The organism is Paenalkalicoccus suaedae, from assembly GCF_006965545.2.
Classification (GTDB): domain Bacteria; phylum Bacillota; class Bacilli; order Bacillales; family Salisediminibacteriaceae; genus Paenalkalicoccus; species Paenalkalicoccus suaedae.
The window spans coordinates 2,299,001-2,353,726 of the sequence record NZ_CP041372.2 but is presented as its reverse complement, the minus strand read 5'-3'; the positions used below and the strand labels follow the sequence as shown (position 1 = coordinate 2,353,726).

Sequence of the window (54,726 nt, the reverse complement as noted above, 5' to 3'; positions counted from 1 at the left end):
ACGTTTTGTTGCTTCGTTATTGATACCCGTTTCAAGTTCAATGCCTTTAAATTGCTCTTGTTCAGCCCAATAAAGGACCTTTAAGAGGATCTTCTTCGCGATTCCTTGTTGCCGATAATCGAGCTTTACATAAAGATCATTTAGCCATATGTATGAGCCGCCTTTATCAAGACTAATACCTTTGTTTAGAAACGCGCAGCCAACTATTTCTTCACCTTCTTGCGCAATAAAAAACTCTGCCTGTGAATAATCGTTGCATGCTTCTGTTATTGTTTGTTTAAGAGAGTCAAAAGAGATAGGGTGACTGAGCTGGCTCATTTGCTCCATCATTAAATCGGTCATTTTGTGAATGGTCTCATCCGTTACTGGTTTTGTAATACGTCTAACTTCCATGTGATTATACCTCCGTATCGTTCATGAAATGATCAAGATTACTCTGTTTAAAACGGTATTAATTGACCGATAATCGTGATATAACTATAGTTAGGCACACGAATACACATGTCAAGATAGGGGATAGAGCAATGGAACAATTCTTTCAAACTTTTTCTGCTCGAACAATCTGGACTCCCGAACTTCTTGTAGTTTTAGGACTAATAAGTGGTATATACTTTCTTATCATAACAAAGTTTCGTCATAAGTTCCCAGATTCTAAGCCGGTATCAACTCGGCGTCGAGTACTTTTTCATTTAGGTTTAGTTGCTGTTTATTTTGGTTTTGGTGGACCTTTGTACGTATTAGGTCATTTAATGCTTAGTATGCATATGATTTCAATGGCAATCGTATACTTAGTTGCACCACCTTTATTACTTCTAGGGATCCCTTCGTGGTTCTTTAAATATTTTACCAGATTTAAAGTGATTAGAGGCTTTTTCTTAGTGGCAGGTTTCCCATTGTTAGGTCTTATTTTGTTTAATGGGGTATTTTCGATCTATCATATTCCAACAACGTTTGATTACTTAATGACAAATGAAACCATGCATAACCTGTATCAAATTGTGATGCTACTTCTTGCGATGCTTATGTGGTGGCATATTATTCCTAGATTTGAAGCGAGATATAATATGTCGGAACTTAAACGCATTGGCTATATGTTTGTAAGTGGGGTTTTGTTTACACCAGCTTGTGCACTTATCATATTTGCGGGACAACCTTTGTACGAAGTGTATACAGACGCTGCTACGTGGGCGGTTGCTATCTCTTATTGCCTGCCGCCTGGAGCAGACATTCCATTTGAAATTTTTAGTGGCCAACAATCCATTGCTTTTCTGTCACCGGTTAATGACCAACAGTTTGGCGGTGCCATGATGAAAGTAACGCAGGAGCTTGTTTATGGTGTTGCGATTGGCTATAGTTTCCGTACATGGCAAAAAAGAGATAAGTCTGATAACGCAAAAACAGAGTATCAGGTTTATGAAATGTACGAAGCGAAATCATAAAGAGATCGGTAAAGAGGGGTATACATGAAAAAACTAGGTAGTATGTTTGCATTTATGATGACTGGAATCATGGTTGCTGGATGTAGCTTTTTATATGAGGATGCGTCTGAATCTGCTGGCTCTCCTGTAATTGATGTGACACAGGCAGACGACCCCTGGCAAGTGGTGGACTTTGAAGGAGTAAACCAGTTTGGTGAAACCATTACAAACGAGACGTATGAGGGAGAATGGTGGTTAGCTAAGACTATTTTCACGAGATGTCCAGGGGTTTGTAACGTCATGACTCCTAATATGAAGGAACTTCAAGATGGGATTATCGAAGAGGACTTGGATGTTCACATAGTAGGGTTTACTGTTGATCCAGACTTTGATACTCCTGAGCGACTAGAAGACTACGGGGAAGCATATGGAGTAGACTTTGAGTCTTGGGATTTTATTACGGGCTATAGCTACTCAGAAATGCAGCGCGTTATTTTAGAATCATTTAATGCGCCCATTCAAGAATTACCTGAGCAAGAAGACATTATGCATCCGGTTCGTTTTTATTTAATGAGTCCTGACGGTCAGGTATATCGTATGTACAGTGGGGAAAGTGGATTTGATTATGATATTATTATGGAGGACATTCGTTCTTTAGTTAGCGCGTAAATGGAGGGGGGTGCCAAGAGGATGAGGCGCTCCTTTTTCTTTTTACATACATGTTTTAAATAGGTCAAAAGGTGAAATAGCAGAAAGAGAAGCCGAAAGGGGAAATGATGATGCAATTAACAGTAAAAGAAGAAGCTTATAAATGGTTTAAAGACGAACTTGCTGTGTCTGAAGGAGACCACGTACAATTTTACGTAAGATACGGTGGCGATAGTGATTTTCAGGCAGGCTTCTCCTTAGCGGTAACGGTAAAAGAAGCAGATCAAATTGCGGCTGAGACAGAAGTCAACGGAGTGAAATTTTATATCGAACAAAAAGATGAATGGTTCTTTGATGGCAAGGACTTAACTGTATTGTATAAAGAAGACATTAATGAAATTGCTTTCGAGCATAGAGAATAAGGCATACTTATGAAGCTGGCTATCGGTGTCGCAATCTTTTCGTTCGTAACAATTGTTAGCTATTTTGTCATTCATGGATTATTCTCTCCAGCACCTTCTGTTAGCGTGACGTTTGCGATTGCGCTAGGATTTATTGCAGAGTTTGCATATTTTGCTTTACGTAGAAAGGCAGAATCTGTTGCGAAGTAAATGATATTAGTAGGTAGAATAGACGATTTATAAAAGGGGTGACCAATGTGTATCATGTTGGTCCCTCTTTTTTGTGGTTATTTATTAGCGAGCTCGTTTAAAGTGAATCGCGCAAGTTGGAGGGTGAACCGCGCGAGTTAGAGAAGGAACTGCGTAAGTTGAGCGGTGAACCGCGCGAAAAACGGGGCGTACTGCGCAGGCTGGGAAAAATTGCGTATTTTGAAGGACGAATCGCGCGAGTTGGAGAGGGAACTGCGTAAGTTGAGCGGTAAATCGCGCGAAAAACGGGGCGCACTGCGCAGGCTGGGAAAAATTGCGTATATTGAAGGGCGAACCGCGCGAGTTGGAGAGGGAACTGCGTAAGTTGAGCGGTAAACCGCGCGAAAAACGGGTGGTACTGCGCAAGCTGGGAAAAATTGCGTATATTGAAGGGCGAACCGCGCGAGTTGGAGAGGGAACTGCGTAAGTTGAGCGGTAAATCGCGCGAAAATAAGGGTGGACTGCGCAAGCTGGGAAAAATTGCGTATATTGAAGGGCGAACCGCGCGAGTTGGAGAGGGAACTGCGTAAGTTGAGCGGTAAACCGCGCGAAAAACGGGGCGTACTGCGCAAGCTGGGAAAAATTGCGTATATTGAAGGGTGAACCGCACGAGTTGGAGAGGGAACTGCGTAAGTTGAGCGGTGAACCGCGCGAAAAACGGGGCGTACTGCGCAAGCTCGAAAAAATCGCGCAAGAGGTTGAACCGTCAACAGCACAGTTATGAAGAACGATTGCGAGAAAGTCAATGACGACCGCGTGAAACGTTTACCAAATTCCACATAACCTTCTCACTGACTCACCTCTAAGCTTACCTTCTCTCATAAACGAGATTCTCCAAAAGTACTTTTTGTCTATTAAACGTCAAAAAAAGAATGAAATATGATAAGGTATTCCTTAAGACCTAACAATTCAGACAATTGTTATCTGATTGTAACAGGAATGTAACAGGTTTTTTAACATAAACATCGAAAATAATAGAGTCACTATCATATCAATGTAGTAAGTTTTGAGATTGAAGGAGTGGAAAGATGACGCGTATTGTACTTATTTTTATTTTATTATTACCTATACTCGTGTCGTGCGCATCTGCTCAAGAGAGAGTACAAGCAGTAGGTCTTCTTTTATCACACCCCATTGATGATCAAGAATGGAATGGGAAAGGATATCAAGGAATGCTTAAAGTGCAGTCCGCTTTAGGCGTTGATATCATTGTAAAAGAGGATATACGTACGAATGAGCAGGTCGAGCAAGCGATTTCAAGCTTTGATGATGCAGACGTCAATTTAGTTTTTGGTCATGGCGCAATTTATGCCGATTTTTTTATGAACATTAAGGACACGTATCCGGATATTCATTTTGTAAGTTTCAATGGAGAAGTAGAAGGTGACAATATTACAAGCCTTCACTTCGAAGGCTATCCAATGGGATACTTCGCAGGGATGCTAGCTGCTAAAAAATCACAAACTGGAGAAGTTGGAGTAATTGGCGCTTTTCCCTATCAGCCTGAGGTAGCTGGATTTGCAGATGGAGCGAAAGCTGTTGATCCATCCACAAATGTCTCCGTTGAGTTTGTAAATAGCTGGGTGGATGATGATCGTGCACTGGCTCTTTTAGCTGAAATGAAAGCAAATGAAGTAGACGTGTTTTATCCAGCTGGCGACGGGTATCATCAACAAGTAATTGAAGAAGTGAAACGGAGCGGTCTTTTTGCAATTGGATATTTAGGTGATCAGTTAGACTTAGGAGGTTCAACGGTTCTAACTAGTACAATTCAAAATGTTGAAGGACTTTATGAATACGTTGCCGAGACGTTTCAATCTGGTGCGTTACAGTCTGGAAATATGTATTTCGATTTTGAAGATGGGCTTATTTCACTTGGGGAATACAGCCAAGAAGTGCCAGAGGACGTACAGATATGGTTAGATGAGCATATTACGGCTTATAAAGAAACGGGCAAACTACCTTACCAATAGGAGTGATTGTAATGGGAGACATGTACACGTTAGCACCTGTTTCATCTAGAGAAAGTTTGCATATGCTTGGTGGGCTCATTCAGACTAGAGAGCGATTAATTGAGTTATTAACATCCGTATCCGATGAAGATTTAAATCATCAAGTACAAGATTTTCCTACTATTGGAGGCTATGGCCTTCACCTTGCTCAAATTGAGTGGTGGTGGAATAAGATGGTCTTAAGCGGTGAAGGGATAACAGAGGACGAACGTGCACATTTTCATTTTACAGGTAAGCAAGAGATCCCATCTATGAAGCTTGATAAAAGCTTAATCCTGTCACGGTTAGGCGAAGCTCGAATGCTAACTCGTGAGTATTTTCATTCTTTATCTGACGTTGAATTTAGACGTTCCTCATTACCAATCCACGGTGACGATAGCGGAGACTTGTATTCTCCTAGCTGGGTGATATATCATTTAAGCTATCATGAGAGCTATCACTTAGGACAAATGCTTCTTTTGAGAAAATGGATAACGGGTCAAAGGGAGAAGTGGGATCACTTTAAATCACCACATTTGTCAACGTAGAGAGGACGTGCACAATGAAGGAAGAGCAAGTGCAAGCTATGCAACAGCTTGCGAAGCGAGTCGTCAAAGGCTACAAGGAAGTTCATAATAAAAATTATTCAGAGGCTAGAAAGTACCTAGAGCCACTCGTATCGATGTTACACAGTGAGACAAAGCCAAATGTAAAACTTTTAAGCTACACAGCTATAGCTCAAATTGGCGATCGAGATATCGAAGGTTTTTTAGCAACTTACGAAGAACTAAAGCGTTTTGATGCCGAAACAGAAGAACAAGTTAAATTGAAAGAGCGAGTCGATGAGATGTTTACGGAGCTTATGACCGTTCTTCAAGATCAAGAGCCAAACCAATAGGTTTGGCTTTTTGCTTTAAGAGTAGTTTGATTTAAGCTTACAAGAATGACTAAAGTTAAACTAGCAAAGCTACTCATAAAAATGTTAAAGCAGTAATCAGACTCTATTTTCTGTGTGAAAGGAAATTAGCAAATCAGAGTAGTTACTACATCTTGCATTTTTTTTAGTACTAGGTCATAATAATTGATATAAAGGGCTTTAAGAGGAGGAAGATGCATGCAGGTAGGAATATGGGGCATGGGGACATATGTTCCGGAGAATGTAGTAACCAATCACGATCTTGAAAAGCGAATTGACACGTCTGATGAATGGATTCGTACTCGGACAGGTATAGAGGAAAGAAGAATTGCACCAGACGATATTGATACATCACATATGAGCTATTACGCATCAAAGAAAGCACTGGAGAATGCGGGAGTCAAAGCAGAAGACTTAGATATGATCATCGTTGCAACTGTAACGCCTGATCATAGCTTTCCATCTGTATCATCTATGCTACAAAAGCAGTTAGGAGCAACAAAAGCATCTGCGATGGATGTTAGTGCTGCGTGTGCAGGGTACATTTACGGCTTAGTTACTGCTAAACAATTTATCCAAACTGGGGACTTTAAGCATGTACTTGTCGTAGGTACAGAAAAGCTTTCTAAAGTAGTAGACTGGGAGGATCGTAACACCGCAGTACTCTTTGGAGATGGCTCAGGAGCTACTGTTTTAGGTCCTGTTCAAGACGGGAGAGGCTTCTTATCTTTTGAGCTTGGATCTGACGGTAGCGGTGGCGCTCATATTCGTATGGATGAATTTCTTCATATGAACGGAAGAGAAGTATTTAAATTTGCAGTAAGGCAAATGGGAGAGTCCTCTATGAATGTGGTGAGGAAAGCAGGTCTTGATAAAGAAGACGTAGATTTCCTGATTCCACACCAAGCGAATATTCGTATCATGGAATCGGCTAGACAGCGTTTAGAATTGCCTGAACATAAAATGTCAAAAACAGTTAATAAATTTGGAAATACGTCATCAGCATCAATCCCGCTCTCTTTAATGTATGAGCTAGAGCAAGGTAAAATTAAGGATGATGATGTTTTAGTTTTAGTCGGATTTGGAGCTGGCCTAGTATGGGGCGCAGTTGCATTACGATGGGGTAAATAAAATAGGTAGTACACGAATTTTTACGAGGAGGAAATCAAATGACGAAACGTAGAGTAGTCGTAACAGGAATGGGAGCAGTTACTCCTTTAGCAAATGATGCGAAAGCAAGCTGGGAAAAAGCAATCGCTGGTGAATCAGGAATCGAGGCTTTTTCTAAATTTGGGGAAGATACATTTCCAGCAAAAGTTGCAGGGGAAGTAAAGGAGTTTGATCCAGGAGAGTATATGGATCCTAAAGAAGCACGTAAAATGGACCGCTTCACGCAGTTCGCTGTAGCCGCTTCGGTTATGGCGGTGAAGGATGCTAACTTAACGATCGATGATTCTAACGCAGAGCGTACTGGCGTGTGGATTGGTTCAGGTATTGGTGGTATGGAAACGTATGAGAAACAGTTCCGTCTATATGAAAGTCGCGGAGCGAGAAGAGTATCACCATTCTTTGTACCGATGCTTATTCCGGATATGGCATCCGGACAAGTGTCCATCACATTAGGGGCAAAGGGAATCAACTCATGCTCGGTTACAGCATGTGCGTCTGGAGCTAACTCCATTGGAGATGCATTTAAAGTAATTGAGCGAGGTGATGCAGATGTGATGATTACTGGTGGAGCGGAGGCGCCTCTTACTGAGATGGCGTTCGCTGGATTTTCGTCCGCTAGAGCGGTCTCAACGAATGCAGATCCGAAAAAGGCGAGTCGTCCATTTGATCAAGAAAGAGATGGGTTTGTTATGGCGGAGGGAGCAGGTATTCTAATTCTAGAATCGTTAGAATCTGCTCAAGCTCGAGGGGCGCACATCTACGCAGAAATCGTTGGTTACGGCTCTACTGGAGATGCGTATCACGTGACAGCGCCAGCTCCAGGTGGAGAAGGTGCAGCTCGCGCGATGAGACAAGCGTTGACGCAGTCTGGTCTTAAGGATACAGATATTGCGTATATTAACGCTCACGGCACTAGCACGGAGTACAATGATAAGTTTGAAACTGCTGCTGTTAAATCAACATTCGGCGATCATGCGTATAACCTAGCAATGAGCTCCACAAAGTCGATGACTGGTCACCTACTAGGTGCAGCAGGAGCAATTGAGGCAATCTTTGCAGTAAAGGCGATCGAGGATGGGGTTATTCCTCCAACGATCAACTATGAAACACCAGATCCTGAATGCGATTTAGATTATGTACCAAATGAAGCACGTCATCAGGACGTTTACAGCGTTATGAGTAATTCGCTTGGCTTCGGTGGTCATAACGTGTCGCTAATCTTTAAGAAGTACGAGTAAATAGTTTGCATTGACGCCACCTCGATTTTCGAGGTGGCTTTTTTGGATTATGAAGGGACATAACCGGATAATCAAAGCATAAAACCGATTAACCTAAGCAAATTCCCGGTTAATCATACAACAATCACCACAAAAGGCTGGGACAGCGTCATCGCTTTGTCCCAGCCTCTTCATGTTTTCATGTGAAGATTTACTCAAGTCGAGCTAAATCATCTTCATATTCACTGTCGAACTCAAATTCTAACTCATCTTCTGGAATTTCATCCTCTTCAAACGGCTCATCCATATCGAAGAATCGCTCTAAAAGCTCTTTATTACCTTCTAGGTCTGGCTCTAAAACAGCACCAGCATGGGAATAAGAAGCTTCTGTAAAACCACCTGCGACAGGAATCGTAATCGTTGAAAGCTCTTGTTCAGAGCTTGTTAAAAAGCTTCTCGTGTAGTTGATCATATCAGATGTATCTAAGTTTGTTTGAATGTAAGGCACAATCGATCCGAGTAACTGAGGAATTCTAGTAATACCACTTAGTGACAATAGTTCGCCAGATAGAGCGTCAATCATTTGTTGTTGGCGACCTACACGACCAAAGTCATTTTGTGAATCACTTCTAAAGCGAACGAAGTTAAGAGCTTCTTCGCCATCCATGATGTTCTCACCTTCGTCAAAATCGATTAATAGCCCACCTGCTGTGTCTTCGTAGTACATACGATCGTCAACGTCAATGGCAACTCCATCAGGAGCTAAAACATCTACCACTCGTTCAAAACCCCGGAAGTTAACACGTGCATAATATTCAATAGGAAAATCAAAGTTCTCTTCAATTGTCTCACGTAGTAAATCCATTCCTCCAAACGCATAAGCGGCATTAATTTTGTTTTTACCTCGTCCAGGAATGTCTACATACGTGTCACGCATGATAGATGCTAGCCTTGCAGTACCATTATCAGGATCGTATCGTCCTATCATAATCGTATCTGTTCGTGATCCGCCATCTTCTGAGTCAACGCCTACAAACAAAATATTTATATGCTCTAAAGGCTCACTATCCTCGGGTTCGGAAGGTTCAAATTCAATCTCTTCCTCTTCCTCGTATAAACCGCCTTCTTCTTCAATTTGCTGTAATGACTCCTCGCGGGCTGCATCAAAATTATTTTTAGCCCATGCTGCGATTACTACTCCGCCTAAAAAGACAAGTAGAAAGGTTAATAAAAATACTTTAAGCCATGTTTTTTTTCTACGGGATTTTCGCGTCATCCAATTCACCTCAACATAAGTGATTATAACAGATAATGAATCGAATGGAGAGCACTTACAAAAACTTTCTGACAAATTCCTTCGAAAAATGAAAAAGATAGACTTTTTCCTTCCCCCATTCATTTGTTTTTCGTTTTTTAAGGACTCGATTTTTCTTAAAAAAAAAGCTCATCTCAAGCGATGTTTTTTTAAAATTCAAAGGTAACCTTACATAATTTTGCACATAAGATAGCTGTAAGAAGGTTCCATTACACGATGTTGATTAAGGGCATTTTATGATAAAAATCTTCATATTAGTGGCATAAAATTCCTGTAGGTCGTGAATAATGATGCTAGTGAAGGAGGGTGACCGATGCAGCATATGCGAGATGTCTGGGTTAATTGGTGTGAGGGTGAAGAGAAAAGCTACAATATTTGTGAATTCTTTGAGTGGAAAAAAAGTGATCGGATGGAAATGATTGATCAGCTAGCAGTTGTTAAAGTGTCAGAGCCACTACTGGTTGCCATAGAATGCTCACTTATAGAGTTACCTCAGCAACTGCTCCAAACCGTTTATCGACAAAGCTATAATCGAGTTAGGCAAGAGAGGCACGTCATGGATTATGGCTTTATTGCTACAAATGGGGAAAGAGGTATAGCGGTCGATACGATTGGCTATGAGACACCAATTCGTAAAAGCCGTTTAATACCGAGGCAGGAGGAACAAGTGTGTGCTTTAGTGAAGCATAAAGCACAAGAGAGCTTCGGGTTTAAAGGAGAACTTGAGGATGTTAATAGTACAGTCATGGATAAAATGATTGGACTAACGAGGCGAGAAAAACAGCGGAAGCAGTTAGCCATGATGGTCTTAGATCAATTATTTGAAGAAGCAGAGCTTTGGGAAATGCGGTACTGGTACACAGAGTTTTGTCCATCTAAATATGACGCTATCCAGCTAATGTCGCACGACCAAGCTTGGACAGGCTTGTATAATGAAATGAAAGCTGGTTGGTCAAAGCAACATGAAGAGTGGACGGCATCTATCATTAAAGGGCAACCATTTTTTGAGAAGCTCTGGACTTCATATGAAGATGAGGAACGTAAAAAGATGAGTAAATAGAAGAGCCCTCGCCTAAAAGGACGTACCTTTTAGCGAGGGTTCTATACGTGTTAGCGTCTTTTACGACCAAGACCCATCGCATTCTCTGCTTTTTTAAGCATCTTAGAAGCTCTGGCTTGCGCTTTTTCAGCACCCGTATCTAAAATGTTATCGAGTTCTTCTGAATTCAAAAGCTCATAATATCGTTCTTGAAGTGGCGTTAATACGGAAGATACGGCCTTTGCCACGTCCTCTTTAAATGGTCCGTAGCCAACACCTTCATATTTAGCAACCAGTTGATCAATAGGCTCATCTGTAAAGAGAGAATAGATAGTCAATAGATTTGATACGCCAGGCTTGTTCTCGCGGTCGAAACGAATCTCACCATCAGAATCTGTCACAGCACTTTTCATTTTTTTAAGCACTGTCTTTTCATCATCTAATAACGAAATATAACTCTTCGCATTAGGGCTTGATTTACTCATTTTTTTAGTTGGTTCAGCGAGAGACATAATACGTGCGCCCACCTTAGGGATTTCTGGAGTTGGGATAGTAAAGATGTCATTATATTTTGTGTTGAACCTTTGAGCTAGATCTCGAGTAAGCTCAATATGCTGCTTTTGATCCTCTCCAACAGGTACAACATCCGTTCCGTAAAGAAGGATATCTGCGGCCATTAAAGGTGGATACGTTAGAAGGGAAGCGGAAACACCTTCTTTACCTTCAGATTTATCCTTAAATTGGGTCATACGCTCTAATTCACCAATATAGCTCACACACTGCATCATCCATCCTAGCTGCGCGTGCGCTGGAACTTCAGATTGAATAAAGAGAGTTGCCTTAGAAGGATCGATTCCTGCTGCGAGATAAATGGCTGCTAAACTTTTGATGTTCTTCCGAAGTTCTAGACGATCTTGTGGGACCGTGATCGCATGCTGGTCTACGATACAAAAAAAGCTATCGTACTCATCTTGCATTGGGACGAAATGCTTAAGAGCTCCTAAATAATTTCCAATAGTGAGTGTGCCACTTGGCTGAATTCCTGAGAAGATTGTTTTCATAATCGAACTCCTTTATAAAAGTAGTTGTGAATAAAGCGTGATAAGACAAAAAGGCCCACCCGTCCCTAATAAAGGGACGAATGGACCGCGGTACCACCCTAATTAAATTGGACAACTATTTATCCAAATCACTCTAACCCTCGCCAACGTATTAGTAAGGGGCCTCTTGATAACGGAAGAGGGCAAACGGAACTGCTTACTTCATTGTTCAGCAATTCAGCTCAAAAGTCCATTCCTAATCACATCATGATCTGCTCGCACCAACCGCAGACTCTCTATACATGACAGGTGAATAGTACTACTCTTTCTCATCGCTTTTCACTCCTTTATTATAGGAGGTTTTATTTTGTAAAGCAAGCCTATGGTAACGTGCTTTGCAAGCGCCTTATAAACTAATAATTTCGACTATTTCTAATTCCCTTGCTTTCTTTGCAGAATCTTGACAAGATAGTTTTTATTGAAGAGACGAATGTGTTTTCTAGAGAGACAATGCTAAGGGGGAAAAGTCAGTGAAGCTTATTTTGTTTTTGCTTTTAGGAATTGCAGTAGGTATTGTAGCGGGGTTACTACCGTTTGATTTTATTGCGCAATTATTAATTACGTTTAGTGATGTGTTTGGTCAGTGGATTTCTTTCCTCATACCATTTATTATTCTTTTCTTTATTGCTTCAGGAATTGCTAATATTGGGCAAGGTTCAGGACGACTTGTAGGATCTACTGTTGGACTAGCCTACGCGTCGACAGTGATAGCTGGACTTTTAGCTTTTTTCATCGCATCATTTCTTATGCCATATATCGCTGAAAATCGAACGCTACCTGCTGAATCAGCAGCGCCAGAGAGCTTCTTTACGTTTGAGATTGCACCATTAATGGGTGTGATGACAGCTTTAGTTATTGCGTTTGCATTTGGTATTTCAATGGCTGCCCTACAAACTAAAACGCTAATTACGGTTTTTGATGAGGGTAAGAAGGTAGTAGAAGCACTTATTTCAAAAGCACTTATTCCGTTTTTACCAATTTATATTGCTGGTATTTTTGCCGGACTTTCTGCTGAGGGTACTGCATTTACGATGGTGCAAATCTTTGGTCTCGTACTTTTAGTAGCGATTACGACACACTGGCTCTGGCTTAGTGTCCAATATTTAGTTGCTGGTCTTGCTTCAGGAGAGAATATGTTTAAACTTATCAAAACGATGCTCCCAGCTTATGTGACGGCATTAGGAACAATGAGCTCCGCTGCTACTATTCCTGTGACTCTCCGTCAGGCTCGTAAGAACGGAGTATCAGAGAATATAACAAACTTTGTCATTCCTTTAGGTGCAACCATTCACCTTTCAGGAAGTATTATTACGATTGTAAGCTGTTCCGTAGCTGTCATGACAGTGATGGGCGATCTGGCTACGCCAAGCTTTACTGCATTCTTCCCAGCAATTTTAATGCTAGGGGTTGTTATGGTGGCTGCTCCGGGAGTTCCTGGAGGGGCAATAGTTGCAGCCGCAGGAGTGCTAACATCTATACTTGGTTTTACTGAAGCTGCTGTCGGACTTATGATTGCTCTTTATTTAACTCAAGATAGCTTTGGTACAGCTGCAAACGTGACTGGAGACGGGGCTATTGCAAAAGTGATTGATCGATTCTACAAACAGGCATCTTAGGAAGAAACTCTTCGAGCTGTCAGACCATTGGATCTTATATGTTACGTTATGACGTACTCCTTAAGAGTTGTTTACAATGAACAACGACAAAGCCGCAGTGGATTATAATTTTAATCCGCTGCGGCTTTTAAATCTTCGTAACAATATGTGGCTTTCTACTCGCGTAATCCCATCGAGTGAATAGAGTTCTTCGTTAATAAAGCGCTCTAGCTCAATAAAGTCTTCTACTAAAACATGCATGTGTAAAGTGCTTGGTCCTGTCATCTGATAGCAACTAGCTACTTTTTCATTTTCGACTAATGTCTCAGCCACATGGACAAGGGAAGTGGGCTCGCAGTCTACCTCAAAAAAAGCAGAGACGGACTTTCCGACTTTATCAGAGTTTATAATCACGCTAAATTTTTCTATTACGCCAGCTTCTGTAAGTTGGTTAATCCTTGTGCGAATAGCTACGCGGGATAGCTCAAGCTTTTTCGCAATATCAACATAAGACATTCTTCCGTTTTCTGTTAATAGGGTTAAAATGGCTCGGTCAGTTGCATCTAATTTCATATAATATGTGACGGCTGTATAGCTGTGCTATATGTACCGTGCTACCCCCTCTCTATGCTTAATTCTCTCATGATTGTACCATACGAATCCTTGGAAGTTCGAGCGATGAATTAGGTATACAAGGCGCTTTCTTCACATAAGTTTAAGGGAATGAATGTTGAGGGGAGAGTTACGATGAAGAAACGGGTATTTGTAATTGCTTTACTACTGACAATTGCTTTTGTTCTGCATACATATACATGGCAGGAGCCATTGGTTCCAGTATCGACAGGGAGCGGTAATAGTTTACCTGATACAACTCTTATGACAGTAAACGGAGAAGCTATACATATTCATGAAGAATCATTTGTTTTTTTCTTCACAACTTGGTGCGAGTATTGTCATGAACAGTGGCAAGAGGTATTAAAGGCTGAAGAGGAGTTGGAGGATTTTCGATTTACTGCTATCAATGTATCGAGTGCAGAGTATAGCAAAGAGGATATAGGGGTCTTTATAGACTCCCTTCAAGATACGAATGGTCATATAGTAATCGATTCAAACCAGGAGGCGGAACAGTTATTTGCTGTAAAAGGGGTGCCCACCTCGTTCTTGATTAATGACCAAACGGTTATTCGAAGAGATGGGCTTGTGACAGCAGAAGAGTTACGCTCCTTTTTAAGGCAGTAATATTAGCTAAAGGCGAAAATGACGTAGCTTGCAATGAAATACGTGATGATAACAATAATAGATGGTAGAACATATAATGGTGAGGTGCGCATCTGTTTCGCTCTAATCATGGATACAATCATAAGTATGTTTAATACAATAACCGCGCTTATGGACACCAGGGTAACTGGATGAACAGAGGCTAGTACAGCATCTGCTCGGAATGTACCATCGATTAAAAGTAAAATGAGTAGGTTAAATAAGTTAGATCCAAGAATATTACCGATTGCCAAGTTGTAACTTGCAAGTCTTACGGCAACAAAAACCGTCACAAGCTCTGGCAAAGATGTAGCTCCAGCGATTAAAAATGTCCCCACAAAACTGGAGCTTATTCCGGATGAAGCTGCAATTTGATCACCCGCAATGGATAAGAATGATCCTGCGAAAAAAATGACTGCTGCTGCAATAGCAAAACCAATCTTCGCCTCTTTAAGTGAGATAGAAGTTAAATGAGTTCTTTCCTCAGTTGCTACTGCTTCTAATACAGGTTGCGTGGATTTTTTTGATAAATAATACAAGCCGCCACTATAAAAAATAACAAGTAGATACATTTCGATCCCAATTGCAAAAAGAGTGAGTCCTGAAGGAAACAGAACAGCAATAAGCATCAACGCTGTTAGGAGTAAACTTAAATAACCTGTAAAAATATTACTAGAATCAGCATCTTTAAGCATCATTTTTTTACGGAAAATGGTATCGACTAAAGCTAATATGAGAATGTTAAATAAGTTTGAACCAAAAACATTACTGACAGCTATATCTGGGTTGCCTACCAAGACAGCTGTAATACTTGTTGTTACTTCAGGTAGAGAGGTTGCTCCGGCTAACAGAAGTGTACCAACGAGCATACCACCTAGTGACGTTTTTTCGCTCAATACATCTGCATAAGTGGATAATTTGATGGCTGTAATGACAGTAATAATAGCTGCTAATATAAACAAAATATAGTACATAATTGTCTCCTTAACATGTGCATTTGAACACAAAAAAGACCTTTTTATGCAGACCACGCTAAAAGCGCGAATATCTGCATAAAAAGGTCTTGCGTACTTTGGAATCCAAAGCTCTATGAACCGAGCGCAGTGCGCTGTCATGACGATTCAAAGACCGTTTAACCGGTCGCTACTCCCCTTTTTATGGGTGTGTTCAAGAAATAAGATACCACTTTCACCTATCTAAAGCAAGCTAGCTCAGCTGTTTTTCGCTTTTTTTATGAAATAAGAGAATTCTCTCATCAAGCTTCGCCAGCATTTTATGTGCACGCTCATCTGAAATCATTCGATAGTGATGATTTCCGCCTGGCTCTTCGTCTACTTCATCAGCACGTGCCACGACGTCTTGAAGTGGCGTTCGAGTAATTAGTTGTCCTGGTATATAAGAATCTGTATGAAGTAATACTGCTAACGCAATTTCCTTAGCTATTACAGGGTCTTCACCTAATCGAATTAATAACTTATGAGCTCGCTCCGCTCCTTTAATCGCATGAATATCGTTTTCTTTATAAAGAGAGTAGTCCCATTTACCGTTTTTATACCAAGTGTAATGGCCGATATCATGTAAAAAGGCTGCTTTACAAGCAAGTTCTGGGTCAACATTGCGCTCAAGAGCGATCTCAAAAGCATGATACGCACATGCTACAGCGTGAGCTAGCCCAGCACGTTTGACGTATTTTTGTGCAATTGGATGACTTAAAATAGATGTTAACGTCACGTTCATACGAATCGCCTCCTAATAAAGTAAATTTTTTTAATTATACAGATAAAGATGGTAAAAGTCAATGACAATAGAAGATTAAGCTCTTTCCAAAATTAAGTAGCAGGAATAAACGGTTATCCATTGGTTATTAAGCTAAATCATAGTATAATTTACCATGAACTTAAATCGTAAAACTGTCAGAAGGTAGGTTTTAACATGTACAAGTATTTAGCGGGAGCAAGCGTAGCTGCATTGCTTGCTTTTGCACAACCAGTAGCGGCGGACGAAACGAACAACGGTGAGGTAAGGGAAGCAGGACTACATACGCATAAAGAAGTGTCGCTCGGAGAGAGAGCTTGGCCTGATTCAATCGCTCGGTACACATTTGATTCAGGATTTACATTTGAATATCCAGATGCGGTAAGAGGCATTTTTGTTACTGGACACTCTGCTGGAGGAGCGAGATTTGAGCGATTATTAGAGCTTACAGATAATACTGCTTTAAATGCCATGGTTATCGATGTGAAGGATGACTTTGGCTACTTAACATTTCACCCTGAAGAGGGATCGCGTTTTGCTGACATTTCTCATAATATGATAAGTGATCCAGAAGAAATGATGCGTACACTTGAAGAGCACGAAGTGTACCCCATTGCTCGTGTTGTTGTATTTAAAGATTCTGTACTAGCGGAAGCTAGACCAGACCTATCCTTTACTGAAAATGGAGAGGTATGGAAGAATCGTCGTGGAGAAGCGTTTGTGAATCCCTTCCTAGAAGAAGTATGGGAATATAACGTAGAAATTGCTAAAATGGCTGCGGAAATGGGCTTTGAAGAAATACAGTTCGACTACGTGCGTTTTCCAGAAGGGTTTGAACGACGCGACGAAGATTTAGGATACGATAGTGGTAACTATACTGATCGTCCGGGAGATAATGTGTCTCGTCGTGTAGATGCAGTTACAGAGTTTGTAGCATACGCGAGAGAAGAGCTTGCACCTTATGATGTAGATGTGTCCGTTGATATCTTCGGGTACGCAGCGACGATTTCAGAAGCGCCAGGAATTGGACAAAACTTCTCAATGATCTCTGAGAATGTAGATGTAATCTCATCCATGATTTATCCAAGTCACTGGACTCCTTATTTCGGTCTAGACAAGCCTGACTTATACCCATATGAACTTGTTGATGAGTATTCGAAGGTAGAAAACGAGGTATTAGGTGCGCTAGATGAATCTCCTACATCAAGACCGTGGCTACAGGACTTTACAGCATCATACCTTGGGTCAGGTAACTACTTGAACTACGGAAAAGCGGAAGTAGAGGCGCAAATTCAAGCGTTATATGATAATGGTATCTATGAGTTTCTGCTTTGGAATGCTGGTAATACTTACACAGAGAACGTGGACTATATGTTAGATCTCGATCCGTCCGTGCTTGAATCAAACGACTAATAAGCTCGTATAATTCCGTTTTAATTTGATCAAAATAGGGTACTTATAAATGATTTAAACTACGGTTACGGGGGTCGTACGATGAATTGGTATGAAAAACTGAATCAGTATTTTCCTATAGAAGAAATGAAATCTCAAGAGCACATGGAATTGCTGTTACAAGAGAAAAAATCTGTTTATAAAAAAGATGAGAGTGACGAGCATGTTATGATGTATGTAGAGATGGAAGATTTTACATTCATTGATTATTTGTTTGTTGCGAAGTCTGCTCGAGGGAAAGGTCTAGGAAAAAAACTCCTTGAGCAATTGAAAAATAAGCAAAAACCGATTATATTAGAAGTAGAGCCAATTGATTATGAGGACACTGATACGGAAAAGCGTCAAAAGTTTTATAAACGTGAAGGATTTACTCATGCGAAGTCAATTGGATATAGAAGGAGATCGCTCGCAACCGGTGAAGTAAATGAGATGGAGATTTTGTATTGGTCTCCGTCACATGAGTCTGAAGAGAGCATCTACGAAAAAATGTGTCACACGTATGAAGTGATTCATACGTATAAAGATAAAATGCTTTATGGGGAATCCTATGAAGATGTGAATGAAGCAATTATATTCACAAAGGAAGACAAAAAAGAGCCGACTCCTTGATTAGTTCCTTGAAGGGAAGGAGTGTCGCAAAATGAAGCGAGCAAAACAGGTTAAACGCGGAAAGAAAAAGTTGTTATGGCGAGATATGCTAAAACGCAAATGGGACGAAGTAAATCGTCTGCCTGACAAACAATCTTTACCGCAAACAAAATCAATTGCATAACGAGTCTTGCCCCTCTATTTTACTTGTGAGGGGCTTATTTTTTGATATTTCTTCACACTTTTTCTAAATGATAATTCTTTGTATAATTGAAAATATGCTATACTATTTACTATAGTTTGTGAAATGGATAACAAACAAACGGTAGTTCTAACTGCTTTTTTAAAAAAACTTCAGAATTTATGTTTATAATTAATAGGCAAGGGAATAAGTAACCGTGCAGGGACTTAAACATATAACCTTTGTACAACGGATGTTTAAGTTTTGCGAAATTAACTAGCCAGATTATAGTCATTATAGTATAATAAGAATTATCAACTACTAATGACTCCTAAACATAAATATTTTGAATGCTTACTAAGGGAAGGGAGAATCAGCCTTATGGTCACGTTATTTACATCACCTAGCTGCACATCTTGTCGGAAAGCTAAAGCATGGTTAGAGGAGCATGAAATTCCATTTAAAGAAAGAAATATTTTCTCGGAGCCACTATCTGTAGAAGAAGTAAAGCAGGTTATTCGTATGACAGAAGACGGTACTGATGAAATCATCTCTACTAGATCCAAAGTATTCCAAGAATTGGATGTTGAAGTCGATTCTATGCCACTTCAGCAACTATTCCAGTTAATTAGTGATCATCCTGGATTGCTTAGAAGACCAATTATTCTCGACGAAAAGCGAATTCAAGTAGGCTATAACGAAGCGGAAATCCGCCGTTTCTTACCGCGTAAGGTACGTACATTCCAGCTTCAAGAAGCTACAAAAAAACTTGTTAATGAATAAGTAGAGATATTCTCTTAACGCCTAATATGGACTCAGATCCTATTAGGCTTTTTTATATGTGTAGTTACTTTTTAAAAATGTAACGAGCAATGCAACCGCAACTAGGAGTGGCTGAAAGTAAAAAAGAGGAAGACCTGTCGATAGTAAGGCTTCATAAATGAGTTGTTCCTGCAATAGCATCCCAGCTCCTGTATAATATAAAAGTGCAGCACCTAAATAGATGATAATTGGGTATTTGTTGATGACGAGAAGTATGATTCGGCTTCCCCATATAATAATGGGTACAGAGACGATTAAACCGATAAAAACGAGGTAAGATTCCCCTTTTGCAGCTCCCGCAATTGCAAGGACGTTATCAAATCCCATTACAATGTCTGCAAGTAAAATGGTTTGAATTGCTCCTGTTAGGGTTGGCGCGCTTTTTATATCCAGATTATCCGATTCACTCGCAGTAAGCTTCCATGCGATAATGAGTAATAACAAGCCTCCAATCCCCATCACAAACGGAAGGCTTAGGATATGCATAGCGGTAATGGTCATAATAATTCTAACAGCTACAGCGAGCATAACTCCAAATACCATTGCTTTATAACGTAAATGTTGGGGCAAATTTCGACAAGCTAAAGCAACAACAATCGCATTGTCCCCACCTAAAATAATATCTATACTGATGATTTGTATAATATCGAACCACGATTCTATATCCAATGACTTAGCCTCCTCATCGCTTGGCTAGTCCATTTATATAGAGAAAATAGAAAGGAAAGAACAGAATTACGAAACTTTTCTTTTAAAATTCAAGCAAATATATTTCAATTCGCATCATAATGAATTAGAATAAGGGATAAGTTTAAGATGATTGAAGGAGACTTGTTTCGGGAATACATTTTATATACAGATAAATCCCGTGCATCTGAGAGTCTATCACGCGAAAGGGTGAGAGCACATGGAAATTGAACGCATTAACGACACAACCATTAAACTATATATTACGTATCATGATATTGAGCGTCGCGGATTTAATAAAGAAGAGATCTGGTTTAATCGGGAAAGAGGAGAAGAACTTTTCTTCGAAATGATGAACGAAGTTTCAGATGACGAAAAATTTGAAATGAATGGTCCATTATGGGTGCAAGTTCATGCACTTGAAAAAGGGCTTGAGATTATCGTAACGAGAGGTCAAATGAACGACGGTAGTGTGAAATTAGAAATTCCTCTTGGGAACGATCAAGATGATAACGTAGACAGCAACATTGTAGATATGCTTGATCAGCAATTTGTGGAGGATGATGACAGCGATCTTCTTAAAGATCATTCACTAAGTGTTGTGATCGGATTCCGCGATTTTGAAGACGTTATTGAATTAAGTAAAAGCTTTAATGTAGATGTTGATACAAGTTTCCACCATTTTGAGAACACGTACTTTATTTATGTTACTCTTGATGACTCCTATTCTGACGATGAGCAGGATAACCTGCTTAGTCGTATGCTTGAGTTTGGATTCGAGTCAGATATGACAATTCACCGAATCGAAGAGTATGGAAATACAATTATTAAAGAGCGTGCTCTTGAAACGATTAAAAAACAATTTGCTTAAACTGTATGAAAAAGGCCATCGCTATTAGCGGTGGTCTTTTATCTTGTCAATGATAAGTATTACGTGTAAATAAATGAACGCAACTTGAATTATTTGCAGGGATTTCGCCATACTCACCGAATTACTAACAAAACGAATGTTTGTATAAAACATTTAGCCGGTACGAATAACAGATTGCGTATGACCCCTTTATATGGACGTTGAGCCGGTAACGACTGATAGAGGGGGAGTATGAGTGTTTATAGCGTATGATTCAGACCGAAAGCTACATTCTATTTGGAGGCAGAGTCTAGTCGATGTAGGTCACCTTAAAGCAAAGCGGTTTACCTGTATTTATTGTGGGAAAGATATGCAGTTAAGAACTGGAGAAAAACGTGCTCCTCATTTTGCCCATATTACGACTTGTGTTAGGCGTCCTTACAGTGAGTCGTATGAGCATATAACTGCTAAAGAACTCTTGTCCTATTGGTTAGTCTTACATGGCTTTAAACCGGAGTTAGAAAAGCGTATAGGAGAGCATCGAGCTGATGTATTTGTAGAGATTGACAATATCCCATATGTGTTAGAAATACAAAAGTCACACATTACGGAAAAAGAGTTTTTAGAAAGACACCTTTTTTATGAGCAGTATGGCTATAAAGTAAAGTGGTTTGGTATTCGTATAAAAGGAACTTCTAAGACATCCATTCGCTCGTTAACTATAAGAGAAGCGCTAATGATAGATCCATTAGCGGGTTTTACCTCTCTTGCAATAGATGTAACTAATCAAGAGCTACTTATAGATCACCATTTCACTTCTATGCAGCCTCAAAAAATGATCCATCTTTCAACAGCCTTTTCTTTAGATTCCTCACCTCGCCAATTCTTCGATAAAGCCGTTTTAGAAAAGCCTGATGCTTTATACTTTTTAGTAATTAAAAAGGAGTGGTTACGACTAGTAAGGTCTAAACGTAAATTGATTCATACTCGGTTAAATAAGCTAGAAAAAATATTGCTTCGAACGTATCAGTCTCTCCATAAAAACTTAAACTTTTTCCCGGCAATTTGTCATTTGCCAATTCTTCATCAAGCTGACCTTTTAATCCGTCCAGAACTTTGGCAGTCCTTTATCGTCATACATGTAATAAATAAAAAACCTATCGGAGCACATGTGAACGTATCTCAAGTTTCTCTGGCACTTGAATCAGTCATAAGCGCTGACTGTGTGTTACCTATCAGTGTCAGTTGGCATGACAGGCTTTTCTACTTAATAAATGAATATTTACAGGCGATTTCCTATTTTGGAGTAGTAAAAAAAGTGAACGCAAATACGTATAAAATAACCTGTCATGTGACAGTAAATAAGCCTATAGATACCCTTATTAATGATGATGATTATGTGATGTCAGCTTATCAAAAGTATTTCGAGACTAAAAATAATTGATTAATGCACCAAAAACATTTACCATTTAAGTTGAGCGACTTTTTAGATAATATATCATTTGGAGGTGCCACATGGCGGCAACGAAAACATTACCAAAACGTAACGAGGTTTCAATAGAAGATAAGTGGGACTTAGAAGACATTTTTAAGACAGATGAAGACTGGGAGAAGCTTTTTGAAGAAGTAAAGGCTCAGCTTCCGGAATTAAAACAGGTAGAAGGAACATTAGGTAACTCAGGTAAAGCACTATATAAGGCGCTGACGCTAGAGGATGAAATTTCTCAAAAGCTTGGGAAGCTCTATGCGTATGCTCACATGAGATATGATGAGGATACAACAAATTCGTTTTATCAAGGATTGAATGACCGTGCAAGACAGTTAATCTCACAGGTGAGTCAAGCAGGATCGTTCCTCACGCCAGAGTTACTATCTATACCAGAAGAAACAGTCCAGAGCTTTATAAATGAGACGAGCGAACTACAGGTCTATTCGCACATGTTAGAGCGTCTTAATAAGAAGAGACCACACGTGCTCTCACTTGAAGAAGAAGCGCTAATGGCAAAAGTGAGCGAAGTGACGGATGCATCTGGGAATACATTTAGCATGTTAAACAACGCCGATATGAAATTCCCAACGATCAAGGATGAAAATGGGGAAGACGTAGAGGTCACTCACGGTCGCTATAGTGTGTTTTTACATAGTGATGATAGACGAGTTAGACGTGAAGCGTTTGAGGCGGTTTATAATACGTACGGCTCGTTTAAAAACACACTAGCAAGCACGTTATCAGGCAATGTGAAGAAAAATATCTTTAACTCTAAAGCTCGTAATTATGAGTCTGCCAGAAGTGCTGCATTAAGCAACAACCATATTCCAGAGGTTGTATACGATCAGCTTGTAGACACGATTAACGAGCACCTTCCTCTACTACATCGCTATGTAGAGCTTCGTAAAAAAGCACTAGGGGTAGATGAGCTTCATATGTATGATTTATATACTCCTATGATTAAGGATGTTAAATACGAAGTGTCTTACGCGGAAGCGAAAGAAAAGATGATTAGTGGCCTAGGAGCACTAGGAGAAGAATATCAGTCTATTGTTAAAGAAGGGCTTGATAATCGTTGGGTAGACGTACATGAGAATGTTGGAAAGCGCAGTGGTGCTTTTTCTTCTGGTACGTATGATACAAAGCCATATATCTTGATGAACTGGCAGGATGATATTAATAATTTATTTACTCTTGCGCATGAATTTGGACATTCGGTCCACAGCTATTATACGCGTGAGACACAACCCTACCCTTATGCAAATTATTCGATTTTTGTGGCTGAGGTAGCATCTACAACGAACGAAGCATTATTAAACAATTATCTTCAAGAAAAAGAGACAGACAAAGAGAAAAAATTATATTTATTAAATAATTTCTTAGAAGGCTTCCGCGCAACTGTGTTTAGACAAACGATGTTTGCAGAATTTGAGCATAAGATTCATGTGCTTGCTGAAGAGGGTAAACCACTTACTGCTGAAACATTAAGTGATACGTATTATGACTTAAATAAGAAATACTTTGGAGACGGGCTAGTCATTGATAAAGCGATCGCGTTAGAGTGGGCGAGAATTCCTCATTTCTATATGAATTTCTATGTATACCAGTATGCAACAGGATACAGTGCAGCAACTACGCTTGCTAAGCAAATTCTTGAAGAAGGGGACGAAGCTATTGATCGATATGTTTCTTTCCTTAAAGCTGGTAACTCTGAATATCCGATTGATGTTCTGAAAAAAGCTGGTGTTGATATGACATCAAAAGAACCAATTGAACAAGCGATGAAAGTATTTGAAGAAGCACTAGACGAAATGGAAGCTCTTTTGTTTCCAAAATAAGTAATCGAAAAGTGTTACTGGGACAAAAGAATGGTATAAAAAGGAGAAACCAATTGTTGTGCTATTGGTTTCTCCTTTTTTTAGTGAATGATGGGAGAGGATCTGTACCAGTTCAGAGGGGAAGTCGTATAGTCTTGGAAGAAGGGTAAGTGCGGTGCTCGAATTTGCGCAGTTCTAGTCGTGAAACTAGGCGATTCTCAAGCTTGCTTCCTCTTCTATTCATAAAATTCGTTTTGCAAGCGGTGACCTTCTAAATCTTTTATAAGAGGGAGTGGCTAACATCCACCACAAGCTAATAAAAATGGTTAGAAACAAAACGATTAGGGAAAATAATAAAGGGATTATCTGTAATAAACTAAGTATAAATAAATAGAAGCTAGAGGCAATGGAGATAATAGTGAAAACGAGCTTCAATTTGCATCACTCCTTAAAAAAACACCTTAGAGCAATGTATGCTCTAAGGTGTCCCAATAGACGTTATCTAACCTATTGCTCTCCAAATGGATCCGTGCTTTGTTTGGATTTCTTCCACTTTTTGTTGGAGCTTTAGTTTTCTCATTTCTTTATTCGCTTCTTCTATAGAAAGATCATAGACAACAGAAATTTCTTTAGTTGCTACAACGGAATAAAAAGCTACGAATTGAGGTAAAGGCAAGGGTGGACACTTATCAAGCTTTCTCCCAGCCATTTCTTCTATTACTTTTACATACACGTCATAATCATACCTGCCCTGAACTTTAAGTCCTGGTTCATCAACGTCTTCGCTAAAGAAGACCATTGTCGGTAAAGAATCAACATCCATTTCTTTCGCGGTTTGGATATCTGATTTTAACGCTGTGCAAGCAGTTTCAGACTGTAGATCTTTCGTAAATTCTTCTACGTCCATGCCATTTACTCTTGACGCACATCGGATAAGAACGTCTTCACTGGCAATATTTTCTTTGTGGACAAATAAGGCCTCTCGAACACGCCTTAAATACTTGGACCCAATTGCTTTACCTTGAAGCTCAGCAGCCTTGATAGCCATAATAGCGGTGTAAGGCGTAGTTAAGGCATTTTCATGCCAAACATCACCGTCGCAGGGCATACCAGTGCGACAAGCTGTTTCATTAAATGATTTAGCCATTTCTTTTACGATAGATTCGTATTGACTACCACAAGGTGTGTTTAACGCGCGCATTTCATTTCCTAAAAACGTCTTTATTGAAATAAAATTAGCATATTCAATCTGAAGTTTTTTTAGAGTTGGCTCAAGTGCCCAGCATTCAGGACAAAGTGGATCGATAAATACATACACTTCGACCAATGCTTTCTTTTTATTGTCTTCATATAGAGATGCTGGTTCTGTTGGGCAGCAAACTCCCTCGTCCTCGCAAATAAATGTCCCTTGCTGTTTTTCCTTAGTTGTCATGATCGATCCCCCCTGATGCCGATGAATCACTTGAATTAATCATGTGCTTAGCTGTTAATGTGAATCGTTCAAACATATAGGCTCGAAGAGGCTCTTCTATATCGACCTCTACAAGTGCTTGTGCCATGCAAGATAGCCATGCATCTGCTCGTTTTTTATTAATTTTAAAAGGCATGTGCCTTGCACGGAGCATTGGATGACCGTGCTCTTCTGTGTAAAGTGATGGGCCGCCAAAAAACTGAGTTAAAAACTGCCGTTGCTTTCTCTTCGTCTCTGTAAAATCAGACGGAAAAATGGGTGCTAATTCAGAGTGACTGGATACGTGATCATAAAACCGATTAACCAGTTCATCAAGCTTCTTATCGCCAATTAACTCGTAGGCGGATTGTTGCATAATAAAATCGTACTCCTTTAATATCTGTATCGTTATTGTAGCAAGGCTTTCTCTCAGTCGCAACAAATGTGAACTATTTGTGACAATGCACTTGCTGTGCCAAAATGTAATACTACGCTTCTTTTGCTTATGTATCAAGTAAGATGCTTAAAAGACTTTAAAGGCTACCCAATCTACAAAATGAGTACCTTTCATATCCAAAGTAAATCCGGAAAAGACAGTGTCTCTTCCGGATAGATAGTTACACATATTGAGTTTGATTTAAACTATTGAATGTACCCATCACTTTAGGAACGTAATTCCTTGTTTCTTTAAATGGAGGGATACCATTGTACTTATCTACGTTACCAGGTCCTGCGTTATAGGCGGCTAAAGCTAGCTCAACATTCCCGTTATATTTCGTAAGCATAGCCTTAATATATTTAACTCCACCTTCAATATTTTGAGCAGGGTCTAAAGAGTTTTTAACGCCTAATCCTCTTGCTGTACCTGGCATAAGTTGCATAAGGCCCTGTGCACCTGCATGACTGACAGCAGAAGCATTAAAGTTAGATTCCTGCTTAATAATTGCGTAAATTAAATTTTTGTCGACTCCATGCTTCGCAGCAGCTTGCTCTATGAGCGGCAGATATTCCTGTGCTCTAGAGTTGCTACTTGTTAGTGGCGCGCTTGATGTTTGTGCGGTTACTTGTTGGAACGATGGTGTTGATGCAACAGTTGATGATGGAAGCGATGCTAATTGTTGTTTAATGATGCGCTGTGCCATCTCTTCAAATGTTGTGGCGAGATTAGCGGAAGCCGTAGACTGTGCTGCCTGCATATTAGTCGATAATAGCTGTTGAAAAGGGGACTCTGATAAACTGTCAGTATGCCTATTGCTCCAAGACTGTAAAAACTGCCACTGATAATTACCTGTTTGTACAGGCAAATTTGAATCAAAGATATTCACCATTGTTTTCCGCCTTTCTTATAAGTAGCTTCGTAAAAACGTTGAATTTTATTTAATGGTTCTTGATGGGTGATGTCAAACTCTTTAAGAAGAGATTCAAAAAACAAGCGACCTTCTTCTTTAGATGTACATTCAAATTCTAGCTCGTAATCTTCCGTATTTGCATATGTCGAATGATCAAGAACGAAGATTCCTTCTGGTAATTCAACTTCTATTCGGTCTGTTTTTAACGAACCTAAATAGTTAACAGATGGCTCCGAACCTAAAAGCACGGTTACTTGATCTAAGACCTCTCCAGTAGGGAGTTCACTAGTTGTAATAATTTGATCAAATTGCCCTTTAGAGATCGTTTGATGTGTCTCGAGTAAACCATCTTTATGAGGTTCTTTTAGCGTTAAAGTAAAACGGTCCTTTTTGGCACGGACACGAAGTGCTGCCTTTTTTGTTGCGAAAGAAAGCTCTTCCGTTTCAAAATAGTGATTTTCTTGAGGGAATGATGGAGCCCCTTTAGCATATCGAGCTTTGAGTGCTTCAAACTGACTATATGTAAGCAATTGTTTAAATTCAATTTCTATTTCTTGACTCATTTTCGATCACCTAATTTACACGTTTCCTCTATTATTTCACAGTGCCTTCAAATTAACAATGTGACTTTTTAAGTATAATTGCGCGGCAAATGTCAAACAGCTTTTCAGGTTCTATGATAAAATGTGAATAGAGTAATAATTCGATTCTTTCCCTTACATAGGTTTGAAAATGAACGATAAAAGGAAAAATAGGAGAGGATCATTTTTGGTAGAGTTATCTGCCACCCACGCAGTACATACTACACAATGAAGCAAAGGGGGGAGCCTCCATGAAGGATTGGGATGTTATGCTAACTCCTTACAAGCAAGCGGTGGAGGAGCTTAAGATTAAATTTAAAGGGGTCAGGGATCAATATCAGATGTCCTCTAAGCAAACTCCAATTGAGTTTGTTACAGGAAGAGTAAAGCCTGTATCAAGTATTTTAGAAAAAGCGAAACGCAAAAATATCCCGTTAAACCGTTTGGAAGAGGATATGCAGGATTTGGGCGGAGTTCGGATTATGTGCCAATTCGTTGAGGATATCGATACGATTGTTAAAATCATTCAAAAGCGATCTGACTTTGAAATTGAAACAGAACGTGACTATATAAAGCATAAAAAGCGAAGTGGCTATAGATCGTATCATATGATTTTACGTTACCCTGTTCACACAATTAACGGTGAAAAGAAGATTCTTATTGAGCTTCAAATTCGTACGCTCGCAATGAATTTCTGGGCAACGATTGAGCATTCTCTTCAATATAAGTATTCTGGAATGATTCCAGAGGAGATTGAAGAACGTTTAGCAAGTGCAGCAGAAGCTGCCTATCAGCTAGATGAAGAAATGTCTAAAATACGTGGAGAGGTTCAAGAAGCGCAGCAAATCCTTTCTAAAAAACACGGTGATAATAGCAGAAAGTAGGGGAGGCATGTATGAAGTTTAATGTACGTTCAAGAGGCGATCATACATCGAATGTGTTGACTCAGCGAATTAAGACATATCTTGAGGAGTTTGATCTAATTTACGATGAGCAAGAGCCTGATATCGTTATTTCAATAGGGGGAGATGGAACGCTCCTTGAGGCATTTCATCAATATAAGCATCGCTTAGCATTAACAAGCTTTGTCGGTATACATACAGGGCACTTAGGGTTTTATGCAGACTGGCAGCCAGATGAAGTGGAGAAGCTTGTTATCCATATTGCAAAAACGCCATTTAAAATTGTCGAGTATCCTCTCTTAGAGGTTGTGATTAGACATACAAACGATCAAGAGACAGAGCGCTATCTAGCGCTTAATGAGTGTACAGTTAAAAGTATGGAAGGTTCTCTCGTTATGGACGTTGAAATCAAAGGTGAATCCTTTGAAACCTTTAGAGGAGACGGACTATGTATGTCAACGCCTTCAGGCTCTACAGCTTATAATAAGGCGCTTGGAGGAGCCATTCTTCACCCATCTCTTGCATCTATTCAACTATCTGAAATGGCATCCATTAACAATAGAGTGTACCGTACAATTGGATCACCAATCGTTTTGCCAGAACACCATACATGTCTCTTAAAGCCTAAAAGTGAAGGAGATTTTCAGGTGACAATCGATCATCTGACCCTCGTTCAAAAGAAGGTCCAATCTATTCAATGCCGTGTAGCAGAAGAAAAAGTACGTTTTGCTAGATTCCGCTCTTTCCCGTTTTGGAAAAGAGTTCGAGAGTCCTTTATTACAGAATGAAAAGACCACTAGCAACGTTTTACGCCACAGCGGAGCACAACGAAATGTTGCTCCGCGATTTTTTGCGTCAACATGTAGGTATCTCGAGGAAGCGTCTGGCAGAGATAAAATTTGGTGATGGGGAGCTACTCATTAATCATAAGCAGGGAAGCGTTCGAGACAAGGTGTATGATGGAGATGTCATTACTATTGTTTTTTCTACAGAAAAGCCGAGTACTAATATTGAACCAACATATTTAGAGCTTTCTATTGTTTACGAGGATGATCATCTCCTTGTCATAAACAAGCCGTCCGGCATCACAACAATTCCAACTGACGATCCGTCTGTTCCTTCGATCGCAGCCGCAGTGCTGTTTTATTATCAAGAAATTGGCCATCAGGCGACGTTTCACCCAGTTAGTCGTTTAGATAAACATACGTCTGGCTTGCTCGTTATCGCAAAGCACAGTTTTATTCATGATCAGCTTCAAATAAGCACGATCAATAAAACATATTATGCGGTATGCGAGGGAATTTTACCGTTTATGTTTACTTCTATTCACGCACCAATTGGCAGAAAAACCACAAGTATTATAGAACGAGAAGTAAGAGCGGATGGAAAGGTTGCGACAACGCATCTTAAAAAGGTAGGGCAGAATAATGAATACACACGTCTTCGTTTATCACTAGAGACTGGAAGAACGCATCAAATACGTGTTCATCTAGCTTGGCTAGGTCATCCACTAGCTGGTGATACACTTTACGGAGCTTTAAGACATACAAGTGATCGGTATTTTTTACATGTAGAGGAGCTTCTTTTTAGCCATCCGATAACAAATGAATGCTTATGCGTAAGAGAACAACCTCCTGAGACATTCAGGGATCTGTGATGCAATAAAAGACGATCCAGTGAGGATCGTCTTTTATGTGTGTGCTAAAAATCAAATGGGAACTTCTCTTTGTAGCTTTCGTGAAAAGGTTGCTTGGATGGAACGCTTACGAAGGTAGCTTCAGGATATTGATAAGCAGTTAATTTATTACCAAATACACACCCCGTATCTATATTGACCGTGTTGCCGATAACTCTAGGCTCCATGACCGGTGTATGACCATACACGACCGTCTCCTCACCTTGAGGATAAAGAGATGGCCAATCTCGTCTTATTGGTCGTCCTTTTTCATCAAACTCTCCCGTAATATCTCCATAGAGGGCAAAGCGTTTAACCCGACCAGAGTTGCTGCCAATAAAATCGTAACGAATTCCGGCATGAGCTATGACGAGCTGGTTAAGCTTAAGGTAAAGAGGTGCAGATTCATAAAGCTCTTTAAACATCGTGGCAATGTTTTCGCGCTCTTTAGAAGGAATTGCGTGAAGCTCTTCAACGGTTGTTTCTAACCCATGAGTGATTTGGACTTTATTGCCTAAAAAATAGCGGTAGAGCTTATTACAATGGTTACCCGGGCAATATAGAGCAAGCCCATTTTTAACCCAAGTAGATACGAGTTTGATCGTCTCAATAGATTCAGGTCCACGGTCTGTAAGATCACCTAAAAAAATTGGTGTGCGACTTGAATTGTGTTGCAAAGAAGGCGTATCGTAGCCTAGCTTATGTAAAAGCTCAAGCAACTCTTCCTTACATCCGTGAATATCGCCTATAATATCGTACATGATGACTCCTTTCCATTGACGAAACACAGGGCATACGGTAATATTATGACCAGATACTAATACAACGTATACAGGAGGCGTTTCGCTTGCAAATAGATTTATCGAATAAAACGTTTGTTATTATGGGTGTTGCCAATAAGCGTAGTATAGCATGGGGAATTGCGCAAGCTTTGGATAAAGCAAAAGCTAATTTGATTTTTACATATGTGGGAGAGCGCTTCGAAAAGCCAGTTGGAGATTTAGTAGCAACTTTAGAAGGCGAGCATTCTATTTTACCGTGTGATGTTACAGACGACGCAGAGGTTGAAAAGGCATTTAATGAGATTAAGGCTCGCGCTGGAGTGATTCACGGTATTGCTCACTGTATCGCGTTTGCTAATAGAGAAGAACTTGAAGGCGAATATTTACAGACAACGAGAGAGGGCTTTTTACTCGCTCATAATATTAGCTCTTACTCACTAACGGCAGTAGCGAAAGCTGCTCGACCTCTCATGACAGAGGGCGCAAGCATCGTGACACTTACGTACTTAGGTGGCGAAGCTGTCGTGAAAAACTATAATGTCATGGGTGTAGCAAAAGCGAGCTTAGATGCTAGTGTGAAATATTTAGCCAATGATCTTGGACGAGATAATATTCGTGTGAACGCTATTTCGGCAGGACCTATTCGTACTCTTTCAGCAAAAGGAATCGGTGGTTTCAACGAAGTATTAAAAGAGATGGAAGAAAAAGCACCGTTGCACCGAACTGTTACTACAGAAGAAGTAGGTAACACAGCACTGTTCTTAATGAGCGGATTATCGAGTGGTATTACTGGAGAGATCTTACACGTAGACGGTGGTTACAACACAATCGGATTAATGATGTAAGAGCAAGCAAAAACCCCTTGATACATAAGGGGTTTGGAGCTATTAGGTCGCTATCCAATCAGTAAATATCACGGAAATATCACATAATATCTGATTTCAACTGGGAAAGGGCGTCTAGATGGAGTGATCTCACTTTATCCGAGGCGTCCTTTTTCATCTTCTTCGTGACATGTGTGTATATCTTCATCGTGGTCTCCATTTTCTCGTGGCCGACCCTCTCCATGATCGTTGCGATATCCACACCTGCCTCCGTTAGCATGCTGATATGGGTGTGACGCAGGATGTGAGGAGTAGCGTGTTTTGTGATGCTGGACTTCTTGATTAGTCGTTTCATACGCAACACAAGGTTTCCTTGCAAATATGGATAGCCGTCTTCTCGGCAAAAGACAAAGTTAGCGTCGTGATAGTCGTCTGTAAAGTGCATATACTTCATCTTTTGCTTTTGCTGGTCACGCTTAAGAGTAGAGAGCAATGACATGATCTCGGACTCTACTTGTATCGTCCTTACGGATCCACTTGTTTTAGGGGTCTCTAATACATAGATCTTCATATTGTTTCGCTCGCTAAAAATGGACTTCGTCACACGGATCGTATTCGCAGTAAAGTCCACGTCACTCCACTTTAACGCACATAACTCTCCAGTTCTCAGTCCCGTAAAGGCTAGGAGGTAAAACCTCTCTAAATCAAGGTTCAAGCCATCATGTCTTACAACCTCCAAAAACTCGCTAAGCTCATCTGTTTCTAGGTAGGCCTCATCGATATCATCGTTTTCTAAATCCTCTACAGTCTTACGGATCTTGGGCATCTTTATATCATCCGTAGGCTTTTTCTTGATTAGACCATCATTCTTGGCGAACTTAAATACCATGTTTGCTGTGATGTGTACGCCTTGGATTGTATTAAGTGCATAGTCCTTTGCTAATTTGTTAATCAGCGACTGATAACTAGCATGTGAGATCGAGCCAATAGCTTGAGAGCCTATCCGTTTAAATAGGATGTTCAATTCGTCCTCTCTTATTCGTATGGTCCCACGCTTCACGCCTGTCATGGCATAATTCTTTATCCACTCATCGGCTACCTCTTTAAAAGAGATCTTGCGTCCGATCTCCGTCCGATCCTCACCAGATAGTTTTAAGGCAGCTAGTGCATCAAGTACCTTTTGTTTCGCTTTAGTTTTCCCTTTGTCACGCCTCACAACCTGGCGCCTCTTGCCTGTAACCGGATCAGGAGGACCCTCGCCAGTACACTGCCAACGTTCTTCGCCGGACTTCGTCGTTATCTTGCGAATATACATAAATATCACCTCTTTATCACATACTACCGAAATATCACATATAAATATTTTCGAAATTAGAAAGTTACCCGTGCATATTGTTGTTGCTTTTGCTTGATGAACGTGAGCTTGTCCTCGACGTAGTGATGAGGGACCACGAAATCATCCGATAACGTATTAATGATGTCACAGTCATTTAGATCATATTGGCGCATCATCGGATAGGGCATAGCTGCGTAAAATTCAAAGTGACGTGCATCCCACTCCAAGTAGTTGCGTAGTTCGGGTGCTAAGTAATTAAATCCATCTGCCGATCGTAAGAGGTGTCCTAACTCGTGCATAAACTCCATCCTGCGCTGTTTACGGTCTACCCGACTATCTAATAGGATCGCCTTAAATCTCCCGTCACGGGCAAAGTGAGACGGTCTGTCTATATGTTTAATGTAGATGCGCAACTGCTTAGCGATCCACTCTTCGTTTATATCCTGCGCTCGGTATATACCCAAACGCTTATACATTTTAAATACATAGTCCTCTCTGTGCGTATGCGTGTACATTTTACCACCCTTTCAAGAACGTATGTTCGATTAAATGGTTAAAAGAAAAGCCCTTACGTGGGCTCCTCTATTATTCTACGCCTTCGATCGTCCAGATCGCTTGGCCTGATGTAAATGGGTTCTCGAAAATAAATTCGTATGTTTCTGATGCGTTCACGTCGAATGCTACTTCTCCGCGATTATCGCGTCCTGGTCCGATCTCTCCATCGAGTGATCCAGCCGCCTCAAGCATGATCGTTGGATCGTGTGTAAAGCTCTCGTCGTCTTGTACGCTCATTTGAAGGAACGTAGAAACGTTTGCTGCTTCGTCAGTCGTGTTAGCAATCGTCATATCTAAAACAAGGAAATGATCGTTAGATGGCTCTTCGAAATCTCCGCCTTGTGATGTATATGCATCGTTTAGTGTGATTTCTAAGCCGTCAAAGTTCATTGTATCTCCGACTGTAACTGTTTCTTCAACTACTTCTTCCTCTTCTGGCTCATTTGCCGGCTCGTTAGCTGGTTCCTCTTCATTAGAAGGCTCCTCGTTCACTTCGCCGTTTGTTGCTGTTTCGTTTACGTTTTCTGCAGCATTAACTTCATTTTCTGTTTCCACCTGTGAAACGTTTGACTCTCCACAAGCTACGAGTACAGTCGCCAGTGTAATAGCGCCTAACCCAAGTGACAATTTCTTCATAGTAAAACAACCCCTTTTTATAAATTACAAGCTAATGATAGCACAAATACCCAGTTATGGGTAAACAAAATAGGAAAATGTTTGCACAAATTCCTATCAATCGTCGCCGTTCTGCATTTGTCGACGCTTGGCTACGAGAAACTCAATGTGCTTTCTCATATCTTCTACGTCTTCCTCAGTCAAAAGTTCCCAATCTTTTATGTTATAGAAGCCAATGTCTATGCCTTGGTCAGATGCTTCTCTTACTAGTAGTTCGACGTTGGACAGTTTGGGTGGGTATTCCTCGTTTAATAAATAATCCATTGTTACGTCAAATAATGAAGAGATAGCTTGCAATTTATCAAAGTCAGGCTCGCGTTGACCTGTTTCGTATTTAGCTACAGTAGAGTAACTAATCCCAAGCTTATTGCCTAAATCTTCTCTAGACATTTTCTCTCGCTTTCTTAATTGAGTAAGTCGTTTACCGAAGCTCATAAGCATTACCTCTACTTTTTATATTGTTGTTTACAAGAATTATTTTACACTATATGTCCAACTATAAAAATATTTTGGACGAAATGTATAAAAACACTTGCAATTGGACGAAACGTCTAGTAAAGTAATAATCAAATAGGACGAAACGTCCAACGGAGGTGAGAGATGATGAGAGTCAAGTTACGACGTAAGCGCATCGAAAGTGGTCATAAGAACGTGAGAAACTTTGTTAAGGGCATCGGTATCTCCGAATCTTATTACTATAAGATCGAGCAAGGTATCCGCACTCCAGATATTGAGCTAGGTAAAAAAATTGCGGACAAGCTAGACAGCACCGTTGATGATATTTTTTTTGATGACGACTTGGACGAAACGTCCAGATTAAAACAGGAGGCGATCTAATGTCTGATCTAATTACATTTCAGTTTTCAGGTATTGATTTTAAAGCTTACACAGAAAATGGTGATATTTTCTTCTTATTATCTGAGGTTTGCGAAATCTTAGAAGTAAATCACAGAGTCGTAAAGCAAAGGATTTCCGATGACGTATGTTCAACATACCCCATCATCGATCGACTAGGAAGAGAGCAGTACGTTACTACTATTAATGAAGATGGTTTGTATGATGTCATTTTGGATTCTCGCAAGCCAATAGCAAAACAATTTCGAAAGTGGATCACATCGGAAGTCATTCCTTCTATTAGAAAGCACGGAGGTTATCTAACTCCACAAACAATAGAAGATGCCTTGTTGAATCCAGATACCTTGATCAATCTTGCTACTCAGCTAAAGACAGAACGAGCAGAAAAAGAGCAGTTATTAAAGAAACAGAAGAAAGACGAACCATTTACTAACTTTGGTAAAGCAGTATCCAACACAGACGCAGCTATCAATCTAGGAGCCTACGCAAAGCTCATTTATGACAAACACGGTGTCAATATCGGTCGCAATAAGTTGATAGCGTGGATGCGAGATAAAGGATACCTCATCAAATCGGGTCGAGAGAAGAACAACGCAAAGCAACAATATATCGAACAAGGCTTATTCAAACTTTCTCCCTCACTGATTCAACGCACTCAAGGTGATTACGAAAGAATGACCACACTGATCACCGGTAAGGGACAAGTTAAGTTTCTTCCTATCTTGTTGAAAGAGTTTAAGCAGGAGGTGCGTTAAGTGAACCTCAAAGAACGCAACAAATTACTAAATCTTCTTGAAACAATCGATCATGCGCACCAGTCAGAGGAGACAGTTTACGAGTTTGAGATAGTCGATCACAAAGGCACTCGAACTGAATACGGAGATAGAGAGTATTACCTTGAGTTCATTCTCGATATCACATACGAAGCACTGCATGAATTAGTAGATGAGGAAGAGTTTTGAGTTGCCCAAGATGCAACTGGAAACCGCAAGAGTGGCACGAGAATTGCCGCATTTGTAATTATCCTTTACGGGATTTTGGGAGATACAAACACGGCTTGCTCATGATAAAAGGAGGCGCGTCAGAGCGCAAGAGAGAGGAGGTAAAGCGAGATGCAGATCGGATTAAGCGAGGATGAGATCAAGCTAATTGCTGGTGAGGTTTCCAAACAACTAGCCCCACTCATTGTAGAGGAGATTAAGCGATCAAACGGTGTGAAGCATCTTATGAGCATTCCGGAGTTTATCGAGTACGTCGATATCTCACGGGCAAAGTGTTCACAGCTTATCAATCAAGCAGGATTTTACCCAGTAACGAGGGAGTTGGGTCGCCCTAAGATTGTGATGCCACTATTTTTTCAATGGTTGGAAGAAAACGCTGATCGTCGTAAAGAGTTTTCTACGAAACATGTCTTTAAAGCAATGTAATCAACCTGGGAGGAGGTCTTAAGTAAATCTTACTACGAAAGTGGTGGCATTTCTTTTCTCTTCTCGAAAAATTTCGTTTATCGAAAGGGAGTGCATGTAGATGGAACTAGATTTTGGCAAGGTGATGAGACAAGCGAGGGAGCGTGCCGGATTTTCGCAGGAACGAATGGCACACGATATGTATACCTCAATATCCGCAGTCAGCAAGATGGAGACAGGCAAGCAACGAATCGAATTGAGCATGTTTACAAACTGGATGCGTCACACAAACGCACAGGACTTAATGATAGCCGCGATGGTAGGCATGGATGTAACAACGATCCAACCGGTACTTGAGGCACTAACACGAATTGTAGGAGGGTTTATATGCGTCTTGTAAGAGTTTACGTAGAGATTAACGGAAAGTGTGAGGAACTAGATTTGGAGATTAATAGCTCGGCAGAAATCAGACCGGCTGTTAACCAGGCAGTGTTGGACAAGATCGGCAACATCGATCATCAGGTCATTGGCTTTGAGAGGGCGGTGTATCAATGACGGATGAGCAGGAAGAAATCATCTTACACTTGCTCGATGTGGTCACAGCAAAAGGTATTGTGTGGGTAGCGATCATCATTCCCCTATATATGATGTTCAGTTTTCTTAAGACATTTTAAGGAGGTGAGACACATGACAGGTACAGAGCTGGTTGGGCTTATAGACGATGCGATAAGAGAGGCAAAGATTGCTGCTAGCAAGACGGAAAACGTTATCCAAGAATTAGAAAGACTTAAGGAGTATGCAGGTGAAGTCGAGTATCGCGAAAGCGAACTATACCAAAAAAGATCCGCCCAGTAATTACACTACTGAACGGATCAAGGGATTGTTGCCTCTAAAGATATAGTCCTCTTTAGTATAGCACAACCCGAAAAATTAAACAAGTGGAGGGTTTATCCAATGAAGAAAATCAAATTAATCACAATGAAACTACGCAACTTTAAGGGCATTAAGCTCTTTGAACTACACGCCGACGGCGACAATGCTCGTATCTTTGGTGACAATGCGACAGGGAAGACAACACTCTTTGATGCAGCTATGTGGCTCCTGCTTGATAAGGACGCCAACAACCGCGCAGACTTCCAAATCAAGACGGTCGATGCCGACGGTAATGTGATCCACGGCTTGGAGCATGAGGTACTCGCATCATTTACCGTCGACAACAAGCCTCTTACACTCCAAAAAATCTATAAGGAAAAGTGGACGAAGAAGCGCGGCGCCGCAACATCCGAATTTACTGGACACACGACAGACTATCTCGTTAATGAAGTACCAGTCAAAAAAGGAGACTATCAATCCAAAGTGGCTGAGCTTATCGATGAGGAAACATTTAAGCTCCTGACCAATCCAGCCTACTTTAACGAACACCTTAAGCGTGAGCAACGCCGTGACATCCTCCTAGAGGTGTGTGGTGACGTATCGAATGAAGACGTACTAAACAGCAATGACAAGCTAAAAAAGCTGTCAGGACGCCTAGCAGAGCACACAATCGACGAGATCAAAGCGATCGTCAAGAGCAAGAAAAAGAAGATCAACGACGAGCTTGAGGCGATCCCGGTACGTATTGACGAAATCGATCGCACCTTGCCTGACATCGCAGGTCTTAAGCGAGAAAAGATCAAGGATGATATTGACGTTGTAGATGCCAAGATCGAGGCGCTAGATGATGAGGTCACACAGGTTCGAAACGGTAACGCAATTGCAAGCTATCAAAACGAGATCACGGAGTTGAAAGGCCAACTAACAAATTTAAAGTATGAGCACGGAGACAAAGAGCGTGCTGCTACATCGGATTTAAAGAAAGAGCTTAACGACAAAAAGGACAGGCTGTCTGATCTCCAAGCGCAACATAGTCGTTTAGTTCGCGAAATGGAATCGCTCGGAAATGATCGTAATTGGTCAAATCAAGAGCTCCAAAAGCTTCGTAACAAGTTTAGTGAGATCAACTCACAAGAGTATAAAGAAGAGTTTCATCATACTGGCGAGGATACATGTCCAACATGTGCGCAAGCATTGCCGGCCGACCAAGTCAAAGAAGCTCACGAGAAGGCAAAAGAAGACTACAACAAGCGAAAGCAAGCCTTTAACGCTAGTAAGTCTCAGCAACTTGAGGACATCAATGCACGAGGCAAAAGACTAAAAGTAGATTACCAAACACTTGAGCAACGTTACAAGGATGCGGACGATGCCGCCAAAGAAGTCGAGCAAAAGATCGGCGAGGTAGCAAACGATGTTGACGAGCTAAAGGCGCAACTTAAAGACAAGGAATCAAACCTCACGCCGTTTGAAGAAACGGAAGCATACAAGGAAAAGATGACCGAAATCAACGAGACGGAATTTACGTTAAACATGAACAAAGAGAAAGCAAATGAACAGATCGTAAAGCTTAAAGAGAATCGCCAGGAGCTTATCACAAAGCGTGACGCATTACGTGAGCAACTAGATATGTTAGATCAGCATGAGCGCGCACAGGAACGCCGTGACGAGCTTGCAGACCGTGAACGAACACTAGCATCCGAATACGAAAAACTAGAGCAAGAGGTGTATCTAGCGGACGAGTTTATCAAGGCAAAGGTTGCGCTCCTAGAGGATAAGATCAACAGCAAGTTTAAGATGGCGAACTTTAAGCTCTTCGAAACGCAGATTAATGAGGGAGTCAAAGAAACGTGTGAGACAACGTACAATGGCGTCCCTTACAGCAAGGGCTTAAACAATGCAGCACGAATCAACGTGGGCCTAGACATCATCGACACACTAGCCGAGCACTACCAAGTGTCTGCACCAATCTTTGTTGATAACGCGGAGGCAGTTACAAAGCTAATCGACATCGATGCACAACTCATTAGCCTAGTCGTGTCCGAGCAAGACAAAGAGCTACGAGTAGAAACACCAATCAAACAGGAGGCGGTATAGAATGGGAGACTTTTCAACTGGATTAGCAAAGGTAAGTAGCACGTACGCACCGATGATTGAGCGTCAATTAACAAGCAATGGTGTAAATATGGACGACTACTCAAAATCATGTGTCGTCAATGCTATTGCAGCTATTAACAACGTACTTGATACCAAAGGAATCAAATGGAACGACGCTGACCTAGATCAAAACAACCTAACGGACATTCTCTTGAAAGTGTCTGCTTTAAAGCTTAATGCATCATCTGATCCACGCGAGGTGTACTTTCAAACACGTAACGTCAAAGTGAAGGTTCCAGGGCAAAAGGACGCATGGAAGAAGCAAATCGAAATGGGGATTGAGGGCGATGGCAATGATGCCATCCTCTCTCGATTCGGTCGAGATGTGAAGCAAGTAGCACAAGTATGGCTGGTTCGTGAAGGTGATGCCTTTACCTATCCAACTTATACAGGGCTTGAGTTATCTCCACCATCTTGGTCGCCTACAGGCAAGGGCAAGGTGCTACGTGTTGTTTATCCGATCATCAAGACAAACGACGTCGTGGAATACCATATCGGAGAACGCGAGGACGTCGTTCGTAACCTAATCGCTCACATTAAAAACAACCTTATGAATGAAACGTTTGGGATTGCGAAAAGTCGATTCGATGCCAGCCCTAAGCAAAAGCAGGAAATTGACGCAAAGAAAAACGAGATCATGAACAAGGTAAAGGAAATGAGCTTAGATGACGCGCTAGATAGTGAAGATATTCAGCAATATATCAGCCCGGCATGGAAGGATCCACAAAGCCGTGAGTCTATGATCATCCGTAAAATGCGAAACAACGTTGTAAAGAAAATCCCCAAAGACTTTGCTACGTCATTTGCATCTATCCAGTACGAACGAGCTACGACAGACGAGTACACGAAACAAGTACAAGAAGACATCAGCCGCAATGCTAATCAAGCGTTTATTGACATTCCTCATAGTGAAGTAGATGACGATCCTACTCCAGATCCAGAACCAGAAGTGAAACCGCAAGCAGATCCACCTAAGCAAACGGAAACGATCGACGTGGACACTGGAGAAATATTCGATGCTCCGCAAAAAGATAGCAAGCATCAAGATATATACGATGACTTCGACAAAGCGCAGAACTCCGATCAACCTGGTCTAGGATTTTAATCATGATCATCAAGACATTAGCGACAGGATCAACAGGTAACTGCTATTACATCAGTGATGGCATTACCTCCATCCTGATCGAGGCAGGCATTCCGTTTAAGAAGATACAGCGCAAGCTAGATTTTGAGACTAGCAGTCTTGCAGGCTGCTTAATCTCACACGAGCATTTAGATCACTGTAAGGCGATTGAAGACGTCGCCAAGGCAGGCATCGACATTTACCTATCCCTTGGCACCAAAGAAGCGTTAGGAGCTACTGGACACCGCCTGAAAACGATCGAAGCAAAGCAACCCTTTACCCTTGGCACACTTACGATCATGCCATTCGAGGTCGAACACGACGTATCGGAGCCACTAGGCTTCTTGATCGCATCGAAGAATGGTGACAAGCTGCTGTTTGCATCTGACACGTACTTTGTTCGATACAGATTTAAAGGCTTAACACACATCATGGTGGAGTGTAATTACTCGGAGGACATCTTAGATCGAAACATCTCAACTGGACGTACGCACAAGGCACAGAAAAAGCGCTTGCTACGCTCACACTTTAGCTTAGACAACGTGAAGGAGTTTTTACTCGCCAACGATTTATCGAAGGTACAGGAGATATGGCTCCTACACCTAAGTGACAGCAACAGCGACGAGGAACGCTTTAAACGTGAGGTGCAAGAGGTCACTGGCAAGGTGGTGTACGTACCTTGATGTACAAGATCCCCATCCCACAACCCATCATCAACATTGCATCGACAAGCGAAAACAAAAAGGCAGTCTACGAGGCGTTTGTAAAAGCGTACTTGAGACGTAATCACAGCGACATGGTACTGGTCGAGATTAAGCAAAGAAACGCTATTTGTGAGAGGAGAGAGGGCAATGAGAGAGCATAAATATCGCTTTTGGAAAGATAACACAAAAGAAATGCTAGATCTAAAACAAGTATTAAGATATTTGGTCGATATCGTGACAGTTTTTGAAGGTAAGTATGACAACTTTAAACCATTACAATACACAGGATTAAAAGACAAGAACGGCGTGGAGATTTACGAGGCAGATGTTGTAACATTCAACGACTTTGATTCATTGCGAACAGGAGGTCTAACAAGCGACTGCATTATTACAGGAAAAGTCGTATTTGCATACGGTATGTGGATCGTAAAAAGCAATGATAATGAACACGATTTGTACCAAGCTCTAATTAATGACGAGGAGTTTGAAGTCATCGGAAACATCTACGAGAATCCAGAACTACTATTACTGGAACAGTCCAATGGCTAACAACCGCAAACGAGGCAGAAAAGGCGTGCTGCTGTACAGACGTGAGGGAGATCACAAAGTTTGGCTGTATGAGCAACTTCGTAAGGACGAGCTAAACGCAAGGCGTCGGCAAGGCTGGCGAGAGGTTAAGTAAGTAACAGCAACGAGGGGATGAGCAATATGGCGAAATTTAGAAAGGTACACACCGACTTTTGGAACGATGTCCGAGTCGTAGAGGAGATGACACCCGAGGATAAATACTTCTTTCTTTATCTGCTGACGAATCCGAAAACAACGCAGATTGGTATTTATCAGATCACAAAGAAGCAAATAGCCTTTGACACTGGATATTCAATGGAGAGTGTCAATGCCCTTTTAGATCGTTTTACTCGCCACCATAATTTAGTGATTTATAACGAGGAAACGAGAGAGCTTGCTATCAAAAATTGGGGCAAATACAACCTTGATCGTGGAGGTAAGCCAGTAATCGACTGTGTGAACTCGGAATTGAAAGAGGTCAAGGACAAATCTCTCATTCCGATCATCGCAGAAAACGTAGAACGCAGAGATATCAAGGCTTTGTACGATACGTACCACGAGTCGTCCACGAGTCGTACCACGATAAGGGGACAAGAAGAAGAAAAAGAAGAAGAAAAAGAAGAAGAAAAAGAAGAAGAAAAAGAAGAAGAAAAAGAGGCAGTGTCGAGCATCGTAAATTTTTGGGATGATAACGACTTTGGATACAACAACGTACATGGAAAAAACCAGTTGTTGTCGTGGTTGGATGACTCTAGATTTAAGAATCCATCTGAAATGATTCTTGAAGCCATGAAAATAGCATGCTCGAATAACAAACGTTACTTGAAATACGTCGAGGGCATCCTCAAGAACTGGAACAACGAATCCTTGCTAACTCTCGAAGAGGTCAAGGCGAATGACAGGAAGGGGGCACATCATGGACAGCCTAAGCCAAGTTACGCAGGATATGACTTTGATGCAGCGCAAACAGATGACCTCCCTTTCTGACGAGAGGTGTCCTAACTGTAAGAAATACATGCACTACCGCGATGACAGCGTCTTTTGCTTCTACTGCGAAGAGATAGCGCTAGAGGACAAACGACTAGAGGAAGAGGCTAAGAACATGATCCACCGTCGCAAGCTACTAGAGTCCTCACGCATGTTTGACGATGCGAGCTTGATAAACGATCGGCTTAAGGTGGCGACATTCGATAACTACCATCCCGAAGAAGACGACTTGAAGAAAGCCAAACGCCACTGTGAACGTTACGCCGAAAACTTTAGCTTTGATAACCCTGTGAATCTGCTGCTAATGGGTAGCTACGGTACTGGCAAGAGTCATCTAGCCGTATCGATCGTGAAAGAGCTCGTGGATAAACGAATTAACTCGATCTTTATATCGGTGCCAATGCTGATGACCAAGATCAAGAGTACGTTCAATCGCAACAGCGACGTCACCGAGCTTAGTATCTTACGCACGATCCAAGAGGTGGATTGTCTTGTTTTAGATGACATTGGCGCTGAGCAGACTAAGAAAGCAAAAGATGACGAGGTAACGTGGGCTGTGTCGAAGCTTTGGGAGATCATTGATGGTCGCGCAGGTAAGCATACAATTTACACGACGAACTATGATCCCGAAGGACTGGGCAAAATTTTAGGCGCTCGAAACTTTAGCAGAATGATGGAGGGCATCTATCCAATCAAGATGTACGGCAAGGACTACAGGCTTAAGGCGTTTGAAAAATAAGGAGGATTGACCTTGAAAACAGGAGTGGCAATAACCAATACAGCTATTTTTGATGAAACACAGATCAGAGAAGGAAACATCATCGAGGTTGCTGTTGTCCATAACATGTCAGGAAGCACGATGGTTACGAGCAAGTATCTCATTCTAAATGTGAATGAAAAAGAATTGCTTGTCATGGGGATTAAATCAAAACGTGGTGATACAGAGTTCGAACACAGCAAAATCAAGATTAATCAGCTTTATAACCATCAAGCTGTTTATAGGTTAAAGATTACGAGCATCCAAACAGGATTGATCTAAACGAGGAGGAATGACAATGAACTTTGCACACGACTTACGCACGGCTAGGGATACATTTCTTCAAGAACAAGCGAGAGAAGTAGTTGAACAAAAACAGATGGAACTGATATTTACAGCTAAAAAAGGTTTTACGCAACAAAAATTTACTATTTCAGAAGACCTAGAATACATGAGGTCACAAGATTTTGCCAACATCGTAGAAACGTTTTTAGATGGCGTCAAGGTGCGGTATGAAGTGAGAGAGGAAGAGATAGGCGCTTTCTTTAGGATCACTAAACCACAGCATTACCTCGTATTCGACTGGTCGGAGGAGGACAAATCATGACACTACAAGTTGGGGATTGGGCGCTAGTAGAAGGTTTAGGAATGGTACGAGTTTTAAATATATATCCATCAATAGCAGAGAAATCATTGCATGTGACTGGAGAGAAGGAAGTGTTTAAATCAACACACATTGCTAATGTGCATGCACCTAACATCGGCTGTGATGTGAATGTGGATTATGGAGACCTAAAACCAATTAAAAAAAATTCAGAATTAATACAGGTTGGAAATTTTTATCATCATCCCACAAAAGGAAAAGTAAAAGTGGTAAGGGTTGTTGCTGATGTAGATGTGCTTTCTGATGGCACTTTTTGGAGCGTAGACGCAGACAGTTTGAAGCCAATTGAGGAGGGCGAGTAACATGAATCAAAACATCGAGCTAATTGCAAAGGTATGTCACAGCGTCAACAAGGCATATTGCGAGAGTATCAACGACTTTTCACAGGTGGATTGGGAGGATGCTCCAGAATGGCAAGTTGATTCTGCTATCAACGGTGTGAAGTATCACCTAGAAAACGACGTAACGCCCGAGCAGTCACATGAGAGTTGGTTAAAGCAGAAACTAGAAGAGGGTTGGGTGTATGGCAAAGAGAAGGACGCTGAGCTTAAAACACATCCATGCATTATGCGATATGACGAGCTGCCGAAGCGACAGCAAGCAAAAGACAAGCTATTTAAGTCAGTCGTAGATAGCTTTAAAGGTCAGCAACATGTGTAACTGCAACGGAGAAGGCAGACGCTACGAGGTTGACGGGTCGGTCATGATCGTCGCCCCTTGCCCTGACTGTCCGCCAGACGTGAGAGAGGCACGGAAACAACGGTCAAAGGCACGCATTGAGAGGTTGCTCCAGGAGGCACGAGCAAAAATGAGGAGGGAGTCACATGTATCTTAGCAAGATGGTCGAGCATAAACAGATCGTCGATGAGTTGCATTCAAAGGGATTCTACTACAGCGAAAATGGGAGATCGCTAGAGTCGCTTAAACTGTCAGAGCTTAAGAGAGAGCAGGTACGACTACCAGAGTTACGTGAGGTGGCTGAGAATGCTTGAAGAGGCGAACATCGCAAGTATCGAGCGTAAGCACATGATTAGAGAGTTTGGCACAACGGAATTACTCTTCGATGGGATGGATTTAGCGTTCAGTGTGTCAGAATTAGCCGAGATTCGTCAATTATGGGTTGAGGGTTATACTACCATTCAAATCGCAAAACGTTTGAACAGGGACAAAAATGAGGTGTTTCTCGCGGTATTTCACTTGTCGTTTAAAAACAGGAAAGATCGCAAGGACAACATCGTGATGAGAGTGCCGCAACTGAGAGGTGATGACGATGCCGGTGCTACGGGATAAAGGAGATCGTTACAGACCAGTCGTAACCGTCGCTAAAGCTAAAAAGGGAGTACCTACGGTCGTGGAGATCAGTGGGCAGCGCTATACATTAACGCATCCAGATCACAAGAGGGGTGCGCAGGAGATTAAGAGGAGGGCGAAGTAGTGAATCTAACACCATTGTTTGAGGTACAACGGAAGCTAGATGACAAGATCGTGCAGGAGAAAGGCTTAGAGGGGCAAGATCTTTTGCCTGAGAAGGTACTGGCATTACTTGTGGAGCTTGGTGAATTAGCTAATGAGTGGAGAGGTTTTAAGTTTTGGTCGGAGGGTCGGGAAGCTAGAACAGAATACGTTTGTAAGTTCTGTGAAGGTAGTGAGTTAGTATCGACAACAGCAGAATTTGGAAACGAAGAACAGGGTTTTGATCTTTATGAAGTAGATGTCAGTTGTCCAGTTTGTGATGATGTTAATACAGATAAAAACCCACTCCTTGAGGAGTACGTTGACTGCTTGCATTTCATCTTGTCAATCGGTAATGACTTACAGATAACAGATTATGAAGTTTGGACGCATGCTGATACACACTACGTTAGACACCAATTCACAGAGGTTTTCGACTCGGTCACCACATTGAATCTGTTAATCAATCTAAACGATAAGAACATTCAAGTTGTTTACGAGGTTTTAGTAGCTAGATTCCTAGCTCTTGGAGAAATGCTCGGCTTCACATGGAAGCAGATCACCCAAGCCTACATGGAAAAGAATCGCGTGAACCACGAAAGGCAAGCTAATGGCTACTAAAGGCTACCGCAAATACAACGCTAAGAAGATCACCATCGGCGACATTGAGTTCGACAGCCAGACAGAGGCGCTCTACTATCAGGAGCTACGCAGAAACAAGCTAGTAAGCAAAATAGACCTACAGCCTGTCTATCAGATTATCAACCCGTACAAGGTCACCTGTAAGCGCTGTGGGGGTAATGGATCGACACTTAACACGAAGACAAGCAATTACAACAAATGTCGACTGTGTCAAGGTGCAGGAACACGGAGCAAACCAGGATCTATCTACACCGCAGATTTTAAAGTGACGTATGTGGATGGTCATGAGGAAGTGATCGACGTCAAAGGGGGGCCAGTAAGTAAGGACTTCCCTCTACGCAAAAAGTTGTTCGAGCTGAATACTGGCATGGAGCTAATCATTGTCCGCATGGATAAGCACAAGGGATGGATACGAAAATAGGAGGGCTTGCTATGAAACAAGTTAGAGTCATCAAATGCATGTCGCCACACGCCTCAGATTGTATCGTTTATCAGGCTGATCCAGAGGAGCTACAGAAGCGATATCCTCGCCGAGTGCGACCGCCTGACGAGCAGGAGGAGATTGACGCAAAGATGATGCAGCTAAAGATCAGTTATGAGTTGAGTGATAAGAGTCGGTATCGGTATTAGAGGGAGGTAGGTCATGGATAGAGGCGAAACGCTCGAACGACTTCGCGAGGAATATAAATCTATTTACGACGTCGCCTTAAATTTAGCTAAAGGTGGATACTTTGGACAAGTCACAATAGCGTCGTTAGAGGTAGAGGAAAAGAACGAACGGCATCCCATGAGAAAGAAGCAATTACAAAAACAGATTCAGAAAATGAAGTTAGAAAAGCGTAAAAACAAACGTTAGTGCGCATAATCGACATTTAGCGAAGGAGAGATAGTCATGAAAAGTTTTAACTGTGAGGTAGAACGCATCGATGAATTTATTGTAAGCGTAGACGAGTCTTTATTCACCGAAGAGTATATGGAGGCTTTTAGATCAGTGTATTTCGATTATTACACTATTGAGGAACATGTAGAGCACATTGCCAATATGCGTGCTAGATTCGGAAGACGACATATTGAAGGCTATGGCATCCCTCTAGAAAACGGAAAAGTACCGTATTGGGCTAAGAACCCAGAGGAAGTAAATCATCACATCAACATCGTTGTTGTTGCTGAAGATCATCATTGTGAAGTGGACATTACAGAAAAGTAATATTAAGACATATTATACGAAATTAAAAGGAGAGATAAATATGGAGGATGCTACAGAATATATCAAGATAAATTATCAGACTACAGAAAATAGATGTGGCTGCTGTAATCAGTTTTTAGAAAAACCTATAGTGGAGGATAAAACTTTCGAATTTAATAAGAAAGTATTGCTTGATTGGGAGGACTGGAAAAACCTTGAGTATCAGCATGATTTTGAGTACCAAATTGAATATCACATTCTTGAAGTTCTTAATGACTACACTAACTTGGACAATAAAAAGTTTTACATTCCTGAAGAAGAAACTAGTAAGCTCAGAAACTATATCTTAGAAGCGCTTAATATAAACTACCCCGATAAAATTTAACACACATTAACCCCATTATGTGCAGTAAAGGGAGGTGAGGCAGTGGATCAAATCGCAGAATACATTGACCGAGTGTTAGAAGCGAAAGCTATCGATCTATTAATTGAGCACTCTGATTTAGATGGTGATGTACTATCTTGGCTAAAGTCTTGCGGTGATAGACAGCAAAAAGTATCAATGTTTAATAAAGCCAGAGATCAGGGCTATGTATTGAAAACAACTATGGAAACGGAGTTAGACTTAAACGGCACTGACATTAAAGTGATTAACACTCACAAAGTCATGCTCAAAAAAGACGGCAAACTCTTGGGCACTCTTTAAACACAAAAAACCGCCCCTCTCAGGACGGTCCACCTACCGTTATTCTAGCACAAAACACTCTGGGAGGGGTTAAGTATGACAAAGATTAAAGCAAAGAGATCCACATTTAGGCACGTTGAGGGCGAGTGGAGCGATTACTATAAGACAATCCAAGAGATCAGAGACCTACGAGAAGAAATCGAGACCCCTTACCAAGAGATTGACACAAATACAGGTGGCGGACGATCAGGCTTTATCTCTGCGCCAACAGAGAGGACAGCTATTAACCTGATCGCCAGCCGTAAGCTACAGCACCGAGAAAAGATTGTTGCAGCTATAGAGGAAGTGTACAACGCCTTGCCAAAGGACCACAAGAAGCTTGTGCAAGTCAAATATTGGGGGCGTGAGAACCTTAATTGGGATGGTGTCGCTAACAGGTGTCACGTAAGTAGGAGACAGGCGATCGTATGGCGTAATCAGATCATCCAGGCGACGATTGAGGTGTTAGGTTGGTAAAGACTGCACTTTTTGCTCGTTAATCTGTTGTAATATAGTACCATGGAAGGCTGGTCGGCTAGGTATGTACCTATCTCGTTAGACCAACCGAATAAGGCAAGACCGAAAGCCATCTACGACATCGTGGGTGGCTTTTTACGTTGCTATCAGGGCACATTGATTGAGACACATAGAGCTCAGCCCTGATAGGAGGGTAAAACAAATAGATAAGGAGTTGAAGGTGAGATGTAATGATAAAACTGAGGGAAAAACAGAAACGTTTTGCTGAAAAGTACATCGAGCTTGGTAATGCTACGCAGGCTGCTATTGAGGCTGGTTACAGCAAGAAGACAGCGAAAGAGACTGGATATGAGAACCTCACCAAACCTCACATTAAGGCTTACATCGACACTCGACTCGCAGAACTGGACGAAAAAAGAGTCATGAAAGCAGATGAAGCGCTTGAGTTACTCACAAAAATAGCAAGAGGCGAGCTGAGTGATTCGGTCGTAGTGAGTGGAGGTTGGGGGTACGAGGTAATTAACAAACCGCCAGATATAAACCAACGTAAGGACGCTGCTAAAGAGCTTCTCAAACGCTACCCGATGAATAAGATGGACGAGCTAAAAGAACGCCTGTTAGAAGCTCAAATAACGAAGACTGAGGCAGAAACCAAGAACGAAGAAGCAGGGACACGAACGATCATCATTAACGATAAGGATGCGATGAGGAGGGCGATGGAAGATGATAGCTGAGCGAACAATTAATATTATGGAGCTCATGAATCGCAACTTCTACTCGTTCTGGCTAAATGATCGACCGAACAGCATTTTGTCTGGTGGGCGTTCAAGCATGAAATCATCTGTCATCTCGTTAAAGCTCGTGACGGACTTCTTGGGCGATGACCAAGGCAATGTTGTTTGCTTGCGTAAGGTTGCGAAGTACTTGAGTGGATCCGTGTACGAACAAATAAAGTGGGCGATTTATATGTTGGGCGTCGAACATGAGTTTTTCTTCGGGCGCTCGCCTTTGGTCATTAAACACAAGCCCACAGGCACAGGGTTTTACTTTCACGGGGTTGATGATCCACTAAAGCTAAAGTCTATGAATATCGCAAAAGGCTACTATATGGCGTTGTGGTACGAAGAGTTAGCAGAGTTTTCGGGCGTTGAGGATATTGACGTAGTCGAAGATACGTTCATCCGTCAGGATCTAGGCGATGGTAAGCAAGTTAAGATTTATTACAGCTACAATCCACCAAGAAACCCTTATTCGTGGGTGAATCAGTGGAAGGATAGCAAAGTAAACGATCCTAGTTACTTTTTGCACCATTCAACCTACATGGATGATGAGAAAGGCTTTTTATCAAGTCAGTTGCTCCGTAAGATCGAAACCTACAAGGGTAATGATTATGATTACTGGCGATGGATGTACTCGGGAGAAGTCATAGGCCTTGGTGATACGGTCTACAACATGGCTCACTTTCATGAAATTGATGAGTTACCTAAAAACGATGATATTATCATGGTCGACTTAGCGATTGATACAGGACACCAAGTGTCTGCGACAACGTATCTGGCGCTAGGTTTAACGAAGAGGCGTAATGTCGTCTTGTTGGACACTTACTACTACTCGCCAGCTAACAAGGTCGAGAAAAAGGCTCTAGTGAGTTTAGTAATGACCTAGCTGAGTTCACGAAGAAAATACGAGAAACGTACCGTAAACCGATTGACCAGCAAACGATCGATTCGGCTGAGGGTGCGCTTAGAAACCAGTATTTTAAGGATTATGGCGTTCGGTTACATCCAGTAGCGAAGAAAAAGAAAGTAACAATGATCGAAAACGTACAAGACCTACTTGCGCAAGGTCGTTTTTTTATGCTAAATACGAGCAACAATCAAATAGTTAAAACGGAGCACGAACGATACCAGTGGGATGCAGATACCTTGCAGAGTGACGATCCCAAAGTTATCAAAGAGGACGATCACACTTGTGACGCTTTGCAATATTACGTGATGGATAACTTACGTAAGTTAGGACTTAAATTTTAAGGCGGTGAGACTATGTTTGCAAACGTCGTATCAAAGATAAGGGGGTGGCTGCACAAGATGAAGCTCATTAAAAGCGTACAAAAGATCACGAAGCGTGAGGACGTTGTCGCAACAGAAAAGTTTTACGATCACATAGACGTATGGCGTCAGCTCTACCAAGGGCATTACAGCGAATGGCACGATGTTCGATACCATACGCTCAACGGGGAGCAAAAACGTAAAATGAAGACGCTCAACCTGCCTAAAGTGCTCTCACAGGAGATGGCGACGCTCGTATTTAACGAAAAGTGCGATATTAGCATTGATACTGGTGAGGGTGCGTTTGCGGACAGTGTGAAAGACGTCTTAGAGGCAAACGGTTTCGACAAACACTATCAAAACTACCTCGAATACATGTTTGCGATGGGTGGCATGGTCACAAAAGTGTATGTCGAGGACAAGGAGATCAAGATTAGCTATGTATCTGCTGAGTGCTTTGTGCCGATCACTTACAACGGTCGTACCGTCACAGAGGGCGCCTTTTTAACCGTTACCACTCATAAAGACTACAAATTTACGCTTGTGGAGTCTCACTTATGGATTGATGGTAACTATACGATCCGTAATGAGCTGTATAGAGACGCTAAAGGCAGTAAGGACTTAGGAACACTCGTACCATTATCAACGCTCTACGAGGATTTAGAGGACGAGGTCGTTATAAAGGACATGAGCCGTCCGATGTTTGTCTACACGAAGCCCAACATCGCCAATAACATCGAGATCGACAGCAACATGGGTATCTCGCTATTTGCCAATGCGTTAGACACGATCCATACGATCGACGACCTAGTCGACTCGTTTTACCGCGAGTTCAAGCTTGGTAAAAAGAAGATTATCGTAGGAGCTCAAGCGATCAAACACCATATAGATGCAGACGGTGATAGCAGACAGTACTTTGACACCGACAATGAGGTGTACGAGGCGTTTAACTTTGGTGATGCATCCGAAGACATGATAAAAGAGATCAATTTTGATTTGCGAGTAAACGAGCACATCGAGGCGATCAACGCGCAACTAGAGATCTTATGCTTGCAGACTGGTTTTAGTCCTGGGACGTTTACGTTTGAAGCTACTGGACTTAAGACGGCTACGGAGGTCATCAGCGAAAACAGCAAGACCTATAAGACACGTTCTAGCCACATCACACTGATTGAGGAGGGCATAAAGGAGCTCATCGCAACGATCAAAGATGTGGCTGCTTTGTATAACATCTTTACTGGACCAGACAAATACGAGGTTAAGGTAAACTTCGACGACTCTATCGCAGAGGACCGATCAACAAATGCCAGCTACTGGACGTCACTCGTAGGATCTGGACTAGCATCGAAGCTCCAAGCGATCCAAAAGGTGCAAAAGGTCACCGAAGAAGAAGCGATAGTGATCTTGGAGCAAATTGCGAAAGAGCAGAACGCAATGCAAGATGCTGAGGTTTTTAATAACGAGGACTTGGAGTGATCTAAATGGCACTCACACCGCAACAGCTACAAAACAGCGCGAAGCCAGTAACAGACATCTACAGTGGCATTGAGCTTGCAATCATGATTAACATTGCAGAGCGTTTAGGTTCTACGATCGAGGAACTACAGGACAATCCTGCGTTGTGGCAGTCTAACCGATTCGGTGAGCTTGCGGAGTTTTACCAACGACAGCGACGGTTTATCATCGCCCAAGCGCCAAAAGCTGAGAGAGAGCTTCGGCAGACGTTAAGCAAGACGGCGCTAGATCATATTGAGATAGGCGAAAAGGCGTTGCAGGAGGCATTTGACAAAGGGATTGTGCCAGTGTCGCCAGAGAGGCTCCGAGACGATCCGCAAATGCTCTCTATCTTGTCTAGTTACCAGCAACGAGCACGAAGTGACCTCAACATGATTAACACGTCCGTTTTAAACGGCTCACAGCAGGTATACCGCAACATAATCAGCGAGACGACCTCTAGGGTGCTGACAGGACAAATGACAGCAGATAGAGCGATACGATCGACGCTGTCCAAGTGGTCGGACAAAGGTATACCAACCCTGACTAGATCAGATGGTGCCACGCTATCAGCCGAGGGCTATGTAAGCATGATCGTCCGGTCCGTTACAAACGACGTTACAAACGATATGCAAATGACGCGTATCCAACAGTACGGCAACGACCTCATCGAGGTGTCGAGTCACATAGGAGCAAGACCACGGTGCGCACCTTTCCAAGGGCGCATTTTTTCGTTGTCTGGAAATAGCAATCGTTACCCTGCATGGTCCTCTACCAGCTACGGAGAGGCGGCAGGGTTGTTAGGCGTTAATTGTGGCCATCAAATCTATCCGTTTTTTGAGGGATTGAGCGTTGCGCCAGAGCCACCAAAACAAACAGCCGAGCAAAACGCAGAGGCCTACAAAGAGAGTCAACGTCAACGCCAGCTAGAGCGTGACATACGCAAAGCTAAGAACCGTCAAGACATCTTGGCCGCATCTGGTGACGTGGTAGGCGCAGAGCAAGCAAGAAAGCTTATCAGACAGAGACAGGGACGTATGCGTGGCTTTATTGATGAGTCGGGGCGCACGAGACGCTACGGCAGAGAACAAATCCAAAGGAGTGTTTAACCATGCTTCAAATTCAAGTGAAAGTCGCTGACATGGAGCCTGTTAAAGAGATTATGCATCAACTTAGCGACCTGATAGAGCAAATAGAAATTTCGGAGTTTAAGGATGAAAACGGAAACCAGTTAAAAACGAACTTTCATTATCAAAAAATCATTGAAGGTATCAAAGAGTTGGAGGGACTAGCAGATGAATAAAACACTATTTTTACCACTCAACCTACAGTATTTCGCTGAGGAACCAGCAGCCGAACCACAAGCTCCGGGCGCGGGCGAACCAACCCCGGAGCAACCAACGCAAGAGGATCAGAGCCAGTCGCAAGAGCCAACGGAGAAAGGGGGTGAACTAAGCGCTGACGAGGCTAAGAAGATGGCAGAGGCGGAGTTTTTGAAGAGTTTAGGGGTTGATAACTTCGACACGCTCAAAAACACGCTAGCCAAGCACAAAGAGTGGGAGGAAAGCCAGAAAACGGAGTCTGAGAAGCTCAACGACAAGCTAAAACGTTTGAGTCACAGCTAACAGAGAAGGACCAGACGTTGACAGACTTGCAGGCGGAGAATGCAGCTATTCGTAGTGGAATCACAGACGACAAGAACTTAAAAGCCGTTATGACACTCGCTAAATCGATGGTATCGGACGAGTTAGATATCGCCGGTGCAATCAAGCAAGTCGTAGAGGACTACCCACACTTTGCCGGATCGTCAGCAGAGGAAGAGAAGAGCCGACGTTTGTTCAAGGTAAGCATAGTAAGCAACAGCTGACCGATGAAGAGAAATTCATGCAGGCATTTAAGTAATTCGCACTTATACCACATTTAATTATTAGGAGGAATAACACATGGCAGAATTAAATTATGCTGAACTGTATCAAAAAACGCTCGAACAGAAATTTAGTAAGGAACTTATGTTTGTGGAGCTTTACAACTCTCCAAACAACTCTCGTATCCGTTTTACTAACGCAAAGACAATTCAAATTCCACGCATTGATGTAACAGGTATGACCGATACGAACCGTGACGCGATTACAGGATTCACACGTAAGGTTGACAACGATTGGGAGACAAAGACACTAGATCACGACCGTGAGTTTAGCACATTTATTGACCCAATGGACGTTGATGAGACAAACGATGCTGTAACAATCGCAAACACAACTCGTGTATTTAACGAGGAGCAAAAGATCCCTGAGATGGACAAGTACATGGCATCCAAGTTATATGCGGAGGCTACTGGCTTCGGTGTGACGCCAGTAACTACTGCTTTATCGGAGGCTAATGCTCTACAAATCTTTGATCAGATGATGGAGGATATGGATGAGGCAGAGGTACCTGCTGAGGGTCGTATCTTGTATGTTACTCCTGTCACGTACACAATCCTTAAAAACGCTGAAAAGCTTGAGCGCACTATCCAAGTGCAAGCCAA

At 41.6% G+C, this 54,726-nt stretch carries 75 protein-coding genes, 1 pseudogene and 1 other annotated feature (2 of these 77 only partly in view); of the genes and pseudogenes, 60 read left to right on the top strand and 16 right to left on the bottom strand.

The features are described 5' to 3' along the window. Nucleotides 1–393: the 5' portion of a GNAT family N-acetyltransferase gene (locus FLK61_RS12700; RefSeq protein ID WP_176009769.1), read on the bottom strand. Its footprint begins 60 nt before the window's first position; 393 of the gene's 453 nt are visible here — the first part of the coding sequence; the start codon lies at nt 391–393; its stop codon lies off the left edge, out of view. Nucleotides 394–524: 131 nt separating this feature from the next. Here FLK61_RS12700 and ctaG point away from each other — a divergent pair, with 131 nt between their 5' ends. The 9 genes from ctaG to fabF all read left to right on the top strand — a co-directional run bounded on the left by ctaG (nt 525) and on the right by fabF (nt 8,031). After that, the gene (gene ctaG / locus FLK61_RS12695) at nt 525–1,439 is read left to right on the top strand and encodes a cytochrome c oxidase assembly factor CtaG (RefSeq protein ID WP_176009768.1); all 915 of its coding nucleotides are present in this window, start codon (nt 525–527) and stop codon (nt 1,437–1,439) included. A gap of 24 nt (nt 1,440–1,463) precedes the next feature. Further along, nucleotides 1,464–2,087 carry an SCO family protein gene (locus FLK61_RS12690; protein WP_249777594.1) on the top strand — a complete coding sequence of 208 codons (624 nt, stop codon included), beginning with the start codon at nt 1,464–1,466 and terminating at the stop codon, nt 2,085–2,087. Nucleotides 2,088–2,197: 110 nt separating this feature from the next. Continuing rightward, nucleotides 2,198–2,488 (top strand): HesB/YadR/YfhF family protein, encoded by a 291-nt coding sequence (locus FLK61_RS12685; protein ID WP_176009767.1) that lies wholly within the window; start codon nt 2,198–2,200, stop codon nt 2,486–2,488. Nucleotides 2,489–2,497: 9 nt separating this feature from the next. Beyond that, nucleotides 2,498–2,677, top strand: a complete 180-nt coding sequence (locus FLK61_RS12680; RefSeq protein WP_176009766.1) for a hypothetical protein — start codon at nt 2,498–2,500, stop codon at nt 2,675–2,677. Nucleotides 2,678–3,744: 1,067 nt separating this feature from the next. Continuing rightward, nucleotides 3,745–4,689, top strand: coding sequence for a BMP family ABC transporter substrate-binding protein (locus tag FLK61_RS12675; protein ID WP_176009765.1), 945 nt, complete (start codon nt 3,745–3,747; stop codon nt 4,687–4,689). 11 nt (nt 4,690–4,700) lie between these two features. Then, nucleotides 4,701–5,255, top strand: coding sequence for a DinB family protein (locus FLK61_RS12670; RefSeq protein WP_176009764.1), 555 nt, complete (start codon nt 4,701–4,703; stop codon nt 5,253–5,255). A 14-nt stretch (nt 5,256–5,269) separates the two neighbouring features. Beyond that, the gene (locus tag FLK61_RS12665) at nt 5,270–5,605 is read left to right on the top strand and encodes a hypothetical protein (protein WP_176009763.1); all 336 of its coding nucleotides are present in this window, start codon (nt 5,270–5,272) and stop codon (nt 5,603–5,605) included. A gap of 216 nt (nt 5,606–5,821) precedes the next feature. Continuing rightward, a complete protein-coding gene (locus FLK61_RS12660; RefSeq protein ID WP_176009762.1) occupies nt 5,822–6,754 on the top strand; it encodes a beta-ketoacyl-ACP synthase III in 933 nt (310 codons plus the stop codon). 38 nt (nt 6,755–6,792) lie between these two features. Beyond that, nucleotides 6,793–8,031 carry a beta-ketoacyl-ACP synthase II gene (gene fabF, locus FLK61_RS12655; protein WP_176009761.1) on the top strand — a complete coding sequence of 413 codons (1,239 nt, stop codon included), beginning with the start codon at nt 6,793–6,795 and terminating at the stop codon, nt 8,029–8,031. Nucleotides 8,032–8,221: 190 nt separating this feature from the next. On the opposite strand, the gene FLK61_RS12650 is transcribed toward fabF, so the two are convergent. Then, the gene (locus tag FLK61_RS12650) at nt 8,222–9,286 is read right to left on the bottom strand and encodes an LCP family protein (RefSeq protein WP_176009760.1); all 1,065 of its coding nucleotides are present in this window, start codon (nt 9,284–9,286) and stop codon (nt 8,222–8,224) included. A 352-nt stretch (nt 9,287–9,638) separates the two neighbouring features. Between FLK61_RS12650 and FLK61_RS12645 the strand changes: the two genes are divergently transcribed. Next, nucleotides 9,639–10,385 carry a DUF3603 family protein gene (locus FLK61_RS12645; protein ID WP_176009759.1) on the top strand — a complete coding sequence of 249 codons (747 nt, stop codon included), beginning with the start codon at nt 9,639–9,641 and terminating at the stop codon, nt 10,383–10,385. A gap of 50 nt (nt 10,386–10,435) precedes the next feature. Here the strand turns inward: FLK61_RS12645 and trpS are convergent, their stop codons facing one another. Next, a complete protein-coding gene (trpS, locus tag FLK61_RS12640) occupies nt 10,436–11,425 on the bottom strand; it encodes a tryptophan--tRNA ligase (protein WP_176009758.1) in 990 nt (329 codons plus the stop codon). Nucleotides 11,426–11,494: 69 nt separating this feature from the next. Beyond that, nucleotides 11,495–11,746 (bottom strand) — a binding site (T-box leader). Between the two features lie 188 nt (nt 11,747–11,934). Here trpS and FLK61_RS12635 point away from each other — a divergent pair. Further along, the gene (locus FLK61_RS12635) at nt 11,935–13,080 is read left to right on the top strand and encodes a dicarboxylate/amino acid:cation symporter (RefSeq protein WP_176009757.1); all 1,146 of its coding nucleotides are present in this window, start codon (nt 11,935–11,937) and stop codon (nt 13,078–13,080) included. Between the two features lie 102 nt (nt 13,081–13,182). Here FLK61_RS12635 and FLK61_RS12630 read toward each other — a convergent pair whose 3' ends face one another. After that, nucleotides 13,183–13,632, bottom strand: coding sequence for an Lrp/AsnC family transcriptional regulator (locus FLK61_RS12630; RefSeq protein ID WP_176009756.1), 450 nt, complete (start codon nt 13,630–13,632; stop codon nt 13,183–13,185). A 174-nt stretch (nt 13,633–13,806) separates the two neighbouring features. Between FLK61_RS12630 and FLK61_RS12625 the strand changes: the two genes are divergently transcribed. Then, a complete protein-coding gene (locus FLK61_RS12625; RefSeq protein ID WP_176009755.1) occupies nt 13,807–14,298 on the top strand; it encodes a TlpA family protein disulfide reductase in 492 nt (163 codons plus the stop codon). 2 nt (nt 14,299–14,300) lie between these two features. Here FLK61_RS12625 and FLK61_RS12620 read toward each other — a convergent pair whose 3' ends face one another. Both FLK61_RS12620 and FLK61_RS12615 read right to left on the bottom strand, forming a co-directional pair. Further along, nucleotides 14,301–15,290 carry a sodium:calcium antiporter gene (locus FLK61_RS12620; protein ID WP_176009754.1) on the bottom strand — a complete coding sequence of 330 codons (990 nt, stop codon included), beginning with the start codon at nt 15,288–15,290 and terminating at the stop codon, nt 14,301–14,303. Between the two features lie 232 nt (nt 15,291–15,522). Continuing rightward, on the bottom strand, nt 15,523–16,053 hold the full coding sequence (locus FLK61_RS12615; RefSeq protein ID WP_176009753.1) for an HD domain-containing protein: 531 nt from the start codon (nt 16,051–16,053) through the stop codon (nt 15,523–15,525). Nucleotides 16,054–16,248: 195 nt separating this feature from the next. On the opposite strand from FLK61_RS12615, the gene FLK61_RS12610 reads away from it, so the two are divergent. From FLK61_RS12610 to spxA, 4 genes are all read left to right on the top strand, one after another. Beyond that, nucleotides 16,249–17,484 carry a putative glycoside hydrolase gene (locus FLK61_RS12610; RefSeq protein WP_176009752.1) on the top strand — a complete coding sequence of 412 codons (1,236 nt, stop codon included), beginning with the start codon at nt 16,249–16,251 and terminating at the stop codon, nt 17,482–17,484. 81 nt (nt 17,485–17,565) lie between these two features. After that, nucleotides 17,566–18,132: a GNAT family N-acetyltransferase gene (locus FLK61_RS12605; protein WP_176009751.1), complete on the top strand. Its 567-nt coding sequence runs from the start codon at nt 17,566–17,568 to the stop codon at nt 18,130–18,132. A 31-nt stretch (nt 18,133–18,163) separates the two neighbouring features. Then, nucleotides 18,164–18,295 carry a hypothetical protein gene (locus tag FLK61_RS20240; protein ID WP_283811850.1) on the top strand — a complete coding sequence of 44 codons (132 nt, stop codon included), beginning with the start codon at nt 18,164–18,166 and terminating at the stop codon, nt 18,293–18,295. 378 nt (nt 18,296–18,673) lie between these two features. Further along, entirely contained in the window at nt 18,674–19,075 is a 402-nt protein-coding gene (spxA, locus tag FLK61_RS12600) for a transcriptional regulator SpxA (RefSeq protein ID WP_176009750.1), read from the top strand. A 42-nt stretch (nt 19,076–19,117) separates the two neighbouring features. On the opposite strand, the gene FLK61_RS12595 is transcribed toward spxA, so the two are convergent. Further along, entirely contained in the window at nt 19,118–19,783 is a 666-nt protein-coding gene (locus FLK61_RS12595) for a YjbE family putative metal transport protein (protein WP_176009749.1), read from the bottom strand. A gap of 238 nt (nt 19,784–20,021) precedes the next feature. Between FLK61_RS12595 and mecA the strand changes: the two genes are divergently transcribed. The 3 genes from mecA (at nt 20,022) to pepF (ending at nt 23,978) form a co-directional block, all read left to right on the top strand. Then, on the top strand, nt 20,022–20,672 hold the full coding sequence (mecA, locus tag FLK61_RS12590; RefSeq protein ID WP_176009748.1) for an adaptor protein MecA: 651 nt from the start codon (nt 20,022–20,024) through the stop codon (nt 20,670–20,672). A gap of 235 nt (nt 20,673–20,907) precedes the next feature. Further along, complete coding sequence (locus FLK61_RS12585) at nt 20,908–22,095, top strand: competence protein CoiA (protein WP_176009747.1); 1,188 nt, start codon at nt 20,908–20,910, stop codon at nt 22,093–22,095. A gap of 71 nt (nt 22,096–22,166) precedes the next feature. After that, nucleotides 22,167–23,978, top strand: coding sequence for an oligoendopeptidase F (gene pepF, locus FLK61_RS12580; RefSeq protein WP_176009746.1), 1,812 nt, complete (start codon nt 22,167–22,169; stop codon nt 23,976–23,978). Nucleotides 23,979–24,459: 481 nt separating this feature from the next. Here the strand turns inward: pepF and FLK61_RS12575 are convergent, their stop codons facing one another. The 4 genes from FLK61_RS12575 to FLK61_RS12560 all read right to left on the bottom strand — a co-directional run bounded on the left by FLK61_RS12575 (nt 24,460) and on the right by FLK61_RS12560 (nt 27,319). Further along, complete coding sequence (locus FLK61_RS12575; RefSeq protein ID WP_176009745.1) at nt 24,460–25,389, bottom strand: ClpXP adapter SpxH family protein; 930 nt, start codon at nt 25,387–25,389, stop codon at nt 24,460–24,462. Beyond that, nucleotides 25,379–25,783, bottom strand: a complete 405-nt coding sequence (locus FLK61_RS12570; protein ID WP_176009744.1) for a globin domain-containing protein — start codon at nt 25,781–25,783, stop codon at nt 25,379–25,381. Before FLK61_RS12570 ends, FLK61_RS12575 begins: the two co-directional genes overlap by 11 nt. A 241-nt stretch (nt 25,784–26,024) precedes the next feature. Continuing rightward, nucleotides 26,025–26,735: a lytic transglycosylase domain-containing protein gene (locus FLK61_RS12565; protein WP_249777593.1), complete on the bottom strand. Its 711-nt coding sequence runs from the start codon at nt 26,733–26,735 to the stop codon at nt 26,025–26,027. Continuing rightward, nucleotides 26,729–27,319 carry a CYTH domain-containing protein gene (locus FLK61_RS12560; RefSeq protein WP_176009743.1) on the bottom strand — a complete coding sequence of 197 codons (591 nt, stop codon included), beginning with the start codon at nt 27,317–27,319 and terminating at the stop codon, nt 26,729–26,731. Before FLK61_RS12560 ends, FLK61_RS12565 begins: the two co-directional genes overlap by 7 nt. Nucleotides 27,320–27,588: 269 nt before the next feature. Between FLK61_RS12560 and yjbM the strand changes: the two genes are divergently transcribed. Genes yjbM through FLK61_RS12545 form a run of 3 tightly spaced genes read left to right on the top strand, consistent with a single transcriptional unit; the run spans nt 27,589 to nt 29,896 of the window. Continuing rightward, a complete protein-coding gene (gene yjbM / locus FLK61_RS12555; RefSeq protein WP_176009742.1) occupies nt 27,589–28,221 on the top strand; it encodes a GTP diphosphokinase in 633 nt (210 codons plus the stop codon). Between the two features lie 11 nt (nt 28,222–28,232). Beyond that, the gene (locus FLK61_RS12550) at nt 28,233–29,027 is read left to right on the top strand and encodes an NAD kinase (RefSeq protein ID WP_176009741.1); all 795 of its coding nucleotides are present in this window, start codon (nt 28,233–28,235) and stop codon (nt 29,025–29,027) included. Continuing rightward, nucleotides 29,024–29,896, top strand: coding sequence for an RluA family pseudouridine synthase (locus FLK61_RS12545; protein WP_176009740.1), 873 nt, complete (start codon nt 29,024–29,026; stop codon nt 29,894–29,896). Before FLK61_RS12550 ends, FLK61_RS12545 begins: the two co-directional genes overlap by 4 nt. Nucleotides 29,897–29,940: 44 nt before the next feature. Here the strand turns inward: FLK61_RS12545 and prpE are convergent, their stop codons facing one another. After that, nucleotides 29,941–30,678: a bis(5'-nucleosyl)-tetraphosphatase PrpE gene (prpE, locus tag FLK61_RS12540; RefSeq protein ID WP_176011234.1), complete on the bottom strand. Its 738-nt coding sequence runs from the start codon at nt 30,676–30,678 to the stop codon at nt 29,941–29,943. An 83-nt stretch (nt 30,679–30,761) separates the two neighbouring features. Between prpE and fabI the strand changes: the two genes are divergently transcribed. Further along, on the top strand, nt 30,762–31,541 hold the full coding sequence (gene fabI, locus FLK61_RS12535; RefSeq protein ID WP_176009739.1) for an enoyl-ACP reductase FabI: 780 nt from the start codon (nt 30,762–30,764) through the stop codon (nt 31,539–31,541). Nucleotides 31,542–31,620: 79 nt separating this feature from the next. Here the strand turns inward: fabI and FLK61_RS12530 are convergent, their stop codons facing one another. The 4 genes from FLK61_RS12530 to FLK61_RS12515 all read right to left on the bottom strand — a co-directional run bounded on the left by FLK61_RS12530 (nt 31,621) and on the right by FLK61_RS12515 (nt 34,521). Then, nucleotides 31,621–32,835 carry a tyrosine-type recombinase/integrase gene (locus FLK61_RS12530; protein ID WP_176009731.1) on the bottom strand — a complete coding sequence of 405 codons (1,215 nt, stop codon included), beginning with the start codon at nt 32,833–32,835 and terminating at the stop codon, nt 31,621–31,623. A gap of 56 nt (nt 32,836–32,891) precedes the next feature. After that, nucleotides 32,892–33,371, bottom strand: a complete 480-nt coding sequence (locus FLK61_RS12525; RefSeq protein WP_176009730.1) for an ImmA/IrrE family metallo-endopeptidase — start codon at nt 33,369–33,371, stop codon at nt 32,892–32,894. A gap of 70 nt (nt 33,372–33,441) precedes the next feature. After that, the gene (locus FLK61_RS12520) at nt 33,442–34,047 is read right to left on the bottom strand and encodes a DUF4352 domain-containing protein (protein ID WP_176009729.1); all 606 of its coding nucleotides are present in this window, start codon (nt 34,045–34,047) and stop codon (nt 33,442–33,444) included. Between the two features lie 96 nt (nt 34,048–34,143). Continuing rightward, nucleotides 34,144–34,521: a helix-turn-helix domain-containing protein gene (locus FLK61_RS12515; RefSeq protein ID WP_176009728.1), complete on the bottom strand. Its 378-nt coding sequence runs from the start codon at nt 34,519–34,521 to the stop codon at nt 34,144–34,146. Between the two features lie 165 nt (nt 34,522–34,686). On the opposite strand from FLK61_RS12515, the gene FLK61_RS12510 reads away from it, so the two are divergent. The 37 genes and pseudogenes from FLK61_RS12510 to FLK61_RS12340 form a co-directional block, all read left to right on the top strand. Further along, the gene (locus FLK61_RS12510; protein ID WP_249777590.1) at nt 34,687–34,923 is read left to right on the top strand and encodes a helix-turn-helix domain-containing protein; all 237 of its coding nucleotides are present in this window, start codon (nt 34,687–34,689) and stop codon (nt 34,921–34,923) included. Beyond that, entirely contained in the window at nt 34,923–35,696 is a 774-nt protein-coding gene (locus tag FLK61_RS12505; protein WP_176009727.1) for a phage antirepressor, read from the top strand. Before FLK61_RS12510 ends, FLK61_RS12505 begins: the two co-directional genes overlap by 1 nt. After that, entirely contained in the window at nt 35,697–35,903 is a 207-nt protein-coding gene (locus FLK61_RS12500) for a hypothetical protein (protein WP_176009726.1), read from the top strand. It begins immediately after the preceding gene. A gap of 150 nt (nt 35,904–36,053) precedes the next feature. Next, the gene (locus tag FLK61_RS12495; protein ID WP_176009725.1) at nt 36,054–36,368 is read left to right on the top strand and encodes a hypothetical protein; all 315 of its coding nucleotides are present in this window, start codon (nt 36,054–36,056) and stop codon (nt 36,366–36,368) included. Between the two features lie 100 nt (nt 36,369–36,468). Continuing rightward, the gene (locus FLK61_RS12490) at nt 36,469–36,747 is read left to right on the top strand and encodes a helix-turn-helix domain-containing protein (RefSeq protein ID WP_176009724.1); all 279 of its coding nucleotides are present in this window, start codon (nt 36,469–36,471) and stop codon (nt 36,745–36,747) included. Then, nucleotides 36,735–36,902, top strand: coding sequence for a hypothetical protein (locus FLK61_RS12485; protein WP_176009723.1), 168 nt, complete (start codon nt 36,735–36,737; stop codon nt 36,900–36,902). Before FLK61_RS12490 ends, FLK61_RS12485 begins: the two co-directional genes overlap by 13 nt. Then, nucleotides 36,899–37,021: a hypothetical protein gene (locus FLK61_RS20235; protein ID WP_283811849.1), complete on the top strand. Its 123-nt coding sequence runs from the start codon at nt 36,899–36,901 to the stop codon at nt 37,019–37,021. Before FLK61_RS12485 ends, FLK61_RS20235 begins: the two co-directional genes overlap by 4 nt. Before the next feature lie 13 nt (nt 37,022–37,034). After that, complete coding sequence (locus tag FLK61_RS12480; protein WP_176009722.1) at nt 37,035–37,202, top strand: hypothetical protein; 168 nt, start codon at nt 37,035–37,037, stop codon at nt 37,200–37,202. A 99-nt stretch (nt 37,203–37,301) separates the two neighbouring features. Then, nucleotides 37,302–39,314, top strand: a complete 2,013-nt coding sequence (locus FLK61_RS12475) for an AAA family ATPase (protein WP_176009721.1) — start codon at nt 37,302–37,304, stop codon at nt 39,312–39,314. Nucleotide 39,315: 1 nt separating this feature from the next. Beyond that, nucleotides 39,316–40,479 carry a hypothetical protein gene (locus FLK61_RS12470; protein ID WP_176009720.1) on the top strand — a complete coding sequence of 388 codons (1,164 nt, stop codon included), beginning with the start codon at nt 39,316–39,318 and terminating at the stop codon, nt 40,477–40,479. Next, complete coding sequence (locus FLK61_RS12465; RefSeq protein ID WP_176011232.1) at nt 40,479–41,180, top strand: MBL fold metallo-hydrolase; 702 nt, start codon at nt 40,479–40,481, stop codon at nt 41,178–41,180. The genes FLK61_RS12470 and FLK61_RS12465 overlap by 1 nt, the downstream gene beginning before the upstream one ends. 168 nt (nt 41,181–41,348) lie before the next feature. Further along, nucleotides 41,349–41,750 carry a YopX family protein gene (locus FLK61_RS12460; RefSeq protein WP_176009719.1) on the top strand — a complete coding sequence of 134 codons (402 nt, stop codon included), beginning with the start codon at nt 41,349–41,351 and terminating at the stop codon, nt 41,748–41,750. 159 nt (nt 41,751–41,909) lie between these two features. Next, nucleotides 41,910–42,755, top strand: coding sequence for a DnaD domain-containing protein (locus FLK61_RS12455; protein ID WP_176009718.1), 846 nt, complete (start codon nt 41,910–41,912; stop codon nt 42,753–42,755). Further along, the gene (locus FLK61_RS12450; RefSeq protein WP_176009717.1) at nt 42,724–43,494 is read left to right on the top strand and encodes an ATP-binding protein; all 771 of its coding nucleotides are present in this window, start codon (nt 42,724–42,726) and stop codon (nt 43,492–43,494) included. Before FLK61_RS12455 ends, FLK61_RS12450 begins: the two co-directional genes overlap by 32 nt. A gap of 12 nt (nt 43,495–43,506) precedes the next feature. Next, a complete protein-coding gene (locus FLK61_RS12445) occupies nt 43,507–43,794 on the top strand; it encodes a hypothetical protein (RefSeq protein WP_176009716.1) in 288 nt (95 codons plus the stop codon). 16 nt (nt 43,795–43,810) lie between these two features. Continuing rightward, nucleotides 43,811–44,119, top strand: a complete 309-nt coding sequence (locus FLK61_RS12440) for a hypothetical protein (protein WP_176009715.1) — start codon at nt 43,811–43,813, stop codon at nt 44,117–44,119. Further along, a complete protein-coding gene (locus FLK61_RS12435; RefSeq protein WP_176009714.1) occupies nt 44,116–44,478 on the top strand; it encodes a hypothetical protein in 363 nt (120 codons plus the stop codon). The genes FLK61_RS12440 and FLK61_RS12435 overlap by 4 nt, the downstream gene beginning before the upstream one ends. Before the next feature lies 1 nt (nt 44,479). Continuing rightward, nucleotides 44,480–44,836 (top strand): RyR domain-containing protein, encoded by a 357-nt coding sequence (locus tag FLK61_RS12430; RefSeq protein ID WP_176009738.1) that lies wholly within the window; start codon nt 44,480–44,482, stop codon nt 44,834–44,836. 164 nt (nt 44,837–45,000) lie between these two features. Then, nucleotides 45,001–45,168 carry a hypothetical protein gene (locus FLK61_RS12425; RefSeq protein WP_176009713.1) on the top strand — a complete coding sequence of 56 codons (168 nt, stop codon included), beginning with the start codon at nt 45,001–45,003 and terminating at the stop codon, nt 45,166–45,168. Beyond that, nucleotides 45,161–45,466 carry a hypothetical protein gene (locus tag FLK61_RS12420; protein ID WP_176009712.1) on the top strand — a complete coding sequence of 102 codons (306 nt, stop codon included), beginning with the start codon at nt 45,161–45,163 and terminating at the stop codon, nt 45,464–45,466. Before FLK61_RS12425 ends, FLK61_RS12420 begins: the two co-directional genes overlap by 8 nt. Beyond that, complete coding sequence (locus FLK61_RS12415) at nt 45,447–45,611, top strand: hypothetical protein (protein ID WP_176009711.1); 165 nt, start codon at nt 45,447–45,449, stop codon at nt 45,609–45,611. Before FLK61_RS12420 ends, FLK61_RS12415 begins: the two co-directional genes overlap by 20 nt. Next, the gene (locus tag FLK61_RS12410) at nt 45,611–46,249 is read left to right on the top strand and encodes a dUTP diphosphatase (RefSeq protein ID WP_176009710.1); all 639 of its coding nucleotides are present in this window, start codon (nt 45,611–45,613) and stop codon (nt 46,247–46,249) included. Before FLK61_RS12415 ends, FLK61_RS12410 begins: the two co-directional genes overlap by 1 nt. After that, entirely contained in the window at nt 46,239–46,691 is a 453-nt protein-coding gene (locus FLK61_RS12405; RefSeq protein WP_176009737.1) for a DUF1064 domain-containing protein, read from the top strand. The genes FLK61_RS12410 and FLK61_RS12405 overlap by 11 nt, the downstream gene beginning before the upstream one ends. 11 nt (nt 46,692–46,702) lie before the next feature. Then, nucleotides 46,703–46,900 (top strand): hypothetical protein, encoded by a 198-nt coding sequence (locus FLK61_RS12400; RefSeq protein WP_176009709.1) that lies wholly within the window; start codon nt 46,703–46,705, stop codon nt 46,898–46,900. 13 nt (nt 46,901–46,913) lie between these two features. Beyond that, nucleotides 46,914–47,126: a hypothetical protein gene (locus FLK61_RS12395; RefSeq protein WP_176009708.1), complete on the top strand. Its 213-nt coding sequence runs from the start codon at nt 46,914–46,916 to the stop codon at nt 47,124–47,126. A 36-nt stretch (nt 47,127–47,162) separates the two neighbouring features. Continuing rightward, nucleotides 47,163–47,477, top strand: coding sequence for a hypothetical protein (locus tag FLK61_RS12390; protein WP_176009707.1), 315 nt, complete (start codon nt 47,163–47,165; stop codon nt 47,475–47,477). Nucleotides 47,478–47,517: 40 nt separating this feature from the next. Next, nucleotides 47,518–47,841, top strand: coding sequence for a hypothetical protein (locus FLK61_RS12385; protein ID WP_176009706.1), 324 nt, complete (start codon nt 47,518–47,520; stop codon nt 47,839–47,841). A gap of 42 nt (nt 47,842–47,883) precedes the next feature. Next, a complete protein-coding gene (locus FLK61_RS12380; protein ID WP_176009736.1) occupies nt 47,884–48,162 on the top strand; it encodes a hypothetical protein in 279 nt (92 codons plus the stop codon). Nucleotides 48,163–48,237: 75 nt separating this feature from the next. Further along, nucleotides 48,238–48,657: a DUF722 domain-containing protein gene (locus FLK61_RS12375; protein WP_176009704.1), complete on the top strand. Its 420-nt coding sequence runs from the start codon at nt 48,238–48,240 to the stop codon at nt 48,655–48,657. A gap of 230 nt (nt 48,658–48,887) precedes the next feature. Then, complete coding sequence (locus FLK61_RS12370; protein ID WP_249777588.1) at nt 48,888–49,391, top strand: terminase small subunit; 504 nt, start codon at nt 48,888–48,890, stop codon at nt 49,389–49,391. Beyond that, a pseudogene (locus tag FLK61_RS12365) lies at nt 49,381–50,687 on the top strand (PBSX family phage terminase large subunit). The gene FLK61_RS12370 and the pseudogene FLK61_RS12365 overlap by 11 nt, the downstream one beginning before the upstream one ends. A gap of 57 nt (nt 50,688–50,744) precedes the next feature. After that, entirely contained in the window at nt 50,745–52,181 is a 1,437-nt protein-coding gene (locus tag FLK61_RS12360; protein ID WP_249777587.1) for a phage portal protein, read from the top strand. A gap of 5 nt (nt 52,182–52,186) precedes the next feature. Then, the gene (locus FLK61_RS12355; RefSeq protein WP_176009701.1) at nt 52,187–53,308 is read left to right on the top strand and encodes a phage minor capsid protein; all 1,122 of its coding nucleotides are present in this window, start codon (nt 52,187–52,189) and stop codon (nt 53,306–53,308) included. Between the two features lie 2 nt (nt 53,309–53,310). Further along, a complete protein-coding gene (locus tag FLK61_RS12350; RefSeq protein ID WP_176009700.1) occupies nt 53,311–53,502 on the top strand; it encodes a hypothetical protein in 192 nt (63 codons plus the stop codon). Beyond that, on the top strand, nt 53,495–53,824 hold the full coding sequence (locus FLK61_RS20080; protein ID WP_249777592.1) for a hypothetical protein: 330 nt from the start codon (nt 53,495–53,497) through the stop codon (nt 53,822–53,824). Before FLK61_RS12350 ends, FLK61_RS20080 begins: the two co-directional genes overlap by 8 nt. 17 nt (nt 53,825–53,841) lie before the next feature. Further along, nucleotides 53,842–54,066: a hypothetical protein gene (locus FLK61_RS20075; RefSeq protein WP_249777591.1), complete on the top strand. Its 225-nt coding sequence runs from the start codon at nt 53,842–53,844 to the stop codon at nt 54,064–54,066. Between the two features lie 76 nt (nt 54,067–54,142). Continuing rightward, nucleotides 54,143–54,726: the 5' portion of a capsid protein gene (locus tag FLK61_RS12340; protein WP_176009698.1), read on the top strand. The gene runs 325 nt beyond the window's last position; the window shows 584 of its 909 coding nt (coding positions 1–584); it begins with the start codon at nt 54,143–54,145; the stop codon falls past the right edge of the window.

Coding starts and splice junctions, on each gene's coding strand:
- ctaG (WP_176009768.1), top strand. CDS start 525: ATGGAACAATTCTTTCAAACTTTTTCTGCTCGAACAATCTGGACTCCC.
- FLK61_RS12690 (WP_249777594.1), top strand. CDS start 1,464: ATGAAAAAACTAGGTAGTATGTTTGCATTTATGATGACTGGAATCATG.
- FLK61_RS12685 (WP_176009767.1), top strand. CDS start 2,198: ATGCAATTAACAGTAAAAGAAGAAGCTTATAAATGGTTTAAAGACGAA.
- FLK61_RS12680 (WP_176009766.1), top strand. CDS start 2,498: ATGAAGCTGGCTATCGGTGTCGCAATCTTTTCGTTCGTAACAATTGTT.
- FLK61_RS12675 (WP_176009765.1), top strand. CDS start 3,745: ATGACGCGTATTGTACTTATTTTTATTTTATTATTACCTATACTCGTG.
- FLK61_RS12670 (WP_176009764.1), top strand. CDS start 4,701: ATGGGAGACATGTACACGTTAGCACCTGTTTCATCTAGAGAAAGTTTG.
- FLK61_RS12665 (WP_176009763.1), top strand. CDS start 5,270: ATGAAGGAAGAGCAAGTGCAAGCTATGCAACAGCTTGCGAAGCGAGTC.
- FLK61_RS12660 (WP_176009762.1), top strand. CDS start 5,822: ATGCAGGTAGGAATATGGGGCATGGGGACATATGTTCCGGAGAATGTA.
- fabF (WP_176009761.1), top strand. CDS start 6,793: ATGACGAAACGTAGAGTAGTCGTAACAGGAATGGGAGCAGTTACTCCT.
- FLK61_RS12650 (WP_176009760.1), bottom strand. CDS start 9,286: ATGACGCGAAAATCCCGTAGAAAAAAAACATGGCTTAAAGTATTTTTA.
- FLK61_RS12645 (WP_176009759.1), top strand. CDS start 9,639: ATGCAGCATATGCGAGATGTCTGGGTTAATTGGTGTGAGGGTGAAGAG.
- trpS (WP_176009758.1), bottom strand. CDS start 11,425: ATGAAAACAATCTTCTCAGGAATTCAGCCAAGTGGCACACTCACTATT.
- FLK61_RS12630 (WP_176009756.1), bottom strand. CDS start 13,632: ATGAAATTAGATGCAACTGACCGAGCCATTTTAACCCTATTAACAGAA.
- FLK61_RS12625 (WP_176009755.1), top strand. CDS start 13,807: ATGAAGAAACGGGTATTTGTAATTGCTTTACTACTGACAATTGCTTTT.
- FLK61_RS12620 (WP_176009754.1), bottom strand. CDS start 15,290: ATGTACTATATTTTGTTTATATTAGCAGCTATTATTACTGTCATTACA.
- FLK61_RS12615 (WP_176009753.1), bottom strand. CDS start 16,053: ATGAACGTGACGTTAACATCTATTTTAAGTCATCCAATTGCACAAAAA.
- FLK61_RS12610 (WP_176009752.1), top strand. CDS start 16,249: ATGTACAAGTATTTAGCGGGAGCAAGCGTAGCTGCATTGCTTGCTTTT.
- FLK61_RS12605 (WP_176009751.1), top strand. CDS start 17,566: ATGAATTGGTATGAAAAACTGAATCAGTATTTTCCTATAGAAGAAATG.
- FLK61_RS20240 (WP_283811850.1), top strand. CDS start 18,164: ATGAAGCGAGCAAAACAGGTTAAACGCGGAAAGAAAAAGTTGTTATGG.
- spxA (WP_176009750.1), top strand. CDS start 18,674: ATGGTCACGTTATTTACATCACCTAGCTGCACATCTTGTCGGAAAGCT.
- mecA (WP_176009748.1), top strand. CDS start 20,022: ATGGAAATTGAACGCATTAACGACACAACCATTAAACTATATATTACG.
- pepF (WP_176009746.1), top strand. CDS start 22,167: ATGGCGGCAACGAAAACATTACCAAAACGTAACGAGGTTTCAATAGAA.
- FLK61_RS12575 (WP_176009745.1), bottom strand. CDS start 25,389: ATGACAACTAAGGAAAAACAGCAAGGGACATTTATTTGCGAGGACGAG.
- FLK61_RS12570 (WP_176009744.1), bottom strand. CDS start 25,783: ATGCAACAATCCGCCTACGAGTTAATTGGCGATAAGAAGCTTGATGAA.
- FLK61_RS12565 (WP_249777593.1), bottom strand. CDS start 26,735: ATGGTGAATATCTTTGATTCAAATTTGCCTGTACAAACAGGTAATTAT.
- FLK61_RS12560 (WP_176009743.1), bottom strand. CDS start 27,319: ATGAGTCAAGAAATAGAAATTGAATTTAAACAATTGCTTACATATAGT.
- yjbM (WP_176009742.1), top strand. CDS start 27,589: ATGAAGGATTGGGATGTTATGCTAACTCCTTACAAGCAAGCGGTGGAG.
- FLK61_RS12550 (WP_176009741.1), top strand. CDS start 28,233: ATGAAGTTTAATGTACGTTCAAGAGGCGATCATACATCGAATGTGTTG.
- FLK61_RS12545 (WP_176009740.1), top strand. CDS start 29,024: ATGAAAAGACCACTAGCAACGTTTTACGCCACAGCGGAGCACAACGAA.
- FLK61_RS12530 (WP_176009731.1), bottom strand. CDS start 32,835: ATGTATATTCGCAAGATAACGACGAAGTCCGGCGAAGAACGTTGGCAG.
- FLK61_RS12525 (WP_176009730.1), bottom strand. CDS start 33,371: ATGTACACGCATACGCACAGAGAGGACTATGTATTTAAAATGTATAAG.
- FLK61_RS12520 (WP_176009729.1), bottom strand. CDS start 34,047: ATGAAGAAATTGTCACTTGGGTTAGGCGCTATTACACTGGCGACTGTA.
- FLK61_RS12515 (WP_176009728.1), bottom strand. CDS start 34,521: ATGAGCTTCGGTAAACGACTTACTCAATTAAGAAAGCGAGAGAAAATG.
- FLK61_RS12510 (WP_249777590.1), top strand. CDS start 34,687: ATGATGAGAGTCAAGTTACGACGTAAGCGCATCGAAAGTGGTCATAAG.
- FLK61_RS12505 (WP_176009727.1), top strand. CDS start 34,923: ATGTCTGATCTAATTACATTTCAGTTTTCAGGTATTGATTTTAAAGCT.
- FLK61_RS12495 (WP_176009725.1), top strand. CDS start 36,054: ATGCAGATCGGATTAAGCGAGGATGAGATCAAGCTAATTGCTGGTGAG.
- FLK61_RS12490 (WP_176009724.1), top strand. CDS start 36,469: ATGGAACTAGATTTTGGCAAGGTGATGAGACAAGCGAGGGAGCGTGCC.
- FLK61_RS12485 (WP_176009723.1), top strand. CDS start 36,735: ATGCGTCTTGTAAGAGTTTACGTAGAGATTAACGGAAAGTGTGAGGAA.
- FLK61_RS20235 (WP_283811849.1), top strand. CDS start 36,899: ATGACGGATGAGCAGGAAGAAATCATCTTACACTTGCTCGATGTGGTC.
- FLK61_RS12480 (WP_176009722.1), top strand. CDS start 37,035: ATGACAGGTACAGAGCTGGTTGGGCTTATAGACGATGCGATAAGAGAG.
- FLK61_RS12475 (WP_176009721.1), top strand. CDS start 37,302: ATGAAGAAAATCAAATTAATCACAATGAAACTACGCAACTTTAAGGGC.
- FLK61_RS12470 (WP_176009720.1), top strand. CDS start 39,316: ATGGGAGACTTTTCAACTGGATTAGCAAAGGTAAGTAGCACGTACGCA.
- FLK61_RS12460 (WP_176009719.1), top strand. CDS start 41,349: ATGAGAGAGCATAAATATCGCTTTTGGAAAGATAACACAAAAGAAATG.
- FLK61_RS12455 (WP_176009718.1), top strand. CDS start 41,910: ATGGCGAAATTTAGAAAGGTACACACCGACTTTTGGAACGATGTCCGA.
- FLK61_RS12450 (WP_176009717.1), top strand. CDS start 42,724: ATGCAGCGCAAACAGATGACCTCCCTTTCTGACGAGAGGTGTCCTAAC.
- FLK61_RS12440 (WP_176009715.1), top strand. CDS start 43,811: ATGAACTTTGCACACGACTTACGCACGGCTAGGGATACATTTCTTCAA.
- FLK61_RS12435 (WP_176009714.1), top strand. CDS start 44,116: ATGACACTACAAGTTGGGGATTGGGCGCTAGTAGAAGGTTTAGGAATG.
- FLK61_RS12430 (WP_176009738.1), top strand. CDS start 44,480: ATGAATCAAAACATCGAGCTAATTGCAAAGGTATGTCACAGCGTCAAC.
- FLK61_RS12425 (WP_176009713.1), top strand. CDS start 45,001: ATGTATCTTAGCAAGATGGTCGAGCATAAACAGATCGTCGATGAGTTG.
- FLK61_RS12420 (WP_176009712.1), top strand. CDS start 45,161: ATGCTTGAAGAGGCGAACATCGCAAGTATCGAGCGTAAGCACATGATT.
- FLK61_RS12415 (WP_176009711.1), top strand. CDS start 45,447: ATGCCGGTGCTACGGGATAAAGGAGATCGTTACAGACCAGTCGTAACC.
- FLK61_RS12405 (WP_176009737.1), top strand. CDS start 46,239: ATGGCTACTAAAGGCTACCGCAAATACAACGCTAAGAAGATCACCATC.
- FLK61_RS12400 (WP_176009709.1), top strand. CDS start 46,703: ATGAAACAAGTTAGAGTCATCAAATGCATGTCGCCACACGCCTCAGAT.
- FLK61_RS12395 (WP_176009708.1), top strand. CDS start 46,914: ATGGATAGAGGCGAAACGCTCGAACGACTTCGCGAGGAATATAAATCT.
- FLK61_RS12390 (WP_176009707.1), top strand. CDS start 47,163: ATGAAAAGTTTTAACTGTGAGGTAGAACGCATCGATGAATTTATTGTA.
- FLK61_RS12385 (WP_176009706.1), top strand. CDS start 47,518: ATGGAGGATGCTACAGAATATATCAAGATAAATTATCAGACTACAGAA.
- FLK61_RS12375 (WP_176009704.1), top strand. CDS start 48,238: ATGACAAAGATTAAAGCAAAGAGATCCACATTTAGGCACGTTGAGGGC.
- FLK61_RS12370 (WP_249777588.1), top strand. CDS start 48,888: ATGATAAAACTGAGGGAAAAACAGAAACGTTTTGCTGAAAAGTACATC.
- FLK61_RS12360 (WP_249777587.1), top strand. CDS start 50,745: ATGAAGCTCATTAAAAGCGTACAAAAGATCACGAAGCGTGAGGACGTT.
- FLK61_RS12355 (WP_176009701.1), top strand. CDS start 52,187: ATGGCACTCACACCGCAACAGCTACAAAACAGCGCGAAGCCAGTAACA.
- FLK61_RS12350 (WP_176009700.1), top strand. CDS start 53,311: ATGCTTCAAATTCAAGTGAAAGTCGCTGACATGGAGCCTGTTAAAGAG.
- FLK61_RS20080 (WP_249777592.1), top strand. CDS start 53,495: ATGAATAAAACACTATTTTTACCACTCAACCTACAGTATTTCGCTGAG.